Genomic DNA, 57,254 nt, shown 5'->3' with positions numbered 1-57,254 from the left:
AGCAGGCCGACGGGCGAGCCCTTGCCGCGCAGCCGGCGCGTGAATTCCGCTGCCCGCCCGGCGGCGCCGTCAGCTCCGCCGCCGTCAGCTCCGCCCGCCAGCGGGTCCGGTCCCAGTCTGGCCAGCACCTTTCGGCGCTCGGCCTCGGTCACCACCTCACAGGCAGTGGGACCCCGGAGGTCCGCCCACCCATGCTCGGAAACCAACCGGACCCGCACCGCCCCCTTGGGCTCGGGCGGCCCGGAATAGCCCGCGCCGTCGTCGCCGGCTACCTCCTGCTCCCCCAGCCGCCGCGGCGCGCCGATGCTGGAGGATCCGATGAACGTCTCATCCCCGCCGAAGTCGAATGCGCCGTAGAGGCCAAGGTGGATGCGCAGGTAGAGATCGTGGTCAAAGTGCAGGAACAACTGCTTGCCGTGGGCTTCCGCCGCCTCGAGCACATGCCCGTCCAGCCGTGCGGCACCGGCGGCAAACCGGCCCTGCGGGCTGCTTACGGTGAGCCGTTCCCCGCCGAACACCGAGGAGAACTGCCGGGCCAGGCGGTGGATCGAATGCCCTTCGGGCATTAGAGCGTTGAGCCGGTGGTTTCGTACCGTGCAATCTGGCCGATCCGGCGGACATGGCGTTCGGCGTCGCTGAACGGCTCGGCGAGGAAGGCTTCGATGATGCCGGTGGCCTCCTCGACGCTGTGCTGGCGGCCTCCCACGGCAACGATATTGGCGTCATTGTGCTGGCGTGCGAGCTTTGCGGTCTCCAGGTTCCATGCCAGTGCGGCCCGGACTCCGCGAACCTTGTTGGCGGCAATCTGCTCGCCGTTGCCTGACCCGCCCAGCACGATTCCGAGGGCGTCCGTGCCCGCTTCCTGATCCCGGACAACGGCCTCGGCAGCATCGATGCAGAACGCGGGGTAATCGTCCTCGGCGTCGTATTCGCGGGGGCCGTGGTCGACGACGTCGTACCCCTTGCCCGTCAGATGGGCGATGAGGTGGGAGCTTAGTTCCATGCCTGCGTGGTCGGTTGCAATGTGGACGCGCATTTGAGGAAGTCCGTTTCTTCGGGAAGGGAAAGTGCACGTCCAGCCTAACTTCCGCTGCAGCCGCGCTTCCAAATGAGGCGGATTCCCCGGTGAGCGTGGCTTACATAGCCGTCGGACCTGCCGATAAGGCAGATAGGACTAGTTTTCAGTTCGCCTACGCTCGGTTCGGTTGTCCATGTCGGACGCGGGCGTTGTGGTTGCTCCACCTTTGCAGTCACCAGGTCTCGCCCGCCCTACAAGGAATATCTATTGAAAAGTGTAAAACTCGCCGTTCTGGCCCTCATCGCTGCCTCTTTGACGGCCGGGGGGCTTCCTGCCCAGGAGTTCGAAGAACTCCCGCAGCCCGCCGTCACCGACGCAGCCGGTCCGGGTGCCCGTTCGACTGTGCCGTCCCCTGCGACTGCTGAGGACCCGGAAGCCGCTCCGGCTTCTCCCGCTCCGGCCGTTTCGACTCCGAACCAGCCGGCACCGGCCGTAACTGAGCCTCCGGCGGAACCGACGGATCCCGCGCCGGCCGTCCCGGCGCCGGATTCCGCAACAACGAGCACCGACGCTGCGGAGCAGCCCCAGGACGGAGATGGTTACGATCCCGTTGTCGGCGGCGGGTTCCCGGTTCCCGGCCCCAATACACCTCTGGTAACCGATCCCGATGGAACCGTACGGTCCGCAGTCGAAACCGACATTTCGGCAATGCATGACCACGGAGCTGCATCGTTTAGCACCCGCAGCGGAGGTGCTTCCACCACTGGTGCCGCGGCGCGCAGCGGCACCATTCAGGTGACCCTGGTCTTCGCAACACTGACGGACAACCGCGGCGGAGTTGACCAGCAGGCGGCAAAAAACTCCATCACTGCGGCCAACAATTACTGGCGGGCCGCGTCCAACCAGCGGCTGGGTATGTCGATTGCCGAGACCAAGACGCTGAACAGCACTGCAAACTCCGGGCAGGACTACGGTGCAATGATGAACACCATCAGGAAGGACCTCCGGTGGTACGACACCCCTAACGAAGCCCTTGTGGTGTTCGTTCCGGCAGGAGACCTGCGCAGCGGCGGTTACGGCGGCATCCTGGGCGGCGGCTGGACCTCCGGGCCGACCAGCGGCTCGGTGCTGATGCCCAGACCCTCGGGCTTTACCAACAACGTGGTCACCCATGAACTCGGCCACGTGCTCGGCCTGCTGCATGCCAACAGCCTCAAGTGCAACAACGGCCGGTCCGACATCTGGATCAATTCCGCAGGCAACTGGGCGGACGGCGCGTGCACGTCGCGGGAGTATGGAGATACCTCGGATCTGATGGGTTATGCGCAGTACAACATGCCCATGATCAGTTCCTATTTCTGGGACTCCGGCGCCTTCGGCCGCGGCGACGAAATCCTCAACGCCGGCACCCCCGGGCAGGCCAAGACCTACACGCTCCGGCCGTGGGCAGGCTCGGCGTCCAATCGCGCGGTGAAGTTCCGGGACACGTCCGGGGAGACCTACTACCTCGAACTGCGGCAGCCGGTGGGCTACGACGCCGGGACGGCAGTGGGAGGAAACCGCGGCGTGAAGATCGTCAAGGCGGACCTCGCCAACAGCTGGGCGGTCAACTCCTTGATCATTGCGCCCAATACCCGGGACTTTGCGGGCTACACCAACGCCAATAGCACCTGGCAGGCCGGTCAGACGTTCGTTGCCCACACGGGCACTACCGTGAAAATCAACTCGATCAACTCCGATTCGGCCTCCGTCACCATCGTGGGAGGCGCAACGGCACGCGCACTGGCCCCCATCGCGCAGATGCGGGCGGCGCATCCGGAACTGGGCGCTGCCACCTCCGAGGTCACCGGCGGGCTGCGCAACAACGGTGCCCACCAGAACTTCAAGAACGGCGTCATACTCTGGTCTCCGGAGAGCGGTGCGTTTATTTCGATGGGAGCCGTCCGTAGTTTCTACGGCACGCTGGGCTACCAGAACGGATTCCTGGGCTACCCCACGTCCAATGAGGTGGCGACCGCCGGCGGCTCCGTCCAGACCTACCAAGGAGGACGGATCATCTGGTCTCCAAAAAACGGTGCAAGCTATGTACTCGGCGCCGTAGGAAGCACCTATATCAACAAAGGCGGTCCTGCCGGCTCCCTGGGCTTCCCGAAGGGCAATGAGCGTCTGCTTAGCAACGGGGGCGTTGTCCAGTCCTTCGATGGAGGATCCATTTACTGGTCCCCGGCCACCGGCGCACGCGTCGTCGGCGGAGCAGTACTGTCCTATTACAACGGGCTGAAGTCCGAAACGGGCTTCCTCGGTTACCCCATTTCGGAGGAGGTGCATGCTGGCGGCGGCGCCGTGCAGTCTTTCCAGGGCGGTGCCATAGCCTGGTCCCCCGCAACCGGATCAACGCACCTCTACAAGGGAATGGCCGTGGCATATACCGCCTCCGGCGGAGGCTCCGGTCCGCTTGGATTCCCCACCGGCGCTGAAAGCGGACTGCCTACCCGCGGCGGTGCAGTACAGCCGTTCCAGAAGGGTGCCCTCTACTGGTCCCCCAAGACCGGCGCCGTGGTGGTCAAGGACGGCCCCATCCGCGAGGCATACACGACCAAGGGAGCCCAGGCGGGTTTCCTAGGCTACCCCCGCAGTGCCACGACGGACGCCAATGGGGGATCCAGCCAGGTATTCGAAAACGGACGCCTTACTTGGACAAAGGCGGCCGGGATCCGCACCGTTTACTCCGGCATGGAGGTTGGGTATGCCAGTCTGGGCGGCCCGTCGGGCTCCTTGGGGTATCCGACCGGTGACGAAACGGGCCTGGCGACAAGCGGCGGAGCTGTCCAGCAGTTCGAGCGCGGAACCATGTACTGGTCCCCGGCCACCGGCAGCGTCGGACTGAAAACAGGCCCCGCGGCGGATGCCTATCGAAAGGAAGGGGCCGAGAAGAGCTTCCTCGGCTATCCCACCTCCCCGGAAACTGCGGTAGCGGGCGGCACCATCCAGTCCTTCCAATACGGCCGTATCGCCTGGTCCCCTTCAACGGGCGCAGCGCTCCTCTACGGAGCAGTGGATGCATCGTATAAGGCGGCAAACGGACCCGCGGGACCACTTGGGTTCCCGACGGGAAATGAAGGAGTTTCCGCGAACGGAACCGGATCGGTGCAGAACTTCCAATACGGATCCATGTACTGGTCACCTTCCACCGGTGCGCGTTTCGTCGGCGGAGCGGTGAAGACTGCTTACCTTGCAGATGACGGCGAAAAAGGTTTCCTTCGATTCCCCACCACGAATGAAAAGGCAACCGCGGGAGGCGTCATCCAGGACTTCGAAGGCGGATCCGTCCTCTGGTCGTCCCGTACGGGCGCCTACCCGGTATTCGGCGCCGTGAAGTCCACCTACCTGGGCAACGGCGGAGCCGCCGGCCAGCTCGGTTTCCCGATAGGACGCGAACGGTCCACCGGAACGAACCAGAGCGTCCAGCAGTTCCAGAACGGCAGTATCCAGTGGTCGGCAAGCGGCGGATCCAGAATCATCTGGAAGTAGCCGGGCGCGGATAATCGCCACCTGGAGGGCGGATTGCTTCGGCAATCCGCCCTCCAGTGCTTTGGGAGGGTGCTTAGCAATGAGAGACTGTTGCAAAAGATCACTAATGTGAGGCGGACCCGAGTCTGCCGCACTCTTTGTCCTTGAGAAAGGCCCTACCTTGCCAGGTATGAATCTCACGCGCTCCGAAGCCCGTGAACGTGCAGAACTCCTTGACGTCGAGTCCTATGACGTCAACCTTGACCTGACCCGGGGAGAGACGGTGTTCGGCAGCACGACCGTCGTCCGGTTCTCCGCCCGCCCCGGAACGTCGACCTTCATTGACGCGGTCACCGACACGGTTCACCGGATCACGCTGAACGGCGTGGCCCTGGACCCGGCGGAGGTGTCCGACGGCGTGCGGATCCAGCTCCCGAACCTCGCCGAGTCCAATGAACTCGTGGTGGACGCGGATGCCCGCTACATGAACACCGGCGAAGGCCTGCACCGCTTCGTGGACCCCGTGGACAACGAGGTCTACCTTTATTCCCAGTTCGAGGTTCCGGACTCCCGCCGTATGTTCGCCGTCTTCGAACAGCCGGACTTGAAGGCCACGTTCCGCTTCACGGTCACCGCGCCGTCGCACTGGGATGTCATTTCCAACTCCCCCACCCCGGAGCCCCTGGCCGCCGGCGACCTGACCGACGCCAGTCCGCGCTCCACCTGGTCTTTCGACCCCACGCCGCGAATCTCCTCCTACATCACCGCGCTGATCGCCGGTCCGTACCAGTCCGTCCGCAGCGAACTGACCAGCTCCGACGGTCGCACCATCCCCCTGGGTGTCTTTGCCCGCCGGTCCCTGATGCAGTTCATGGACGCCGAGAACATCTTCGAACTCACCCGCCAGGGCTTCGCCTTCTACGAGGAGCAGTTCGGCACCCCGTATCCGTTCGAGAAGTATGACCAGCTCTTTGTGCCCGAGTTCAACGCCGGGGCCATGGAAAACGCCGGTGCGGTGACCTTCCTGGAGAGCTACGTCTTCCGTTCCCGGGTCACCGAAGCCACCGTGGAACGCCGCGCCGTGACGATCCTGCACGAACTGGCGCACATGTGGTTCGGCGACCTGGTCACCATGCGCTGGTGGAACGACCTGTGGCTGAACGAATCCTTCGCCGAGTTCATGTCCACCCTCGCCGCCGCCGAGGCGACCGAATTCCGGCAGGCCTGGACCACCTTCGCCTCGCTGGAAAAGGCCTGGGCCTACCGCCAGGACCAGCTGCCCACCACCCACCCCATCGTCGCCGAAATCCGGGACCTGGAAGACGTCCAGGTGAACTTCGACGGCATCACCTACGCCAAGGGCGCTTCGGTGCTCAAGCAGCTGGTGGCCTGGGTCGGCCAGGATAAGTTCATGGCCGGGGTCCGCGAGTACTTCGGCAAGCACGCCTGGCAGAACACGGAGCTGTCGGATCTGCTGTCCGAGCTGGAAACGGCCAGCGGCCGGGATCTGTCCGACTGGTCCGCCAAGTGGCTCGAGACCGCCGGCGTCAACACCCTGCGCCCGGAGTTCGAGACCGATGAGGACGGCACCATCACGTCCTTCGCCGTGCTGCAGAGCGCTATCGAGGAATACCCCACCCTTCGCCCGCACCGCCTGGCGATTGGCTTCTACAACCCGGACGAGGACGGCAGGCTGCAGCGCACGCACCGCGTGGAGCTCGACGTCGACGGCGAACGCACCGAAGTTCCCGAACTCGCCGGCCAGCCGCGCCCGGCCCTGCTGCTGCTCAACGACGACGACCTTGCCTACGCAAAGATCCGCCTGGACGCCGCCTCGCAGCACACCGCCACCCGAAGCCTGCGCAACATTGCGGATTCCCTGCCCCGGACGCTCGTGTGGGCATCCGCGTGGGACGCTGCACGGGACGCCGAGATCCCGGCCCGCAACTATGTGGAACTGGTCCTGCAGAACATCGCGTCCGAGTCGGATTCGACCGTTGTCCAGGTGCTGCTGCGCCAGCTGGCCACCACCCTGGCCTTCTACGTCAACCCCCAGGACCGCGAACCCATGACCGTTGCCGCCGCCGAGAGTCTCTGGGAGCTGGCTTCGGCAGCGGAGCCGGGCTCGGATTCACAGCTGCAGTTCGTCAAGGCCTTCGCCGCCCACGCCTCATCCGACGAGCAGCTGGACGCGCTGGCAGGCCTGTTCACCGGCGACCAGTCCCTTGAAGGGCTGGCCGTCGACGCGGACCTGCGCTGGGAGCTGCTCACCGGCCTGGTGGCCGGCGGCCGGCTGGGCGCAGCAGACATCGACGCCGAACTCGAGCGCGATGCCACGGCTACGGGTGCCCTTGCGGCTGCCATGGCCCGCGCGGCCATCCCCACGGCCGAAGCCAAGGCAGCCGCCTGGGAAGCGATCGTGGAGCGCTCCGACATGCCCAATGCCGCGCAGCGTTCTGCCATCGCCGGATTCATGCGGGTCCACGACACCGGCCTGCTGGAACCGTACGCACAGAAGTACTTTGCGTCGATCCGCGACGTATGGGCCAGCCGGACCCATGAGATCGGTCAGCAGATCGCCGTCGGCCTCTACCCGTCCCGGCTGACGCGCCAGGACACGGTGGACACCACCGATGCCTTCCTCGCCGAACTGGGCGGGGACTCCCCCTCGCTGCGACGGCTGATCCTGGAAAGCCGCGACGGCGTGGTCCGCGCCCTGAAGGCGCAGGAAGCCGACCGGTAACACCTTGCCGCCGCGGTTTCCCTTCCATCCGAGGGTTCAGACGGTAGCTTGGAGAGCGTGAATCTCTCCGAACACCGTTACACGCTCGACCTGGAATGGACGGGAAACCGCGGCGACGGGACCGCTTCCTACCGCGGCTACGGCCGCGACCACATCATCCGCGCCCCCGGGCTGCCGGACCTGCCCGGAACGGCGGATCCCACCTTCCACGGCGACCGGGACCGCTGGAACCCCGAGCAGCTTCTGCTGGCAGCACTGGCCCAGTGCCACATGCTTTCCTACCTGCACGTGGCGGTCCGAAACGGCATCAGGGTGCTCGCCTACGAGGACTCCCCCGAGGGGCTGCTGCGGCTTAACCGGGACGGCAGCGGTGAGTTCACCTCCGCGGTGCTGCGCCCCAAGGTGACCATCGACGGCGGCGCGGGACCTGCTGCCGTCGAACTGGCAGCCGGACCGATGCACGCCGAGGCGAACCGGCTCTGCTTCATCGCGCGGAGCGTCAATTTCCCGGTGGAGCACCGGCCCCAGACGCTGACCGACACCGGAATACCCTCCGGGCACGGCCCGCGCGGGTAGCCTTAACCGCAGACCACTTTCCGGCTACACCAAGGATGTTCAGCTACCCGTGCTTCCCGCCTCCGAAATTGACCTCTCTTCAGTGACCATCAATGATTTTGACTTTTCCGGCCTGATTGAGGCTGCCCTTATCGTCCTGGCCGCCACCGGCGTCTGGTTTGTCGCGCGTTTCCTGATCAACAGGCTGGTGGCGCGCGCCCAGAAGGGCTATTCGCTGCTGCACTCCTCCAAGATCAAGTGGCCGCAGCCGGTGATGCGCAACCTGGACAAGAAGCGCCGTGCCCAGCGCGCGGACACCATCGGCGCCCTGCTGCGCAGCGCCGTCAACGTTTCCATCTGGACCGTCGCGATCATCATGGTGCTGGACGCCGTCGGCATCAACATTGCCCCGCTGCTGGCCAGCGTCGGCATTGTCGGCATCGCCCTCGGTTTCGGCGCACGGGAACTCATCCGCGACGCCCTGGCCGGGTTCTTCATCACCATTGAGGACCAGTACGGAATCGGCGACGTCATTGAAGTCGGCGACACCGCCGGAACGGTGCAGTCCGTCGGTATCCGGATCACCCGGATCATCGATGACCGCGGCGTCATCTGGTACATCCGCAACGGCGAGATCGCCAAGATCGGCAACCGCTCCCAGGGCACCTACGTGGGCGAAACTCCGGCGGAACCGGCGAAGGCCGGCGCGCTCAAAGACGGCTTGGCCGCCAATGACTGAACCGACACCTGTTCCGGCAGAGGCGCCGCCGAGCGCAGCGTCCCTGCCGCTGCGCCCGGCGCAGCAGCCCACGCAGCAGCCCCAGGCCTTCCAGCAGCCGCAGTACACGGACAACTTCTACGACGCCGTGGGCGGGCATCCCACATTCGTGAAGCTCGTGGACGTGTTCTACGAAGGTGTGGCGGACGATCCGCTGATGCGGCCGATGTACCCCGAAGAGGACCTCGGGCCGGCGAAGGAACGCCTGCTGCTGTTCCTTGAGCAGTACTGGGGCGGCCCGAAGACCTACGGCGAGCAGCGCGGGCATCCCCGCCTGCGGATGCGGCACATGCCCTTCATCGTCACTCCCGCCGCGCGCGACGCCTGGCTGCGGCACATGCGTGCCGCCGTCGACTCCCTCGATCTCTCCCCCCTGCATGAGGGGACCCTCTGGGACTACCTTGAGCGCGCCGCCCACTCCATGGTCAACTCAGCCTGATCCGCGCCGCGGCAGGGCCTACAGGACCGCCGGCAACCGGGTCAGGACATGCCCGAGCGTAGTGCTCAGCCGCAGCCAGCGGCCGTTGCTGAACAGTGCGGCGTCGGCCTCGGGTCCGCCGGTGGGCAGGAACCCGAGGGAAAGCGCCGCAAAGGCAGCCCCGGCCGGCACCGGGGTCTCGGTTCCGCCCATGGGCTGCGCCCAGACCCGCGTCCGGGCGCTGTGCACGACGGCGGCTCCCGGGCTCTGGGGCAGCATCGCGGCAACCTCCCGGATTCCCCGGTGTGCCGTCTGTTCGAGCAGCTGTACCGGAACCCTGCCGGCCGGCTGCCAGCCCGACCGCGGTGCCAGGATGCCCGCCCAGGTTTCACGCACAGTCATTGGCGGCACTGGAAGCACAGTGTCCGCAGTTCCCATCCGGGCGAGCCGGTCTCCGACAGCCGACAGTTGGACCGTGGCGTCCACCTCGGCCGGAACCGCCAGCGGCATGGTCCGCAGGCCCAGCACGGTCGGTGTGTCTTCCCCGAGGATCCGGGGGCGCAGGACACAGACATAGGCGGCCAGGACACTGCCCACGGCCTGCAGGCGGACCGCGCCGTCGTCGGCCGTCCGGGCACGGGTGACAAAGTTACGCAGGTCGGCGGTGACCTGCGGATCGGCCAGCCGGAGTTCGCTGTCCATCTAGTTGCCCTGTCCGGCAGAGACGGCCGCACGGAACGGCACGGGCTCGCCCATCCACGACTGAAGCACTTCCCGCTGCTCGTCCGTGAGCGGTGTGGGCCTGCCGCTGGCAGCCTCGACCTGCACCATGGCCGCCTCGGCGTAGGCGTACACCGTCTCCGGATCTTCATCCGCCACGCGGAAACCGTAGGCAAGGCTGCTGGAGCCGATCCGGGTAACCCAGACGTCCACCCAGACGGGTTCCTTCCGGTGAAGCAACGGCGACCGGTACTCGATTTCCTGCCGCGCCACATACGTTGCCGTCCGGTCCCCGGCCAGGTCCCGGAAACTACCCGGTCCGCCCGCGCCGTCCGGAAGCGGCAGCAGGCCCAGCTGGACCCGCGCTTCCTCCAGGAACTGGACGAACCTAACGTTGTTGATGTGGCCGTTGGGATCCTGGTCGCCGAAGCGAAGCTGGACGGGGAAACGATGCATGCCCCCATCTTCCCAGAGAGTGAGCTTTGCCCTAAAACGCAGGGCTCCGGCGGCGGCATTAGTTACTGGCCGGTACGTTTAAGCTAGAAGTGTTCCACGGTTCCTGCCTGAGGCAGCACCGCCTTTCCTGCTAGGAGATAGTCCCTGATGTCCATAGATGAATCCTTCGATCCGACAGCGTCCCTGCTCGAGCTCCTGAACCTTAGCTGGGCCGACGGCGCGAAGACCGACGAGGACATTTTTGTCGGGGGTTCCCAGGCAGAGCCGCGCAAGCGGGTGTTCGGCGGACAGGTGCTGGGCCAGTCCCTCGTTGCTGCTGCCCGCACCGTTCCCGAAGACCGGATCATGCACTCCATGCACGGGTACTTTCTCCGCCCCGGTGACACCGAGGTGCCCATTACGTTCGGTGTGGAACGGCTGCGCGACGGCCGTTCCTTCTCCGCTCGGCGCAGCCACGCCTACCAGAACGGCAAGCCGATCCTGTCCATGATCGCTTCCTTCCAGGTTCCCGATTCGGGAGTGGACCATCAGGAGGAGATGCCCGCCGGCATCCCCGAGCCGGAGGACCTACCGACCACGGCCGAGCTGCTGAAGGACTTCGACCACCCGGTGGCCGAGGCCTGGTCCCACCGGCGCCCCATGGACATCCGCCACGTGATGGATCCGGTCTATGTCCGCGCCGGACGGGAAAAGACCCCGCACAACGCCGTCTGGATGAAGACCTTCAAGCCCATGCCCGACGGCGAGAACCTGCACCGCGCGGCCCTCGCCTATGCCAGCGACTACACCCTGCTGGAACCGGTCCTGCGTGGACACGGGCTCGCCTGGACCACTCCGGGCATGAGCATCGCCAGCCTGGACCACGCCATGTGGTGGCACCGGCCGGTACGGGTGGACGACTGGCTGCTTTATGTCCAGGAATCCCCCAGCGCCTCCGCCGCGCGCGGGCTGTCGACCGGACGGATCTTCAACCGAAGCGGGGAGCTGGTGGCCACCGTTGCCCAGGAGGGCATGGTCCGCGTTCCGGAGTAATCACCGCTGACTCTGAACTTGTACGAAAAGAGCTCCGCTTCCCCGAAGGGAAGCGGAGCTCTTTTCTGTCTGCCTGCGCCGGACTTAGTCGCGGGTCAGGCGGCGGTGCGTCACACGGTGCGGCTTGGCGGCATCCGGGCCGAGGCGTTCGATCTTGTTCTGCTCGTAGGACTCGAAGTTGCCCTCGAACCAGTACCAGTTCGCCGGGTTTTCCTCGGTGCCTTCGAAGGCGAGGATGTGGGTGGCCACGCGGTCCAGGAACCACCGGTCGTGGGAGACCACCACGGCGCAGCCGGGGAATTCCAGCAGCGCGTTTTCGAGGCTGGACAGGGTTTCGACGTCCAGGTCGTTAGTGGGCTCATCGAGCAGAAGCAGGTTTCCGCCCTGCTTCAGGGTCATGGCCAGGTTCAGGCGGTTGCGCTCACCACCGGAAAGCACCCCGGCCTTCTTCTGCTGATCCGGACCCTTGAACCCGAAAGCGGAGACATAGGCGCGGGACGGCATTTCCACCTGGCCCACCTGGATCCAGTCGTGCCCCTCGGAAACTACCTCCCACAGGCTCTTCTCCGGGTCGATGCCGCCGCGGGACTGGTCCACGTAGGAAATCTTCACGGAGTCACCGATCTTCAGCTCACCGCCGTCGAGCTCTTCCAGGCCGACGATGGTCTTGAACAGGGTGGACTTACCCACGCCGTTCGGGCCGATGACGCCGACGATACCGTTGCGCGGCAGGGAGAAGGACAGTCCGTCGATCAGCTGCCGGTCGCCGAAGCCCTTCTGCAGGCCCTTGGCTTCCAGCACGAGGGAGCCCAGGCGCGGGCCCGGCGGGATCTGGATTTCTTCGAAGTCCAGCTTGCGGGTGCGGTCCGCTTCGGCTGCCATTTCCTCGTAGCGGGCCAGGCGGGCCTTGGACTTTGTCTGGCGGCCCTTCGCGTTGGACCGGACCCAGTCCAGTTCATCGGTGAGGCGCTTGGCCAGCTTCTGGTCTTTTTTGCCCTGGACTTCCAGGCGTGCGCGCTTCTTTTCCAGGTACGTGGAGTAATTGCCCTCGTACGGGTAGAGGTGTCCGCGGTCCACTTCGGCGATCCACTGGGCCACGTGGTCCAGGAAGTACCGGTCGTGGGTCACGGCCAGGACGGCGCCGTGGTAGGCGGAGAGGTGCTGCTCAAGCCAGAGCACGCTCTCGGCGTCCAGGTGGTTGGTGGGCTCATCGAGGAGCAGCAGGTCCGGCTTCTGCAGCAGCAGCTTGCAGAGCGCGACGCGGCGGCGCTCACCGCCGGAGAGGAGGGTGACGTCCGCTTCGGGCGGCGGGCAGCGCAGGGCGTCCATGGCCTGCTCGAGCTGGGAATCAATGTCCCAGGCATCGGCGGCGTCGATGGCTTCCTGCAGCTTGCCCATTTCCTCAAGCAGGCTGTCGAAGTCCGCGTCGGGCTGCGACATCTCTTCGGAAATTTCGTTGAACCGCTGGATCTTGCCGTAAATCTCGCCGACGCCCTCCTGGACGTTGCCGAGTACGGTCTTTTCCTCATTCAGCGGCGGCTCCTGGAGCAGGATGCCCACCGTGTAGCCGGCGCTGAGCCGGGCCTCACCGTTGGAGGGGGTGTCCAGTCCAGCCATGATCTTGAGGATGGTGGACTTACCCGCACCGTTGGGACCCACCACGCCGATCTTGGCACCGGGGTAGAAGGACATGCTTACGTCGTCGAGGATAACTTTGTCGCCAACGGCCTTGCGGGCCTTGGTCATCGTGTAGATAAATTCCGCCATATCTACAAGGCTAATGTGTCCGTGCCGATATACACCATTTTCCGCTTTCCGGCGCGGGCGGTTTACCTCTTGCGCTGCGGTCCGGGGTGCCGGATCTTGGGTTTCCGGATCCCTGCAGGTTGCCCCAGCAGTATGTCCGGATCCCCACCGATTGTCCCCGCAAGGTGTCCGGATCCCCACCGATTGTCCCCGCAAGGTGTCCGGATCCCCGCAGTATGTCCGGATCCCTGCACCGCGCGGCGCAGGAACTGTCACAAACCGCAGGGACCGCGACAAACCGAAGGGATTTTCCCGGACGAGGCGCTCTGCCGGTCCGCCTTCGTGCCGGCGCCTGCATTCGTCCCGGTGTCGATTCCCGCACAATTCCCCCGACGGGTTCCGGCTCAGGTCCCGGTCACTTCGGGCCGGTTCCCGGTCAGTTGCCGACGAAGCATCCTCCGCCGGACAACACCGGCAGCACCGTGACGTAGGCCGAGCCGTCCCGGACCTCACCGAAAATGCACTCCCCGTCCTGCACAGCTGCAGCCTGGATCGAGTCAACTTCCAGGCCGGTGGGCGTGGTGTCCGCCGAGACTTCCACCGTTCCCGGCGTAAAGCCGGCCGCGGTAAACGCCGCAGCCACCGCTTCCCCGTCCGGCAGTGAACCCGAATCAGCCAGCTTCCCCAACTCGGATTCCAGTGCTTCGGTCAGTGCAGCATGGGGTGCGGGGGTGTCCGCCGGTGCCGATCCAGGCGCTGCCGATCCAGGCGCTGCCGATCCCGCCGCCGGGGGTTCCTCGGTGTTTTCCCCCTGCCAGCCGCAGCCGGAAAGCCCGACCGCGAGCGCCAGGAACCCGGCCGCCAGTCCAGCGGCGGGAGGGGTCTGTCGGGCTCTGCGGCGGGGGTTCATCCGGCGATTGTGCCACGTATTACGCTGCGCGGACAAAAAGGGTCCCGGGATGTACGGGTGCCGCCCTCAAAACGGCGCGGCTGCTCCTTCACGGCCAGCTTTCGCGGTTTCCCCCTGTTCGTCCTCTGCGGTCAGGCTGTCCCCGTCGACATCGAGAAGCTCGCCGGTCAGCGGGTCGATCCGGCCCAGGGACTCCGCGGAATCCGGATCCCCGTGGGACCCGGTCCCGGCGGCGTCGTCCGCCCTTGTGCCGGCGTCGATCCCGCCGTCGACCCCGCCCGGGGATGCATCGCTGCCTGCGGACGTGGTGCGGCGGAAGCTGGCGGTCCCCCACATCAGGTCATGGCCCACAGTGTCGGCGTCGATGTCGGCGCTGGTGCCGCTGCGTCCGTCCTCCGTGACCCACTGCCGCAGGCGCAGCCGGCCGGTCACTACTACCCGGTCCCCCTTGTGGATGCTGAACGCGGCGTTGGTGGCCAGCTGGCGGAACAGGCTGACGGCGTACCAGTTTGTCTGTCCGTCCTGCCATCCCCCGGTGTCCCGGTCATACCGCCGCTCCGTGGTGCACATTCGAAAGCTTGCCACCGCGAGTCCGTTGTCTGTGGTGTTCTGACGGAGGTCGGTGGCAACGTAGCCCCGGAGCGTAATGGTGTCACTCATGTTTTCCTGCCTTCGGTTCGGTACCGCGGCGCCTGTGCCGTTTGACGATGCGCAGTGTCGCCCACATGCGTTCCGGCTGGTCCGCCGGTGCCTGCAAGTCTTCACCGACATCTGCGCCCGTGCCCGCGGAAGGGCCGGCGTGTGGACCACGTGAGGCGGGAAGGAACGCTGCCGGTCCTTGTGGAGGAAGAGCTGTCAGTCCCCCGACCCTGTGCCCTGGGCGTTCCTTGCCTGGGCCCAGTCCGCGAAGCCTTCGATGTCCTCGGCCGCGAAGCGGGCGCGTACAGACGCAAAGTAGTCAAAGGAATGCTGGGCGCCGGGCAGCCTGCACCAGATCACCGGCTGCCGGGAGATCCCGGCAAGGGTCCGCGCAAAGTCCCGTCCGTGGTCGACGGACACAACGCTGTCCCTGTCACCGTGAAGAAGCAGGAAGGGCGGGGCTGCGGGATTGGCATAGGCTGCCGGCGTGCTGTCCGGGTTCGTGCCCTGCACCCTGCCGTAATAACCGTAGAGGCATACGGCCGCTGCCACCGTGGTATCGGCATCCTCGAATCCGGGCTGCAGCTCCGTCCGGCCGGGCGTCAGCGCGGTGAATGCGGCCAGGAAGGCACCGGCCGAGTTTCCCGCCACGACCACCGGTCCCGTACCTGCACCGTAGGCGGCGCCGTGCGTCTTGACCCAGAAGAGGACCCGCTTGGCATCCACTACGTAGTCCGGAAACCGTGCTGCCGGAGCCAAGCGGTAGTTGGCGCTGACGCAGGTCCACCCGTGGGACGCCAGCCGGTACAGCAGATACAACGATTCCCGGTTCTTGGCCCCGGAGACGAACCGTCCGCCGTGAAAGTGCACAAACACGGGACCCTTGGCCGGTCTCCGCCGCGGCAGATACAGGTCAAGGGTGTTTTCCCGGCCCCATTCTCCGTACCGAAGTCCGCTGATCCGCTGCACATCCCGGCGGCGGCGCCGGAAGGGCAGGAAAAGCACGGCCACCACCGTGCCGCGTCCGGCCACGGCGGAAGCCTCCCCTCGCAGGGCGGCGCGCCAGCCGCCGCCGAGGCAGGCATCCAGGGCCGCCGCCGGAACTCCACGGCTGCGCACCGCGCGCACTGCCACCCACACGAGCCCGGCGGCGACAAAGGCCATACCTCCCACAGCCGCAGTCCCCATCGGCGCGGAAACGTCCCCTTCTCCAATGGCGAAGGCAGTTGCAGCCACGCCGAGCAGCAGCGGAAACAGCGGAGCCTCGTTGAAGGTCATGCCGATGAGGTAGGCCGCGACGGACCAACGGGACCGGATGGAGGGCCGGTTACGCGGACTGGCGGCGCCGGGCGGCCAGAGCGCGCAGCAGGTACCCACTCCAAGCAATAACACTGTGATGAGGTAACCGGCGGGCACTGCGGCTCCTTTGGAGAGCGGGCATATTCCCGCGAAGCCTACGCCCCAGCCGGGGGCGCTGCGCCCGCTGAGTGCCCCCGGCGCGACTCGAACGCGCAACCTACGGATTAGAAGGCCGTTGCTCTATCCATTGAGCTACGGGGGCAACCACACGATGATACTACGGACGCGGCAGGCTCCCGTCCGGCCCGGTCCCCTCACCCCGCTGCCGCGGGCCGCCCGTTCCCGGGCAATACCCGCCGCCACCGTCCCGCCCCGGTCCCGCCCCGGTCCCGGCACCGTCTCGTCCCGCCCCGGTCCCGTCCCGTCCCGTCCCGCCCCCGTCCCGTCTCGTCCCGCCGAAACTCTTTTCCGGAAAATATCTCCGGTTCTGCATCCATGACGGCCCCTACGGAAGTAGTAGGGGTGTAAGTCACGGAACCCGTACCCGAAAGGTGCGGCAGATCAAGGAGCTCAGACCATGCGCAAGACCGCTACCGCTCTCGCGACCCTCGGACTGGGTGCCGCCGCAGCCTTCTCGGCTGTACCGGCATCCGCTGCTGATTCCGACACGGCAAAACTGTCGGTGCTGCACGGCGTCCCGGACACTCCGGTGGACGTATACGTCAACGGCACGCTTACCCTGGATGACTTCATGCCCGGCGATCTTGCCGGACCGTTGGAGCTGCCGGGCGGCAACTACCAGCTGGCCATCACGGCCGCCGACGCGGCCGATGCCTCCGCCCCGATCATTGGCCCGGTCTCGGCAGACCTGGCAGCGGGGGGCAACTACACCGCCACCGCCAATCTGGATGCCTCGGGCAAACCGACGGCAAACCTGTTCACCAATGACACGTCCGCCGTGGAGGCAGGCAAGTCACGCCTGACCGTCCGCCACGTGGCCGCCGCGCCTGCCGTGGACGTCCTGGCCGGCGGCACGCCGGTGATCGAGGGCCTCACCAACCCCAATGAGAAAGCGCTGACCGTGGATGCCGGAACGGTCTCCGCTTCGGTTGCGGCAGCCGGCACCACCACTCCGGTGATCGGCCCGGCGGATCTGGCGCTGGCCGAAGGCACGAACACGATTGTCTATGCGTGGGGTTCGCTCGAAGCAGGGAACCTGGCCCTCGCCACCCAGACCATCGAGGGACTGCACTCCGCGCCGCACGCGGTTCCGGGTGCACTGGAGCAGGTTGCCCAGTCCGGGGATGACCAGGCCCTAACCGCGGCAGCCGCTGCCGGCGGCGTCGCGCTGCTCGCCTTGGGTGCCGCCCTGCTGCGCCGCCGTTCCACGGTCAGCGACAGCTAAGCAGCACCCGCCCGATCCCTCCGGTGCTGCGGCGCACCCCCCTTTCCGCGCCGCAGCACCGGGGCCACCCTTTCCGGAGGTCCATCCATGCCCGTTGTCCCCCTGCAACGATTCGCTGCAGCGGCCTGCCTCTCCGCCGCCGTCCTTGCCGGTTCCTCGGCCTGCAGCGGTGCCCCCGAGGCCGTTTCCCCGGCCGAATCGGTTTCGGCGGAAGCCGCACCGACGTCGACGGCGGCGCCCGCCCCGGCGTCGACAGGGGCACCAACCGTCCCCGCCACTGACATACCCGTGCGGCCGGCGGTCCCCACCCCGGCGGAAGCCGTACCCGAACCCGTGCGGGTGAGTGTGGAGGGAACGGGCATCGAGCTGGAGGTGATCCCGGTGGGGCAGGAAGAGAACGGCGCCATGACACTGCCGGACAACCATTACCAGGCCGGCTGGTACCGCTACGGACCCGCGCCCGGATCCTCCCGCGGAGCAGCGGTGCTGGCCGCCCATGTGGACTCACGCACCGAGGAACTTCCCATCGCGGGCTTGGATGATGTCCCTGCCGGCACCCCCGTGACCGTTACCCGCAGCGACGGAACCGTCGTGAAGTACACCACCGAGAAGGTGCAGAACATTCCCAAGGCATCACTCGACGAATTCAATCTCTTCGACCGTGACGGTGCGCCGCGGCTGGAACTGGTAACGTGCGGCGGTAGATGGCTGGACTCGGTAGGCGACTATGAAGACAACGTTGTGCTCACCGCCGTACCCGTACCATAGTGGCTACCTCAGAGAGCTGCCGGATACCGGACGCAGCCCCGCACGGCAGGAGAACGGCACTGATGCCCACGGGCGCCTCAGATCGCGACGTCGCGATGGACCATGCCTTTGCGGCAGGGGACGAAGCGGCGCTGGCGGAGGCCTACCGCCGGTTCTCGCCCCTGATCCGCGCCCTGGCGCTGCGCAAGCTGTTCGATCAGGGCGCAGCCGACGACGCCGTGCAGGAAGTGTTCATCCGGGCCTGGAAATACCGGGACAGCTACGCACCTGACCGCTCCACCCTCGCCGCCTGGCTGGTAGGGATCGGACGGAACGTGGCAGCCGGCATGGCCACTGCCCGGGGCCGTTCTTCGGAAACCCTGATGGAGTCTCCGGAGTCCGGCAGGAATCCGGTTCCCCCCGCCGGTCCTGATCCCGACGGCGTGGCAGACCGGGTGGTGCTTGATGCCGAGCTGGCCAGGCTCGGGGAACCCCAGGGTTCCATCCTCCGCCTGGCCTTTCATGAAGACCTGACACACCAGCAGATATCGGAAACACTGAAACTCCCGTTGGGTACCGTAAAGAGCCACATTCGAAGAAGCCTTGTCCAACTCCGGCAGCGATTGGAGGTCAGCGATGCAGCATCTGCCACCTGAAGCGCTGGCACTGTGCGCCCTGGGCGAGGCCGGTCCACAGGACACGGCGCACCTCGACAACTGCGCCGAGTGCACCGCCGAGGTCACCGCGCTGCAACGCGTTGTGACCGCAGGAAGGACCCCGTCAGTTCCCGAGGGGCTCCCCCGGCCGCCGTCGTCGGTCTGGGAGTCCATCCACGACCGGCTGGGGCTCGGGGAGGCCGTGCGCGCCGATCCCTTTGACGCGGCTCCCTTCGATGAGGCTGTGCAGGCATCGTCATCGTCCGACCAGAACGCGAAGACCGGAACGGCGCCGTCTCCGGCGCCCGTGGAGCCGTCCCTGGCAGGGGCGACGCCGGTTCCGCTGGACGCCGCCCGGAAGCGGCGCAAACGACGGCGGCTCCCGCAGGTCCTCGGTGCCGCCGCTGCCGCCGTGGTGCTGGCAGCTGCAGGCACCTGGGGTATCTCCCGGATCCTGGCGGACCGCAGCGAAGTTATTGCCGCGGTGGAGCTGGCCCCCTTGCCTGCCTATTCGGAGACGGGCCGGGCCGAGGTGGACCAGCGTTCCGACGGCGGACGCGAGCTGGTAGTCACGGCGAGCGGATCCGATGCCCAGGGCTTCCGGGAAGTCTGGCTGATTGCCCCCGACGTACAGCGCATGGTCAGCCTCGGGACGATGGAGGGCACGGAGGGCCGGTTCACAATCCCGGCTAACCTTGACCTCGATGAGTACCCAATTGTTGATATCTCGGACGAACCTTTTGACGGTAATCCCACCCATTCCGGGGATTCCATCCTGCGCGGAGTCCTCGACCTCTAAGTCCGCATTTTCCAAGCCGGCCGTCCGTGGATAGGCCTCTGGGCGTCGCCGCCGAGTGGTGGTCCCGGGTCCTGGCGGGGTTCGACCGCGTTCCGGCGGTGGAACCCGAGCCCGGGGTGCTGCTGATGATTGCCGCCGCTGCCGCGCTGCTGAGCGTCCCCCGGGCAACGTGGCGGTGGTTCGGGCTATTCGTGACGTTTGTCCATGAACTCGGCCACGCCTTCGCGGCGCTGATGACCGGTCAGGTAGTGAAGGGCATCCGCCTCCGCTTTGACCACTCCGGAGACATGCGTTCCCTGGGGCGGGGCGGTTTCCCCGCAGCGTGGGCCGGCTTCTGGGGCTACCCCGTTCCGGCCGTGGTGGGTGCCGTCCTGGTGCTGGCGGCGCTGCGCGGCTGGTCGGGTGCGGCACTGTCGGTCAGCGCCCTCGTGCTGGTCGCTGCACTGCTGTTCATCCGAAACGGCCAGGGCATCGTGATTGCTTTCGGCTGCGCGTCCGTCTCGGTGCTGCTGGTTTGGTTCGCTGCCCCGCCGGTTGCGGGTTATGTGGCCATGTGTACGGGTATCGCGCTCCTGGTGGGCGCTGTCCGGGACTGGTTCAATGTGCTGAGCGTCCACACACGCCGGCGCCGGAACCTGGAAAGCTCCGACGCCTACATCCTCTCCCGGCGGACCGGGGTTCCTGCCGTCCTGTGGCTGGCGGGATTCGCCCTCGTCATTGCTGCTTCGCTCGCGACGGCGGTGTTCGCCGCACTGGGCGCCTAGCCCGCCCGCGGACCTAGGCCTGGGGGGCGGGGAAGGTAACCCGCAGCTCGAGCCGGTGCTGGCCGTCTTCTTCCTGCGTGTAGATGGCCTTGCCGGAAATGCCGGCGAGGTCATCGGTGCCGGAGCCGGGAATGATGTGCCCGGAGCTCGCCGTCGCAGTTCCCTCGGCCAATCCCCAGTGCTGGATAACCATGGTTCCGGAGCGGCCCGCTATGGTCCCGGCGAAGACCTCGGAGCCCACATAGCCGGCCCCCGCGGAGTTGCCGGCCATAATCAGGTCCGCGACGGATGTCCCGGTGATGTCACCCTCGTAGATCTTCACCGCCCGAACGGTGGAGAGTTCGCTGTTGGTTCCTTCCACCTGGTACGGGGTGGGTTCCCATTCCGAGACGTCGAAATCCGCCACAATCACTTCTTCAGTTAGGTCGGTCATTAGTCCAGTATCCCGTGTCCGGCGGCGGATTGCATGCCGGGTGCCGCGCTTGGGTAGCCTTATCGCTGTGCACGGACGCGGCACGGCAACGGATTTACCTAAGGAGCACCACCCTCGCATGACCCGGAAATCGGCATTCCAGCATCATCGGTTACTCCGCCCCGCCACCCTCTGGACGGTATTTGCCGTAGTCCACCTGGGCTTCCTTGCCGCCCTCGCAACCCGTATCCTCGGCGGCGATGTCCTCAGCGATGTGGGCTTCTACCGGCTGTGGGCGTTCTCGGGGATCCAGAACGGCTACTGGGTCGGGATTGACGGCGGCTGGGTCTATCCGATTGCGGCGCTCATACCGATGGTCCTGGCCGCGGTCTTTGGCTACGGCGCCTACCAGTTCACCTGGTTCCTGCTCTTTACCGCCCTGAATGCGGCCGGCGTCGCGGTCCTGGCACGGCGTGCCAGGACCCAGGGCATCGCGTCCGCTTACTGGTGGCTGGCCGTCACGGCACTGCTCGGCCCGGTTGCCGTGGGACGCGTGGACGGACTCACCGCACCGCTGGTGATTATGGGCCTGCTCTTCCTTGCCACCCGTCCCGTCCTGGCGTCAGCCCTGCTGTCGCTGGCTACCTGGATCAAGGTCTGGCCCGCGGCCGTCATCCTCGCGGTGCTCGTGGCGTGGAAGAAACGCCTCACCCTGCTGGCTACCGGTGCCGCCCTATCGGCGGTCATTGCCGCCGCCGTGGCACTGTCCGGCGGCCTTCCCCACCTGCTGAGCTTCATCGGCGAACAGGGCGCCCGCGGCATGCAGATGGAGGCCCCGTTCACCACGCCGGGGCTCTGGCAGGCGATCCTGGGATCCTCCGACGCGTACATTTTCGAAGACAAGGTCATCAACACCCGCGAAGTCCGCGGAGCCCTCGGCGAACCCGTGGCCGCGCTGATGACGCCGCTGCTGGCGCTGGCCGCCCTCGCCGTCGTCGGACTGCTGATCTGGGCGCTGCGCCGCGGAGCCGATTCCCGTGCCCTGTTGATCTCCGGCTCGCTGGCACTGGTGAGCGCGTTCATTGTGTTCAACAAGGTGGGGTCGCCGCAGTTCATGCTGTGGCTGGGCGCCGTGGTCGCCGTCGGACTGGCTTGGGAAGGCAAGGCCTGGAAGGTACCCGGGGTACTTATGCCGGTGATTGCCGCGCTGACCACGCTGGTCTATCCGATGTTCTACTCTGCCCTGTACAACGACCTGAACGTTGCCGTGGCCCTGCTCCTGACCGCCCGCAACATCCTGCTGCTGGTGATCTTCGGCTGGTCGGTGGCCCGGGTCATCCGCCTTACCCGGGCCGGCGGCGAAAGCCTCAGTGCGTCCGCAGTTCGCCCGGAGCAGGCTCCGTAAGCTTTTTGCGGAACAGGACCTTGGTCTTGGGGTCCAGGAAGATCAGGTAAAGGGCGAAGCCCAGCGCGATCACGGCGGCGATCTGGCGGGCCGCGCTGAGGCTGAACTCAAAGTACGGCCAGATATCGAGCTGGTCGCTGATGGCGTAGACCATAAAGAACGAAACGAACAGGTACAGCGTCTTCACCTGCCAGTCGTCCCGCAGGCCTGTCACGGCGAACAGCGGGATGAGCCACACGACGTACCAGGACTGGATCATCGGTGCCAGCATCACGATGGCGGCGAAGGCCAGTGCCAGCCGCCTGATCATGCGGCTGTACTGCCCCACGAACATCTGCCACAGCACAATCCCCACGGAGGCCACGCGTCCGATCGTGTGCACAATGTCGGCCAGGGTCCAGCCCGGCAGCCCCAGGGCGTTGCCCAGCGTTGCCACCAGCATGCCGGCGAAGCCCACCGGGGCGTACCAGATCCAGACACTTCCGGGCGTGCTCAGGGCACCCACCCAGCCGAAGCCGAAGCCGTTGATCAGGCCCATGATCCACAGCAGGCCCAGGGAAATTGCCGCAGTCATGAACCAGTAAACAAACTTCCGCCGCCATGACGCGTTCTTTCCGGCCCACAGCAGGCCGATGAACGGAAGGAAAATGATGGTGATCGGCTTGATGCCGATGGACAGGGTCACCAGCAGGATGCCGGCGAGGGCCCGGTTGGTCGCGGCCAGATACAGCCCGGCCAGGGCCAGGCCGATCATCAGGGCATCGTTATGGACTGCGGCGATGAAGTTAACCAGGAACAGCGGGTTGGCTGCGGTCAACCAGAGGGCGCGGTTCGGGTTGATGCCGTGCAGCTCGGCCAGCTTAGGGACGTAGTAGACGCAGAGCGCGACGCCGAGCAGGGCTATCAGCCGGAACAGCAGGATCGAGAACTCAGGCTGGCCGCCGGTAATCCGGACCACCAGTTCCTCGATCCAGAGGAAGACCGGCCCGTAAGGGGTGGGGCTTTGGGCCCAGAGATCATCCGCACCGAGCTGCAGGTAGTTGGAGATCTGGGAGTAGCCGTCCTTGTACGGGTTCAACCCGCTGACCATGACCAGTCCCTGCGCGATGTAGGCGAAGACATCGCGGCTGAACAGCGGCAGGGCTAGGCACATGGGTGCCGACCATGCGATCACGGCGCGCAGTACCACCGGCCGCGATTCCGGACCCCAGCATCCCTTCATCCGCTGGCCGAGCCGCAGCCAGGACCGCACCAGGAGCATCCCGCCCGTTGCCAGCATCAGCACAGCGGCTACGGCGCCGATGGGCTGATCGAAGCGCATCCAGATAATCAGCGGATTGCTCCGGAGATTGGCGGACGCGAGCGACAGCCAGCCCACGCCGAATGATCCGAAGAGGATCAGAAGGGAACCGATGAACCCCTGCAGGATCGCGATGTTGGGGCGGTCGGCTTTCGCTATCTCCGTGCCCGGAGACGAAGGCTCGGTCGCGGGGACCTGGGCGGTCATCTACGTGGTTCCAATCTCTGGGTGACTCTTTGTCCTGCGGGCCTGTGGGCAGTCAGGGTCCGCTACCTGCTTCGAATGCGGGCGTGGAAATGCCCGGGTAACGTAACAGGCTGATATTAGCACCGGGGCCTGCGCTTGCCCGGGTCGCAGCCGACGCGGCCGCCGTCAATCCTGTGAGCCGGACCACCGTCACATACACTGGTGTTTCTGTTGTGACAAACGAGGCAAGGCGGTATTGGCTGTGGGGCGCCACCGGGCAACAAAGATAAACAAACCCGTAGGAATCCGGGTTGCGGCAGCGCGGCCCGCACTGCCGCAGGGACGCAGTCCGGAACTGCTGGCGTGGGGTGTCTTCCTCACTGCCGTTGCCGTCGTCGCCATGCTGTGGGTCGAGGTGCCTTGGGGCACCGTGACGGCGGCGTCGGCGCTGCTGTTCCTTGCGTTCGGGCTCAGCTGGTTCTTCGCTCCGCCGCGTACGACGACGGCGGTGGCCACCGCCGTTCCCGCTCAGGCCCTGCCGGCTCCGGCGGTGCGTGCTCCGGCGGCCACGGCAACGGTTCCCGCCCCGGTCCCGCCCACGGCTGCAGTTGTGTCTCCCCCATCGCCCGCACCGGCGACTCCGCATGCCCGTACCCGGCCTGTAGACCGGACCCGAAAGGCGCCGCACGGACGCCGCGCTGCCGCCGCACCGGTGTTTCACGAGATGCCCGCCGAGCCGAGCCGCTGGACCCGTACCTTCGGACCGCCCGACACCGGCCAGATCCCCCTGCAGCCCTACCTGTCCGGCGTGCCGGCAAGCTACGCCACCGCTGACAACGACCTTCCGGACCGGCGCCAGCGCAGCCACTCCAGCCTTTAGCCCCCGGACCCTTTCCGGGGACCAGGTGGTCGAAAGCGGTACATTGGAGAAGTGCCAATAACAAATGAACGTATGGTCTGGATCGACTGCGAAATGACCGGTCTGGACATCAAGAACGACGCCCTGATCGAAGTGGCCGTCCTCGTCACGGACTCCGAGCTGAACATTCTCGGTGACGGCGTGGATGTGGTCATCAAGCCCGATGACGCCTCGCTGGCGCAGATGGGTGACTTTGTGCGCCAGATGCACACCACCTCCAAGCTCCTGGACGAACTGCCCAACGGCATCACCATGGCCGAGGCCGAGGCCGCCGTCGTCGAATACATCACCAAGTGGGTGCCCGAGCCCAAGAAAGCGCAGCTCGCCGGCAACTCCGTGGGGACGGACAAGATGTTCCTGGCCCGCGACATGCCCGAAGTGATCGATTACCTGCACTACCGGATCATCGATGTATCCACCATCAAGGAGCTGGCCCGCCGCTGGTACCCGAGGGCCTACTTCCAGGCGCCGGCGAAGAACGGCGGCCACCGTGCCCTCGGTGATATCCGCGATTCCATCAATGAGCTGCGTTACTACCGCGAGGCTGTTTTCGTCCCCGCGCCGGGACCGGATTCCGCCACTGCGAAGAAGATTGCCGCAGGGATTTCGAGTTAGCTCCATCACAAAATTGCCGCTCGGCGTCGGACGTGTCAAAAGCACTCCAAAAACCGTGTAAGCTTGATTCCGCTGCCTCAGATAAATGAGTCCGCAAGACCACTCGCCTGGACTTCGCGGATGAACGTTTGAGGCACATGGTGGGTATAGCTCAGTTGGCAGAGCGCCTGGTTGTGGTCCAGGAGGTCGCGGGTTCAACCCCCGTTACTCACCCCAATGAGGCTGGCGGTTACAGCTTCGAAAGGCCGCCTCGGATGATTCCGGGGCGGCCTTTCCTGTGTGTGTTTGACTGTTACCGCAGCGGCAATCTCTGCCGCGGCGGGCACAGCCCGGCAACAACCACTACGCCTATGCGTGGCTTATCAATGAGGAGGCGCCGCCTTGGAGCGCAGACTGTTCGAAGAGGACCATGAGCTGTTCCGGGAAGTCGTCCGGGAATTCGATGCCCGCGAAGTCGCCGCCGGATACCCGGAATGGGACGCCGCGCACATGATGCCCCGCCGGCTCTGGAAAGCCGCCGGCGAGCAGGGCCTGCTCGGCCTGGCCGTCCCCGAGGAATTCGGCGGCGCCGGCATGCCGGATTACCGCTTCCGCGCCGTGATGGACGAGGAATTTGCCCGCTCCAACCACCTCGCCGTCGGCCTCGCCTTCCATCTGCATGACGACATGGTCCTCCCCCACCTGCTGGCCTACGGATCCGACGAGCTGAAGCAATACTGGCTGCCCGGCATGGTGTCCGGAGATCTGGTCACCTCGGTGGCCTGGACCGAGCCCGGCGCGGGCAGCGACCTCCGGGGCATCCGCACCAAGGCGGTCCGCACCGACGACGGCGACTGGCGCCTCAGCGGCCAGAAGACCTTCATCGGCAACGGCATCAGCGGCGATGCGGCCCTGGTCCTCGCCCGGACGGACGGCAGCACCGGGCGCGGACAGCGCGACTCCTTCAGCATGTTCATGGTGGAGAAAACCGAGGGCTACAGCACCGGCCGCCAGCTCGACAAGATGGGTGTGAAGGCCTCCGACACCGCTGAACTGTTCTTCGACGACGTTCACGTCCCGGCCGCCAACCTCGTGGGCGAAGTCGGCCGCGGGCTGGAGTACGCCGAGGGGCAGCTTCCCCAGGGCCGGCTGGCCATCGCCGTCGCCTCCTCCGCCGTCGCCCGGCAGATCTACGAAGCCACCGTGGAATACACCAAAAACCGCAACGCCTTCGGGGACCGGATCGCCGACTTCCAGAACAGCCGGTTTGCACTGGCGGACATCCTCACCGAGGTTGAAGTCACGGAAGCCTACGTAGATTCGGCCATCCTTGCGTTCAATGAAGGAAAGCTCGACGCCGTTTCGGCCGCGAAGGCCAAGCTCTGGGCCAGCGAACGCGCCAAGTCCATCACGGACCGCTGCCTGCAGCTGCACGGCGGCTACGGCTACATCCTGGAATACCCGGTGGCCCAGGCCTTCCTGGCCGCCCGCCTGCTGACCATCTTCGGCGGCACCAGCGAAATCATGCGGGAAGTCATCGGGCGCGGCATCGTCCGCTGAGCCCGATTTCCGGTACCGACACCACGAGAGAAAGACAGTAATGACCGTTCGTCCCATCGTCATCCACGGAGAACCCGTACTGCACCGCAGGGCGGCCGCGGTGGAAGAGTTCAATGACGAACTGCGCACCCTGGTTGCCGACATGTTCGAAACCATGGACGTCGCCAACGGCGTCGGCCTCGCAGCCCCGCAGATCGGCGTCGGCCTGCGCCTGTTTACCTTCGACTATGAGAACGACGACGACGCCCCGAACCGCGGCGTCGTCATCAACCCGGTCCTGATCACGTCCAAGATCCCGGGCTCCGCCCCCGATCCGGACGAAACCTCCGAAGGCTGCCTCTCCGTACCCGGCGAGAACTTCCCGGTGAACCGGGCCGAATGGGTGAAGATCAGCGGCTTCGACGAGTTCGGCGCGCCCGTACAGTTCGAGGCGACCGACTGGTTTGCCCGCGTCCTGCAGCACGAGTACGACCACCTCGACGGCAAGCTCTACGTGGACCGGCTTACCGACCGGTGGAGCCGCAAGGCGCGGAAGGTGATGAAGGCGCAGGGCTGGACCGTGCCGGGCCATACCTGGATGCCGGGCGTGGACCCGGACCCCTTCGGCCACTGAGTCCTTCCGTACCGACATCGCCCGTAACGCACGAAGGGCCCGCAGGAGATTCTCCTGCGGGCCCTTCGTGCATTAACCTGGCCGGGCGCTGCCGGCTGCTAGCCGGCGATGGCTGCCAGCGACTGTGCCTTGGGGAAAGCCGGCGGATTGACGTGCGCCATCTCCTCCAGGACCCGGACCACCTGGCAGCTGTACCCGAATTCGTTGTCGTACCAGACGTACAGCACGAGGTTCTTGCCGTTGGAAATGGTCGCGAGGCCGTCCACGATCCCGGCTCGCTTGGAGCCCACGAAGTCGCTGGACACCACCTCGGGCGAGGCGATGTAGTCGATCTGCTTGTGCAGCGGCGAGTTCAGCGAGGTTTCGCGCAGGAAGGTGTTTACTTCGTCCCTGGTGGTGGCGCTCTCCAGGTTCAGGTTGAGGATGGCCATCGACACGTCCGGGGTGGGAACGCGGATCGCGTTGCCGCTGAGCTTGCCTTCCAGCTCCGGCAGTGCCTTCGCAACCGCCTTCGCGGCCCCGGTTTCCGTGATGACCATGTTCAGCGCCGCGGAGCGCCCGCGCCGGTCGCCGTTGTGGAAGTTGTCGATCAGGTTCTGGTCATTGGTGAAGGAATGCACCGTTTCCACGTGCCCGTTCACAATGCCGTACTTGTCGTTGAGGACCTTGAGCACCGGGGTGATGGCGTTGGTGGTGCAGGAGGCAGCCGTAATGATCCGGTCATCGTCCGTGATGGAACCGTGGTTGATCCCGTGCACGATGTTCTTCAGGCTCCCCTTGCCCGGTGCGGTCAGCAGCACCCGGGACACACCCTTCGCGGCCAGGTGCTGGGACAAGCCTTTCTCATCGCGCCAGCGGCCGGTGTTGTCCACCACCACCGCGTCGTTGATGCCGTACGCCGTGTAATCCACGGTCGCCGGATCATTGGAGTAAATGACCTGGATCAGGGTTCCGTTGGCGAGGATGGTGTTATTTTCCTCGTCCACCGTGATGGTGCCGTTGAAGGCCCCGTGGACTGAATCCCGGCGCAGCAGGCTGGCGCGCTTCACGAGATCGTTTTCGGAGCCTTTCCGCACCACAATCGCGCGCAGCCGCAGGCCCTGCCCGCCGCCTGCCTTCTCCACGAGGATCCGGGCCAGGAGCCGTCCGATGCGGCCAAAGCCGTAGAGGACGACGTCGGTGCTCGTCCGCTCGTCGGCTCCGCTCTTGCCGGCGACGTCGGCCAGTTCGGCGCGCAGGAACTCGGTGAGGTCCCCGCCCTGCTCCTTGTACTTGTTGCTCAGCCGGGCCAGGTCCACGGACGCGGCACCCAGTTCCAGCTCGGTCAGGGCCAGGAGCAACGGGTAGGTCTCTGCTACCGGCAGTTCGGTTTCGTCGATCTGGCGGGCGAACCGGTGCGCCTTCAGAATGTCGATAACCGACTTGTTGACGAGTGGACGCCCATAGACCGAGGTCACCACGCTGTTTTCCCGGTAGAGCCGCCCGATCAGCGGAATCATGGCCTCGGCGAGGGCCTCCCGGTCCATCCAGGCGTCAAGACACGTATCCGAATTGGAGCTCACAGAACTTCACATCCTTTTCTCAGCCGGCACTGCGTTGTGCCGGTTGGGCGGTAATCCCTACCAGTGTATTAGGACACATCAATCCCACCGGACCCACGGCTGAGAGATCAGTCACATTCAGGAGGTGTGCAGGCCGCTTTCGGCGCGGTCGCCTGCCGGCCCTTCCGTTCGCGGGGGTTCCAGGTCCGCAAGATCCCGGACCCGGCGCAGCGGACCAAAGACAGCGGCCAACGGGGCCAGTGCGGCCACCAGGATCCCGGTCAGGATCGCTCCCCGGATATCCATCACCTCGACCAGCAGCCCGGCGGCAAACGCCGCGACGGCGAGCATGCCCCAGGTAACCATCCGCTGGGCGGACCCGAGGCGGCCGAGCATCTGCGGCGGGCAGACCCGCTGGCGGAAGGTCGTGGAGACGACAATGTTCAAGGCAATGGAAAAGCCTGCAATGAAAAGGCCGATAAAGCCGGCAGTCATTCCCCACCCCGGTGTGATGAACAGCAGGGTCGCATATCCGGCCACTACCGGGAACATCGAATACCGCCACACCCGCCCGGAACCGAGACGGCCGGCGATCCACTTGGCGGACAAGCCTCCGATTGTTCCCCCCACCGCTGTAGCTGCCGTCAGGAGGCCCAGCATGCCGGGATGCTCGCCGAGGGAACGGATGACCAGCAGGACCAGCAGGGACACCACAATGTTGCCGCCCAGGTTCCAGAGCGCTCCGGTGATGAGCAGCATGCGCAGGGGTACCGTGCTGAAAATGTAGCGCAGCCCTTCCCCCATGTCCCGGACAACCCTCCTGTCCTTCGGACGGTCGGGGCGGGCCTCGGCAACGTCGAGCCGGAGAATCGCCGTCAGGGAGGCAAGGGAGGCGGCGACCTGCAGCAGCAGGGCATTGGATGCCCCCCAGGCGTCCGTGACCCAGCCGCCCACCGCCCGGCCGCCGGCGTCGCCAAGGGCGCCGGAACCGGTCATGAGCCCGTTGCCCTCCACCAATTCATCGCGGTCCACCGCGGCAGGTACGAGTGCCTGCTCGGCAAGGGTGAAGAACACTGCTGCGAGTCCTGCGCCGAAAGACACCGCAAACAACTGGGTAACCGTGAGGGCCCCCAGCCACCAGGCCACCGGCAGGCTGGCCAGCAGCAGTGTCCGTACGGCAAGCGAAACCACTATCAGCGGGCGGCGCCTGTGCCTGTCCACGAGCACGCCGATAGGCAGCGCGAACAGGAGCCAGGGAAGGAAGGTCATGCCGGAAAGGACGGCAACCGTGGAGTTCGAGGCATCCAGTTCCGTCACAGCTATCACCGGCAGGGCCACGCTGGTTACGGCAGTGCCGAATATTCCGGCGGTTGAAGAGATCCACAGCCGTCGGAAATTCGCATTTCGCAGAACCAGTGGCTTCCTTGCCGCCTCCGTGTGGGACATTGCCACAGACTAGCCCAGCACCCGTTGAATAAAACGAGTCAACGTGCCGGAAAAGGAATATTGCATGAAAGCTTTGCCAACAGTGCGTTATTCTTTGGCTGCTGCGCGCGGCCGCGGCCGTTCTGCGGAAGTATGTGGACGGGCTGGCCGATAAGCCGGGTTTTGTACGCCCGGACCGTTACCGGACCGGGAGCGGCAATCATCCATCTAGGGCCGCCGTTGCCGGCTGCCTCAAGCGGCCTACCCGGACACATCGGGCGGGCAGCCCTCAAACGTGTCCTGTATGGCCTTGCTCCGGGTGGGGTTTACCTAGCCGTCCCGGTCACCCGGGACGCTGGTGGTCTCTTACACCGCCTTTTCACCCTTACCTGCTCAGGCTGCAAAGCAGCGTAAGCCGGCGGTTTCTTTTCTGTGGCACTGGCCTGCGGGTTTCCCCGAGTGGGCGTTACCCACCACCCTGCCCTGCGGAGCCCGGACTTTCCTCGGCGGCAGCGTTTTCCCCAAAAGGAATCCGCGCCGACGCGATTGCCTGGCCAACCCGTCCACAGTCAACTCTACCGTCCCGCAGGCACTGCCCCTGTCCGGAGCCTGCACCGGCCGGCTCGCGTAGGATTAACCGGTGCTGATTCTGCTCCCGCCCTCCGAAGGAAAAACCCCCGCAGTGTCCGGGCCGGTCCTGGACCCGTCCCGGCTGCATTTCCCGCTGCTTTCCGAACCCCGCGCGCTGGTACTCAAGGCCCTGGCCGAAGCCAGCAGCTCCGAGGATGCCCTGGCGGTCCTGGGGGTGGGTGCAACCCTTGCCCCGGAGGTACGGCGCAATACCGCCCTGGACAATGAGCCCTGCGCGCCTGCTCACCGGGTCTACACGGGTGTGTTGTACGACGCGCTGGGCTACGCGTCGCTTCCGCCGGCAGTGCAGCGCCGTGCAGACGATGCCGTGCTGGTGATGTCCGCCCTGTGGGGCGCCCTCGGCTTTGCGGATCCGATCCCGGCCTACCGGCTCTCGATGTCGGTGCGGCTTCAGGAGACCGGGCGCCTTGCCGCCTTCTGGAAGCAGCACCTGACGGGTCCACTGGACGAGTATGCCGGGGACTCACTGGTGGTGGACTGCCGTTCCAGCACCTATGCGGCGGCTTGGACGCCTGACCCGCAGCGCACGGCCGCGGTTAACGTGTTCACCGTCCGTGACGGCAAACGCAAGGTGGTTTCCCACTTCGCCAAGCACACCCGCGGCGAGCTGGCCCGCCATCTGCTCCTGCGCACCGGCACGGAGCCGGCGACGCCGCAGGAGCTCCTGGCTGCTGCACAGGAAAAGTGGGAGGCCGAGCTGGTGGCCCCCGCAGGGCGGAAGCCGTACCAGCTCAACCTCATCCTGGCCGGATAGCGCCTCAGCCGGCCACCAGTTCCACTTCGAAACCTTCTTCGTTTTCCAGATACGCGGCGTAGTGCTCCGCTCCCCCGGCGTGCGGGTGCCGGTCTGCGAACATCAGGGTCCAGCCGTGGCTGGCCGCACGCCGTGCCAGAAGTTCGACGTCGGCCTCGGAACCGGCACAGAACGCGAGGTGGTTCAGCCCGGCCCGCTTCCGGGAATAGGGACCCCGTTCGACGTCGGGGCCTTCCTCGAGCACGATGTAGCCCTCGGCGCCCTGCCAGCTCGCTCCGGAGTCCCATTCGTCTTTCCGGACGTAGCCCACCCGTTCCAGCAGCCAGCCCAGCGACTTTTCCGCTGCAGCGAAGTCGTTGACCCAGATCTCCGTGTGATGCAGCCGTCCCGTGGGGGCGGCCGCAGGGGCAGGAGACGAGGCCGCTTCGAGTACCGCCGCGGCAGCGGCTGCCCTGGTGTCCGCACCGGCGCGCGGCTTCCACGGAACGCCGGCTGTGCCGGCATCCATTGCCTCATTGGACAGCCGGTCCGCGTCCTTGTTCAGTTCGCGCGGAATCCACTGGTATTTCACCCGCTGCGGGTTGACGATCGAACGTGCCTTCGCCGCAAGCTTCTGCATGTCGGCATGCTTGATCTTCCAACGGCCGCTCATCTGCTCGACCACGAGCTTGGAATCCATCTTGGCCAGGATCCAGCAGTCCGGGTCGATGCTGTGCGCCAGCTCCAGGGCCGCGATGAGGCCTGAATACTCGGCTACGTTATTGGACACCCGGCCCACGTATTCGGCCTTTTCAGCCAGGATGCGGCCGGTGTCGGGATCGCGGACGAGCGCGCCGTAACCGGCAATACCCGGATTGCCCCGCGAACCCCCGTCTGCTTCCACAATCAGGGTTCGCCGGGAACTGCCGGCGGCGGCGCGGCGGGGTTCCTCGCCAGAGTCAGGCTCCGGGTCAAACAATGTCACTGCTCAGCTGCTCCACTCGGCGGAGCGGACCAGGATGCAGCCCGAATCCGGGCAGAAGACAATTTCGTCTTCCGCAGCCTTGCGGATGTCCGCAAGGTCGCCGGGGCTCAACTGCATCCCCGATCCTTCAGAGGTGCCGTGGAAGAGCCGGGCGGCGCCGATGCCGTGCTTTGACAGTGTCTTTTCGTAGACGGCAAGCAGGGCGGTATCGAAGCTGTCGGCAAGCTCTGCACGGCGGGCTTCGGCGTCGGAGCTGTCCGCAGCAATGACGGCCAGTTCGGCGTCGCGCTTCTCTTCCAGTTCCCGGCGCTTCTCGTGCAGGGATGTCAGCGCTTCACGGGCTTCGGCTTCGCGGGTACGGGCGGCCTCCAGCCGTTCCATCACGTCGAGCTCGACATCTTCAAGGTCGGACCGGCGGCGTTCGAGGGAAACGATTTCCGCCTGCAGCGCGGTGAGCTCCTTGGAGCCGCCCTTGCCGCTGTCCAGGTGCTGCTGGTCACGGGCCATCCGTGCGACAACGGACGCTACGTCCGCTTCGGCGCGGGTGAGTTCACGTTCAATGTCGGCCACTTCAGTGCCGGCTGCCACACGTGCGCTTTCGGCTGCGGCGACGGCACCGGCCAGGGACGCGATCTCGGGATTGTTGCTAACGTTGCGGGCCTGGTTGCGCAGGGACTTGATCCTGCTGTCCAGGGCCTGCAGATCCAGCAGCCTCAGCTGCTCCGCGGGCGATGCTTTTGCCACCAGTTACCTCCGTGTATATCCGGGCCTGCCTGGCCCGGCTCTCCTAAGCCTATGCCACTGCCGGGGATCACTTCAGCCTAAGGAGTCAGTACGAAGTCCCACGGATCCGTGTTCACTCCGCTGACGCGCACGTCAGCGGTGAAGCCCTGGTCCGTCAGGACGTTTTCGAGGGCGTTGGCTGCCGGAGTCAGCCACAGCCATTCGCTGCCGAAGTGGGAGACGTCAATGAGGTAGGGACGGCCGTTTTCGCCAAGGGCACGCTCCCGAAGTTCCGACGCCGGGTGGTGGCGCAGGTCCGCGGTGACGTAGACGTCGGCACGCTGGGCCCGAACGGCGTCGAACAGGCTGTCGCCGGCACCTCCGCAGACGGCCACGCGACGGATTAGGCCCTGCTGTTCGCCCGCCACGCGGACGCCGCCGGCGACGGCGGGCAGGAGGCTGAAAACGCGCTCGGCAAAGTCCGCCAGTGAAAGCATCTCGGGAAGGTCCCCGACCCGGCCGATTCCCTCTTCGGGCAGGCCTTCCGCGGCGGGAACCAGCGGGGTGACGTTCCGGAGACCAAAGGCGTCTGCGAGTACGTCGGAGACGCCGCCGACGGCGCTGTCGCCGTTGGTGTGCACCGTCAGCAGGGCGCATCCGCCCTCGATCAGCCGGTGCACGGCGTCGCCCTTGAATGAACCGGCAGCTACGGAGTTGACCGGTTTCAGCAGCAGGGGGTGATGGGTCACGAGCAGATCCGCTCCCCATTCAAGGGCCTCGTCGATGACTTCACGGGTGGGATCAACCGCGAACAGGATCCGCCGGACCTCCCGGTCGGCGCGGCCTGCAACAAGGCCGGGTGCGTCCCAGTCCTCGGCCAGTGATTCGGGCCAGAGTTCTTCGGCTGCCAGCAGTATGTCGCCAAGGGTGGGGGTGTCGCTGCCGTCGGTGGCCTGGACAGTGTCAATGTCAATGTCAGAGTCAGTGCCAGTGTCAGTGTCAGTGTCAGTGTCAGTGTCCGCGCCGGCGCGCTCGTGGGGGTGATCCGCTTCCATGACTTTAGTTCTACCCTGCTGCCGTTGCCGCGCTCAATTCCGCCGCGCCTGCCGTGACGGAACGAACACCGCCGAACCCGGTTGCCGGTCATCGGGAATCAAAGCGGGTCCCGGCGCCTTGTTAAGGGCATGAAGACGTATGTATTAGGCGGAGGCTGCTTTTGGTGCCTCGATGCTCTTTACCGCAAGGTCCGCGGCGTAACCGACGTAGTTTCCGGCTACACGGGAGGTGCCGTGGACAACCCGGACTATGACAGTGTGAGCGCCGGGATCACCGGACACGCAGAGGTAGTGGCCGTGACTTTTGACGAGGAGATCATCCCCCCGGAAGTCATCCTGGACATGTTCTTTTCGCAGCATGACCCCACCACCCTCAACCGGCAGGGCTACGACGTCGGCACCCAGTACCGGTCCTCGATGTTCTACGGGGACGAGGATCAGCGCAAGGAATTCGAAGCTGCACTTGAGCGTGCGCGGGAGAACTGGAAGGACCCGATTGTCACCGAGATCGTTCCCCTCCCCCGGTTCTACCCGGCGGAGGATTTCCATCAGGACTTCTACGCCAAGCACCCCGGCCAGGGTTACTGTCAGGTGATTATTAATCCCAAGCTGGCCAAGGCCCGCAAGTATTACTCTGAATGGCTTCAGGACTAGGGCTCTCCGGTCCCGCCGATAGGCTGGAACGGGCATAACTGAGTCCGGCTTTGTTTGAGTCCGGCTTTTTGAAGGAACGTTGAAGGAATAGAGGAAACCATGGCTCGTATTTATGACGATGTAACCCAGCTCGTAGGCGGCACCCCGCTGGTCCGCCTGAACCGGCTCGCCGAGGGGCTTCCCGCCCAGGTGGCCGTGAAGCTGGAGTTCTACAACCCGGCCAACAGCGTCAAGGACCGGATCGGCGTGGCCATTGTGGACGCCGCCGAGAAGGCTGGCGCCCTCAAGCCCGGCGGCACCATCGTGGAGGGCACCTCCGGCAATACCGGCATCGCGCTGGCCATGGTGGGCGCTGCCCGCGGCTACAAGGTGATCCTCACCATGCCCGAAACCATGTCCACGGAACGCCGGGTCATGCTGCGCGCCTACGGTGCGGAGATTGTCCTCACCCCCGGCGCCGACGGCATGCGCGGAGCAGTGGACAAGGCCAAGGAAATCGTGGCCACCACCGAAAACGCCATCTGGGCGCAGCAGTTCGCCAATGAAGCGAACCCGGCCGTACACCGGGCCACGACCGCCGAGGAAATCTGGGCAGACACCGATGGAAAGGTGGACATTTTCGTTGCCGGCATCGGCACCGGCGGCACCATCACCGGCGTCGGGCAGGTCCTGAAGGAACGCAAGCCGGACGTGAAGATCGTGGCCGTAGAGCCCAAGGACTCCGCCATCCTCAACGGCGGCTCCCCCGGCCCCCACAAGATCCAGGGCATCGGCGCCAACTTCGTCCCGGAGATCCTGGACACCACCGTCTATGACGAGGTCTTCGACGCCTCCATCGAGGATTCGGTGGCCACGGCCCGCGCACTGGGCACCCAGGAGGGCATCCTCGGCGGCATCTCGTCCGGTGCCATCGTCTGGGCGGCGCTGGAACTCGCCAAGCGCGAAGAGAACGCCGGTAAGCTGATTGTTGCCACCGTCTGCGACTTCGGAGAGCGTTACATCTCTACTGTCCTGTACGACGACATCCGCGGTTAGTCCGCGTTCCGCCCCTGCAGGGCGGATCATCCGAGCAGAAAGTCCTCTGTGAGTCTGTTAGCCCGACTGCGCGAAGACCTCGACGCCGCCGCATCACACGATCCGGCGGCCAGAGGTTCGCTCGAAAACCTCGTTGTCTACTCCGGCCTGCATGCCATCTGGATGCACCGGCTGACGCACCGCATGTGGGCCCGGCCCCCGCTGCGGTTCCCGGCCCGCGTGCTCTCCCAGGTGACCCGCTTCGCCACCGGCATCGAGATCCACCCCGGTGCAACCATCGGCCGCCGGTTTTTCATTGACCACGGCATGGGGGTGGTCATCGGCGAAACAGCGGAGATCGGCAACGACGTCATGCTTTATCACGGGGTGACCCTGGGCGGCCGTTCGCTGGCCAAGGTCAAGCGCCATCCAACCATCTGCGACGGCGTCACCGTAGGTGCCGGAGCAAAGATCCTGGGGCCGGTGACCATTGGCGCCAACAGCGCGGTGGGGGCCAACGCCGTGGTGGTCAAGGATGCCCCGGCGGATTCGATCATCACCGGCATTCCGGCCAAGTGGCGGCACCGGGACACCAAGATGACCCAACCCGCGGTGGACCCGGCAGAGTACATCGATCCGGCCATCTACATCTAGCCGGACAGGTGTATCTGGCCGACAGGTACACCTGGCCCGCAGGGCACACTAAAAAGGTCCGCAGCATCCGCTGCGGACCTTTTTAGTACCGTTGGGGTTCCTTAGTGGGTGTCCACTGCCTCGACCTCGGCGCGGTCTTCGCCCCACATGGTGTGGAAGGTTCCTTCCGCGTCGACCCGGTGGTAGGTGTGTGCACCGAACAGGTCGCGCAGGCCCTGCGTCAGTGCCGCCGGAAGCCGCTTGCGGCGCAGGCCGTCGTAGTAGGCCAGCGACGAGGAGAACACCGGCACCGGGATGCCCAGCTGCACGGCGACGGAGACCACGCGGCGCCAGGCCGGGACGGCGGCGGCGATCGACTCCGCGAAGGCCGGAGCGAACAGCAGGTTCGCGGGAGCTTCGCTGCCGGCGTAGGCCTTCATGATGTCATCCAGCAGTTCGGCGCGGATGATGCAGCCTGCACGCCAGAGCGAGGCGATCTCGTCCAGCTTCAGTTCCCAGCCGTATTCCTTGGCTGCAGCGTTGAGCATGTCGATGCCCTGTGCGTAGCTGACCAGCTTGGAGGCGTACAGGGCCTGCCGCACGTCCTCCACGAACGTCTCGGGAAGCTCGACGGCGGCTTCCGCGCCCTGGAGCGTCTGCTGTGCAACCTCGCGCTGTCCGCGCTGGGAGGACAGCGCGCGGGCGAAGACCGACTCGGCGATGGCCGAAACCGGGGAACCCAGGTCCAGGCCGGAGACTACCGTCCAGCGGCCGGTGCCCTTCTGCCCGGCGGAGTCCCCCACAACGTCCACGAACGGCTTCCCGGTCCGGGCATCCACATGGCCCAGGACCTCGGCGGTGATTTCGATCAGGAAGGAACTGAGCTGGCCGGTGTTCCATTCGTTGAAGATCTTGGCCTGCTCGGCCGGTTCAATGCCTGCTGCGGAGCGCAGCAGGTCGTAAGCCTCGCCGATCACCTGCATGTCTGCGTATTCGATGCCGTTGTGCACCATCTTCACAAAGTGGCCGGCTCCGTCGGTGCCGATCCAGGTGCAGCAGGGCTCGCCGTCGTACTTCGCGGCGATTTTCTCCAGCATCGGGCCTAGGGAATCGTAGGACTCGCGGGAACCGCCGGGCATGATGGAGGGGCCCAGGAGGGCTCCCTCTTCACCGCCGGACACGCCGACGCCGACAAAGTGCAGGTCCTTCTCGGCCAGGGCAGCCTCGCGGCGGCGGGTGTCTTCGAAATGCGAGTTGCCGCCGTCGATCACAATGTCGCCCGGTTCCAGCAGCGGAACCAGCTGACCGATCACCGAGTCCACCGGCGCTCCGGCTTTGACCATGATCAGTACGCGGCGCGGTTTCTCCAGTGAGTCGACCAGTTCCTGCAGCGTCTCGGTGCGGATGAAGTCACCCTCGTCGCCGTGCGCGGAAAGCAGGGCATCCGTTTTCTCGATGGAACGGTTGTGCAGGGCCACCGTGTAACCGTTGCGGGCGAGATTGCGGGCGAGGTTTGCACCCATGACGGCAAGGCCGGTTACACCAATTTGTGCACTCAAGTTCTCTCCAAGGATGGTTCGGGTGCCCGGCGGGCACGGGGACGGCACAGGAATCATCGCGCCGTGTTCACGCTCCAGCCTATGCTTCTTCGGCATCCCGCCGCCACAGGGGCGCGGGGCGCGGGCTCAGGTCCCCGTTTCGTAGCCGTTGATCACCGAGGCAACGCCTTCGACAATGCCGATTCCCTCCTCGAGCGTGGAGTTCCCGGAACTGAGCACAACAATGCTGTAGTCGTTCCCGGCGGCCCGGACGAACCCGGCGCTGCCCACGTTCCACACGGCGTCGTCGTCCTGCAGCCATCCGTTCTTCAATGCCACTTCAGCATCGGGCGCCTGAACCCCCGCGTTGATCCCCCAGTTCTGCTCCGGGCAGACGTTCTCCATCAGTCCGACGGCGAACGCCAGCAGGTCCGGGTCCAGCCAGTCGGCGCCGCAGGCCACCGTCCGGGCAATAAGCAACTGGTCCCCGGCTGTGGTCTCGCCGGCTCCCCAGACTTCGCCGGCTTCCGTATCCGCAACACCAATGAGCTCATAGGTACGGTTCAGTTCCTCCCGGCCTCCGAGCCGGGAGTACAGCTCGCTGGTGGCTTCGTTGTCGCTGTATTCGATCATCAGCGTTGCCAGGTTCTCTTCGTCCGCCGTGAGGCTGCGCTGCTCCTCGGTGGCCTGGCGGACCAGGGTCAGGAGGATGGGGACCTTCACCAGGCTTGCTTCGAGGTACCGTGCGTCCGGGTTCTGGATCCAGGACCTCCCGGTGCGGTTGTCCTGCACGGCGACGGAGAAATCTTCACGCCGGTCTCCGGCCATCAGGTCCAGGGCGGCGGCAATCGATTCCGGCGTCCCCGTGTCCACGGTGCTGCCTGCGCCTTGCTCGGCCATCGGCGATGCCTGCGGAGCATCGTCCGGCGCTGTGCAGCCTGACAACATGATCATCACGGCCAGCGCCGTGCAGATACGCTTCCTCGCCTGGATTTCCTTTGCCATCAGCCCCATTTGTTCCGTGCATGGGCGGTTAAACAAAAAGCCGCCGTTGCCTTCCACATCTGCGGAAAGTAACGGCGGCTTCTCTGGTGGGTCCTACCGGGATCGAACCGATGACATCCACGGTGTAAACGTGGCGCTCTACCAGCTGAGCTAAAGACCCAGAACATGTTGCCCGGCCGTCAGAAACTTCTCCGCAGGCCCTGCATCACGAGGAACTACATTACCGTAAGACCCGGGCGGATGCCTAATCGGCGCCGTCCTTCGGTCCGGCCGGCAGATCAGGGAGGTTTTCCGCCAGCCAGGTGAGGGCCGTGCTGACTCCCATATCGATCTTCAGGGTGGCCAGCGGATCGCCCCGGGTGGCCCCCCGGTTGATGATGACGACAGGCTTGCCGGCCTTGGCCGCGTAGCGGACAAAGCGCAGCCCGCTCATCACGGTGAGCGAGGAGCCCGCCACCAGCAGGGCACCAGCGTCGTCCACCACCGAGAAGGCCCGGGCCACGCGGTCCTTGGGGACGTTCTCGCCAAAGTACACAAAATCCGGTTTCAGCATTCCGCCGCAGACGGGACAGTCCGCCACGACGAAGTTTTCGGTATCGGCAATGTCCGCGTCGGCATCCGGGGCGATCCCGCCGTCGACGCGCGCCTGCTCGAGGTACCCGGGATTCAGCTCCTGCAGCAGGCCGGCGACCTCTGAACGGGAAAAGCCCGAACGGCAGTTCAGGCAGACCACTTGGTCATAACGCCCATGCAGGTCGATGACGTTGATGCTGCCGGCGTCCGTGTGGAGCCGGTCCACATTCTGGGTAATCAGGCCCGAGAGCAGTCCCCGCTGTTCCAGGACCACCGCGGCCTCGTGGCCGGGGTTGGGCACCGCATGGCGCAGATGGTGCCAGCCAATATGGTTGCGGGCCCAGTACCGGCGGCGCAGGTCCGGATCACCGACAAACTGCTGGTAGGTCAGCGGATTCCGCGGGGGCGCGTCGGGACCGCGGTAGTCGGGGATGCCGGAATCCGTGCTCAACCCGGCACCGGTCAGGAGCGCCAGCCGCTGCCCGCCCAGATAGCCGACGGCGCGCTCAAGGAGCCGCAGCTCCGCCTCCGTGGGTGCCGGAACGGATTCGAGGGCATGTCCGCTGGCAAAACCCGTGAGGCCGAGGCCCGGACGGGAGTTCTTGGGCTGCTCGCTCACAGTGCCTCCAAAGCAGTACGGTACTGCTCGATCGGACGCGCTGCGCCCGGGTCTGAACGGATGCCTGCGCGGAGGGCGCCTTCCCCGTCTATGACAAAGCTGGCGCGTTCCGCCAGCCCCCTGCGTGCGTCAAAAGCCCCGAAGGCCCGGGCCGTTTCCCCGTGCGGCCAGAAATCGGAAAGCAGGTCGAACCCGAAGCCTTCCTGCTCGGCCCAGGCCCGCAGGGTGTATTTCGAGTCACAGGACACCGCCAGCAGGCGCACGTCGGCGTCGTCGAAAAGGGCACGTTCAGCCTGCAGCTCTGCGAGCTCGCCCCGGCACACCCGGGAGAACGCGAACGGGAAAAAGACCAGCACGACGCCGGCGCCCCGCAGACCGTCAAGCCGGACCTCTTCGCCGAACTGGTTGGGAAGGCAGAAGTCCGGAACCGCAGCACCTGCCGTGAGCAGGTGCGCAGTCACTTCTTGCGTCGGCTCACCAGGCGGGTGGCGGCCCAGTCCTCGGTGACGCCCGGGGAAGTGGTGACGTGCAGTCCCGCTGTGGGGGCTGCTTCCTCGATGTCTGCCGGGGGAACGTAGCCCTCGCGCCCGGACTTGGGGGTCAGAACCCAGACAACGCCGCCGTCGTCGAGCGTGGTCAGGGAATCGACCAACGCGTCGACAAGGTCGCCGTCGTCGGCCCGCCACCAGAGGATGACGCCGTCCACAACATCGTGGTCGTCTTCAGTCAGCAGCTCGCCGCCGATGAGGTCCTCAAGGTCCTCACGGAAATCGAAGTCCACGTCCTCGTCGTAGCCGTACTCCTGAACCAGGTCCCCGTCCTTGAAACCCAATCTGCTCGCCACGTTTTCTTCAGTGACGGCTTCGGCCTCGCTCACTTCACTCCTCCTGGTTGACTGCATAAATACAAGGGAATCACACATTTGCCCGATCTGCGCTGTCTCCGACTCAACGAAACACCTAAAACCCGCAGGCTTCAAGGGTTCCGGGCTGTACGCCGTCAGCGATGACCGCCGTGCAGGCTACGCATCAACGGCTTTACGGGACTAGAGTGGATAAAAAGGGGCGCCGAGGCGTGCATACGCGCCAGCGAAGACATACGCGCAAGCGAAGATCCGGCGGACACCGGCCGGATACCACAGAAAGAATGTCGCAGACACAATCTGTACATGAGAGAGGTTGGCCGTGGCCGCAGAAGACACAACGGACATCCTGAGCGGGTTAACCAACCAGCTACCGGACCGTGATCCTGAGGAAACCGCAGAATGGATCGAATCGCTCGACGAACTGATCCGTTCGCAGGGCACTGAACGCGCGCAGTACATCATGCGCTCACTGCTCCAGCGTGCCGGTTCCCAGAGCGTGGGCGTGCCGATGGTAACCACCACCGACTACGTCAACACCATCCCGGTTGATCAGGAACCTGAATTCCCCGGTGACGAGGAAATCGAACGGCGATACCGCGCCTGGCTGCGTTGGAACGCCGCCATCATGGTGCACCGGGCCCAGCGCCCGGGAATCGGCGTCGGCGGACATATTTCAACGTATGCCGGAGCAGCGACCCTGTACGAAGTGGGCATGAACCACTTCTTCCGGGGCAAGGACCACCCGGGCGGCGGAGACCAGATTTACTTCCAGGGTCACGCCTCCCCCGGCATGTATGCCCGCGCCTTCCTCGAAGGCCGCCTGTCCGAAGAGGACATGGACGGCTTCCGCCAGGAGAAGTCCCGCGAGGGGCATGCACTGTCCTCCTACCCGCATCCGCGCAGCATGCCGGATTTCTGGGAGTTCCCGACGGTTTCCATGGGCATTGGTCCCATGAACGCCATCTACCAGGCACAGTCCAACCGCTACCTGCAGAACCGCGGAATCAAGGACACCTCCCAGCAGCATGTATGGGCGTTCCTTGGCGACGGAGAGATGGACGAGCCCGAATCGCGCGGCCTGCTCCAGCTCGCCGCCAATGACAAGCTCGACAACCTGACCTTCGTGATCAACTGCAACCTGCAGCGCCTCGACGGCCCGGTCCGCGGCAACGGCAAGATCATGCAGGAACTGGAAGCCTTCTTCCGGGGCGCAGGCTGGAATGTCATCAAGGTTGTCTGGGGCCGCGAGTGGGACGACCTGCTGCAGCGTGACAAGGACGGCTCGCTGGTGGACATCATGAATGCCACCCCCGACGGCGACTACCAGACCTACAAGGCCGAGTCCGGCGGATTCGTGCGCGAGCACTTCTTCGGCAAGAGCCCGGAAACCAAGGAACTGGTTGCCAACCTGACCGACGAGGAAATCTGGAACCTCAAGCGCGGCGGCCACGACTACCGCAAGGTCTACGCCGCGTACAAGGCCGCCATGGAATTCAAGGGCGCCCCGACGGTCATCCTGGCCCACACGGTCAAGGGCTACGGCCTGGGTACGCACTTCGAGGGCCGCAATGCGACCCACCAGATGAAGAAGCTCACCCTCGATGACCTGAAGGCCTTCCGCGACCACCTGCGGATCCCGATCAGCGACGAGCAGCTCGAAGCCGATCCGTACCAGCCTCCGTACTACAACCCGGGAGCAGATGCCCCCGAGATCAAGTACATGATGGAACGCCGGCGCGAACTGGGCGGCAACGTCCCGGAACGCCGGGTGAAGCACGAACCCGTCCACCTTCCGGGCGAGAAGGCCTACGAAGTAGCCAACCGGGGCTCCGGCAAGCAGCTGGCCGCCACGACCATGGCTTTCGTCCGCCTGCTCAAGGACCTGATGCGGGACAAGGAGTTCGGCAAGCGCATTGTGCCGATCATCCCCGACGAGGCCCGTACCTTCGGCATGGACTCGTTCTTCCCGACGGCCAAGATCTACAACCCCAAGGGTCAGAACTACCTGTCCGTGGACCGGGACCTCGTCCTGGCCTACAAGGAGTCCCCGCAGGGCCAGATTGTGCACGTGGGCATCAACGAGGCCGGCTCGATTGCGGCGTTCACCGCGGCGGGCACGTCCTACGCCACGCACGGCGAGCCGCTGATCCCGGTCTACGTGTTCTACTCGATGTTCGGCTTCCAGCGCACCGCCGACTACATCTGGGCGGCTACCGACCAGATGGCACGCGGGTTCCTGATCTCGGCTACCGCCGGCCGCACCACCCTCACCGGTGAAGGCCTGCAGCACGCCGACGGCCACTCGCCGATCCTGGCCTCCACCAACCCCGCGGTGAAGACCTACGATCCGGCGTACGGCTACGAGATCGGACACATCGTCCGCCACGGCCTCGAGGAGATGTACGGCCCGGATTCCCAGGATCCGAACGTCATCTACAACCTCATGGTCTACAACGAGCCGATCCAGCAGCCCAAGGCCCCCGAGGACCTGGACGTGGAAGGCATCATCAAGGGCATCTACCTGCTCGCGCCGGCAAAGATGGACGGACCCCGCACGCAGCTGCTGGCCTCCGGCGTTGCCGTGCCGTGGGCGCTGGAAGCCCAGAAACTCCTTGCTGAGGACTGGGGTGTCTCGGCCGATGTCTGGTCCGTGACCTCCTGGAACGAGCTCCGCCGCGACGGCCTCGCCGCCGAGGAGGAAGCCTTCCTGAACCCCGGCTCGGAGCCGCGGGTACCGTTCGTGACCCAGCAGCTGGCCGGCGCCACCGGCCCGATTGTTGCCTCCACGGACTACATGAAGGCCGTCCCGGACCAGATCCGCCAGTTCCTGCCGAACGAATTCGCCACCCTCGGTGCCGATGACTTCGGTTTCGCGGACACGCGTGCGGCTGCACGCCGGTACTTCAAGATCGACAGCCACTCGATGGTGGTGCGGGCGCTGGAGATGCTCGCACGCCGCGGTGAAGTCGACGCCAATGCCCCCAAGGAGGCAATGGAGAAGTACCGCCTGCTGGACGTCAACGCCGGCACCAGCGGAAACGCCGGCGGCGACGCCTAAGCAATCCCCCGGTCCTCGAACCCGGGGAACATGAAAAGGAACCGCCGCATCTGCGGCGGTTCCTTTTCGTTTGCGGCAAGATTGCCCGAATCCCACCTCCCTGCCAAAACACTCGTTGACAACGGTGCCCGGCCCCGCAGGCTGGTCCAGTGCACGCGTTGCCCGGCCGCGGCGTCCTGCCTGCCGGCTCCGGGAAGGCCCTGACCTTCAACGAAGGGACAATGATGTCCGCTCCAGTCCTGTCCATCCTGATTTTGGTGGCCATGTTCATCCTGGCCACCGTGCTGCCCCTCAATATGGGCGCGCTGGCCTTTGTGGGGGCTTTCCTGCTGGGATTCGTCTTCCTCGGCATGACCACCGAGGAGATCCTGGCCAATTTCCCGGGTGGTTTGTTCCTGACGATAGTCGGGGTGACCTATCTGTTTGCCATAGCCCAGAACAACGGCACCATCGACCTGCTGGTCCGGGGCGCCGTGAAACTGGTCGGCAACCGGGTGGCCCTGATTCCCTGGATCATGTTCGCGGTCACCGCCGTCATCACCGCCGTCGGCGCGCTGTCGCCGGCGGCCGTGGCCATCGTTGCCCCAATCGCCCTGGGGTTCGCCGCCAAGAACAAGATCAACCCCCTGATGATGGGCATGATGGTCATCCACGGAGCCCAGGCCGGCGGATTCTCCCCGATCGCCGTCTACGGAGTCACGGTCAACGGCATCATTGCAGAGACGGATCTGGAGTCCAGCCCCTTTGCCGTCTTCATGTCGAGCCTGCTTTTCAACACCCTGATCGCGCTGATCCTGTTCTTCGTCCTCGGCGGCAGCAGGCTGCGCCGCAGCACCGCAGGGGCCTTCGCGGAGCAGGTCGCCCAAGCCAGGATGAACCTCAGTGTGGCCGGCCGGGCCGACGTTCCCTTCAAGGGAACCGGATCCGGCATCTACGGTCCACGCGATCCCGCCGGTGACGGGATCACCGCCACGAAGACCCGCAGCGAGACCTTCCCCCAGATTGTCACCATCGCCGGGCTGATCACGCTGGCCGTGATTGCCCTGGGCTTCAAGGTGGACGTGGGCTTCGTGTCCATCACCATCGCCATGGTCCTTGCCCTCGTCTCGCCGCAGGCGCAGAAGGGTGCGGTCAACAAGATCAGCTGGACCACCGTCCTGCTCATCTGCGGCATGCTCACTTTTGTCGGCGTCCTGCAGGAGGCCGGCACGATCGAATACGTGTCCGACGGCGTCGCCAACCTGGGCGTGCCGCTGCTGGCGGCGCTGCTCATTTGCTACATCGGCGCCGTCGTGTCCGCCTTCGCCTCATCGACCGCCATCCTTGCCGCCCTCATCCCGCTGGCCGTACCGTTCCTCGCCTCGGGGGAAATCGGCGCCGTGGGGCTCATCTGCGCGCTGGCCGTTTCCTCGACCATCGTGGACGTATCGCCTTTCTCGACCAACGGCGCCCTCGTGCTGGCGAACGCACCGGAAGAGCTGGACAAGGACCGCTTCTACAAGCAGATCCTCGCTTACAGCGGCATCGTCGTAGTAGTGGGACCACTGGTGGCGTGGCTGGTCATGGTGGTCCCCGGATGGCTTTAGGTCCGGCGCGGTTCCCGCTGGAGTGCAACTGTCCTTCCCGCACCGAACCAGGAAGAGAGCGATCCATGAACAACCACTCCCCCGCCCGCGGCCCCCTGGACGGCTATCTGGTCGTCGACCTCAGCCGTGCCCTTGCCGGTCCGCACGCAGGCATGATGCTCGCAGACCTCGGCGCACGCGTCATCAAGGTCGAAACCCCCGGCACGGGCGACGACACCCGCGGCTGGGGACCGCCCTTCGTCGGACCGGAAGAGACACCGCAGGCCACCTACTTCCTTTCCTGCAACCGGAACAAGGAGTCCATCGCCCTGGACCTGAAGTCCGAGGACGGCGCGGCGGTGCTGACGGACCTGGTACGGCGGGCGGACGTGCTGGTGGAGAATTTCCGCCCCGGGGTGCTGGACCGGCTCGGATTCCCGCCGGCCCGGCTGCACGAACTCAATCCCCGGCTGGTCATCCTCTCCATCAGCGGATTCGGCCATGACGGCCCGGAGGCGACCCGCAGCGGCTACGACCAGATAGTCCAGGGCGAGGCCGGCCTGATGTCGCTGACCGGGTCCGGCGCAGGGGATCCGCAGCGGGTCGGCGTACCCATCGCGGACCTGCTCTCGGGCATGTACGGCGCCTTTGGGCTCCTGGCAGCGCTGCTGGAACGCGAACGCACCGGAAAGGGCCAGGTGGTGCGCACTTCACTGCTGGCCGCCGTCGTAGGAGTGCATGCCTTCCAGGGCACCCGGCACACTGTTGCCGGCGAGGTGCCGGCCGCGCAGGGCAACCACCATCCGTCCATTGCCCCCTACGGGCTCTTCTCCTGCCGCGAAGGCATGGTCCAGATCAGTGTCGGGAGCGAGAGACTATGGGAAGCCTTTGCCGCTGCATTCGGCATCGATGCCTCGCGTGCCGAGTTTGCGGACAACGCCCAGCGGGTACGCAACCGCCCGGCGCTGGTGGCCGCCGTCGAGCATGCTTTTGCGGATATCGAAGCGGAACCGCTGCTGGAGAAGCTACGCGCCGCCGGGATTCCGGCCGGAAAAGTGCGCACCTTGGACGAAGTGTATGCATGGGAACAGGTCCGTTCGCAGGGATTGGTGGTCGACGTCGAGCATCCTGTCCTGGGCACCGTCTCCCTGCCGGGGCCGCCGCTGCGCTTTTTTGATGCCATGCAGGGCACGGAAAGTACTCGCCGCGTGCATGCTGCCCCGCCCCTGCTGGACGAGCACGGGGACGCGATCCGCCGTTGGCTGGCGGGCAGCCCGCAGCCGGCTGCCGCGGAAAGCACCGAAGCATGAGCGTCCAGACGGCGCCCCGCCGCCTGGATGCAAGGCAGTTGCTGGCGCTGGTTGTCGATGCCGGTTCTTTCCGCTCCTGGGACGTGCCCGTGGCCTATGCCGACCCCGGCGACGCCTACGCATCCGACCTGGCTGCCGCACGGCAGAAAACCGGCGTGGACGAATCGGTGCTCACGGGTGAGGCACTGGTGCAGGGCCGGCGCGTTGCACTGATGGTCAGCGAGTTCGGGTTCCTGGGCGGCTCCATCGGAGTTGCCGCCGCGGACCGGCTGACCGACGCCGTTGAACGCGCCACCCGTGAAGGGCTGCCGCTCCTGGCCGGGCCGGCGTCCGGCGGAACCCGGATGCAGGAAGGCACCCTGGCGTTCCTTTCGATGGTCAAAATCACCGCCGCCGTCCGCCGGCACAAGGAGGCCGGCCTGCCCTACCTTGTCTACCTGCGCCACCCCACCACCGGCGGGGTCATGGCGTCCTGGGGATCCTTGGGCCACATCACCGTCGCCGAGCCCGGCGCGCTTCTGGGCTTCCTGGGCCCGCGGGTCTACTCGGCACTCTACGGGGAGCCCTTCCCGGAAGGTGTGCAGACCGCGGAGAACCTGCGGAACCGCGGACTGGTGGATGCGGTGCTGCCGCCGGAGGAACTTCCCCGGACCGTCCACCGTGCCCTGGCCATGCTGCTGCCCGGCTCGACCGTGCCGGTGCCTGCCCCGGGCTCGCTCAGCAGCACGCCGGTGCCGCTGCCCGCCTGGGAATCCATTCGGATTTCCCGCAATCCCCGCCGCCCGGGTGTCCGCCAGCTGCTGCATTTCGGGGCGAGCGACGTGCTGCCCCTGAACGGCAGCGGACAGGGTGAAAAAGACCCGGGCCTGATACTGGCCCTGGCCCGCTTCGGCCAGACGTCCTGCGTAGTGCTGGGGCAGGACCGGGAACGCGGAACAGAACAGGCTGCACTGGGACCGGCTTCGCTCCGGGAAGCACGCCGCGGCATGCGGCTGGCGGAGGAACTGGACCTTCCCCTGTTGACCGTGATCGACACCGCCGGCGCTGCCCTGTCCAAGGAGGCCGAGGAGGGCGGCCTGGCCGGTGAAATTGCCCGGAGCCTCAACGACCTCGTGGGGTTGGGCTGCCCCACGGTGTCCGTCCTGCTGGGTCAGGGGGCAGGCGGCGGCGCGTTGGCCCTGCTGCCCGCAGACCGGACGGTCGCGGCCCGCCACGCCTGGCTTTCTTCCCTGCCGCCGGAGGGTGCCAGCGCCATCGTGTTCCGGGACACCCTGCACGGCCCGGAAATGGCACAGGCGCAGGGCGTGACCGTTTCAGCGCTGGCTGCCCACGGGATTGTGGACCACACGGTGACGGAACTGCCCGACGCTGCGGACGAGGCACCCGAATTCTGCCGCCGGATGGCACGGGCCGTGGAATACGAGCTGGCTTCGCTTCGCGCCGTTCCGCGGGCAGAGCGGCTGGCACGGCGGACGAACCGATTCCGGCGGCTGGGATCGGCACTGTAGTTCCGCTGCCCCTGCCCGCCCCGACAACGGCCGTAACAAACAACGAAACCGCCGCATGCAACGGCGGTTCCTTTCCGTTTCTCCGTGCGTGCCGTTATGCTCCCCACAATCGACGCGCACTTCCAAAGACTGCTTGCCGGTCGTTCAACGTCGAACCCTTGCATAAAGGAGGAAGATGGCCCGGACCACGGTGTCGCCGCCGGTTTCCACCGCGCCGCCCGGCAGTAACCCCGCTGTCCGCCGCCGACGTTTTTCCGGCCGCACCCGCAGGGACTTCTTTACTTTCCTGGCTTTTGCGCTGCCCAACCTGATCCTGATTGCCGCCTTCACCTACCGGCCGCTGTTCAGCAACATCTATTACTCCACCCTGAACTGGACCCTCGGAGCCAAGACAGCAACCGTGGTCGGGATCGAAAACTACATCACGTTCTTCACCTCTCCCGATGCCCGGGACGTGCTGACGGTAACGGCAGTGTTCACGGTCTTCACCGTCGGCGGATCAATGCTGCTGGGACTGCTGGTTTCGCTGGCGCTGAACCTGAAAGTCCGTGGCACCACCTTGGCCCGCGCCGCCGTCTTTGCCCCGTATGTCCTGTCCGGAGTGGGTGTGGGCCTGGTCTGGTTGTTCATTTTCGATCCCGTCTACGGAGCCCTGGCCTGGGTGCTGCGCGGTTTCGGCGCCAGCAGCCCTGAATGGATCAACAACCCGGACCTGGCACTGGTCATGGTCATCCTGGTTTATGTCTGGAAGAACCTGGGCTACTGCGCGGTGGTCTACCTTGCCGGCCTCCAGTCGATTCCCCGCGACGTGCTCGAGGCCGCACAGCTCGACGGCGCAGGTGCGGCGAGGCGGTTCTTCAGCGTTTCGCTGCCGCTGCTTTCCCCGACCACCTTCTTCCTGCTCATCACCACGCTTCTCAGTTCGCTGCAGGCCTTCGACCTGATCCGGATCATGACCCCCACGGGCAACGGCACCAACACCCTGATTTTCGAGGCCTATCTGCAGGCCTTCGGCGGATTCAACCGGGCCGGCTATTCGGCCACCGTCTCAGTGATCCTGTTCGTGCTGCTGCTGGTGGTCACCGGTTTCCAGCTTCGGTTCGTCGAGCGAAAGGTGCACTACTCATGAGTGTCCCTGCACCCGCCGCCCCGGTGTCCGCGCCCGCCCCAACCGGCAGCAAGGGTTCCCGCCGGACCGGCGAAGGCCCGCTCTCACGTCGAAACATCACCGAAACCCTGCTGACGGGGTATGTGCCCCTGGCCCTCACCACACTGGTGGTATTCCTCCCCCTGATGTGGATGGTCCTGTCCTCCTTCAAGGGGCCCGGCGAGATCGTCACCACGGACCTGGATGTCCTGCCGGACTCCCTGGACTTCAGCAACTACCAGGACGCCATGACCCTGGTGCCGTTCGGCAGGTTCTTCGTCAACAGCGTGATCGTCACGCTCGCCGGCGCCTCCATCAAGGTGGTGCTGGCCATCCTCACCGCCTACGCGCTGGTTTTCATCAGGTTCCCGTTCAAGCGGGTGATTTTTGTAGCCATCCTGGTGGCCCTCATGGTCCCCCCGCAGGTGGCCATCCTGCCGAACTACATCCTCGTGACGTCCCTGGGCGGTGCCGACACTTATTGGGGCATGATCCTGCCCGGGCTCGGGACGGCGTTCGGGACCTTCCTCCTGCGGCAGCATTTCCTCACCCTGCCAGGCACCATCCTGGAGTCCGCCGAGATCGACGGGGCAGGACACTGGTCCCGCCTGTGGCGGATCGTCGTCCCGATTTCCGTACCGACCATCGCCACCGTGGGACTGGTCACGATCGTGACCGAATGGAATGAGTACATATGGCCGCTGGTGATTGTCAGCCGGCCCGAAATGATGACCCTGCCGGTCGGCCTGACCCTGCTCCGGAATTCCGAGTCCGATCCCGCCAGCTGGGGCATCATGATGGCCGGCGCGGTCCTCGTGCTGGTTCCGATCCTGGTGGTCTTCGCTGCCCTGCAGCGCTACATCGTCGCCGGTCTGACCCAAGGCTCCGTCACCGGCTAAGCCGAACTGCAAATTGTCCGCACTCCAGAAAGGCATTCCATGTCAGCAGCATCCAAACCGGCCTTCAACCGCCGCCTGTTCCTGTCCCTGAGTGCTGCCGGCGCCTCTGCGGCCGCCCTGGCGGCCTGCGGCGGACCGTCCACTGAAACGGACACCCCCGTCGAGGAGGACGAACTCGACTTCAGCGGCGTGACCCCCGCCCCGGAGATCACCTTCTGGTCCAGCCACCCGGGCCAGTCCGAGGCGATTGAAACCGAGATCATCGAAAAGTTCCATGCTTCCCAGAGCGAGATCCGCGTGAACATGGTCAGTGCGGGATCCAACTACGAAGAGGTTGCCCAGAAGTTCCAGACCACCCAGCAGGGCGGCGACCTCCCCGCAATCGTCATTTTCTCCGACGTCTGGTGGTTCCGCTATTTCCTCAACGATTCCATCATCCCGCTGGACGCGCTGATGGAACAGCTGGACTTCGACACCGCCGACTACCGGGACCAGCTGTTCAGCGACTATGAGTATGACGGGCGGCAGTGGGCCGTTCCGTTTGCCCGATCCACGCCCCTCTTCTACTACAACAAGGAACACTGGGCCGCCGCCGGCCTGCCCAACCGGGCACCGGAGACCTGGCAGGAGTTCTCGGAATGGGCGCCGAAGATCAAGGCGGCGGTGCCCGGCATCCAGAATGTCTACCAGCACCCGGCCTTGATTGATTATGCGGGCTGGACACTGCAGAACCAGCTTTGGGGAGAGGGAGCTGCCTGGAGTGACGAGTGGACCATTACGGCTGACTCGGCCGAGGCCGTCACCGCCATCCAGCAGGTCCAGGACACCGTCTATAAGAATGCCTGGGCGGGAGTGTCATCCAAGGATGCCACGGCCGACATGGCGGCGGGTGCCGTCTCCGCGGCTGTGGGATCCACCGGGAACCTGGTGGGTGTGCTCAAGACGGCAACGTTCGACGTCGGCGTGGGATTCATGCCCGGCGGCAGCCGGGAACTGACCGGAGTCTGCCCCACGGGCGGCGCCGGCCTGGGCATCCCGAAGGACATCAGCCCCGAGCAGCAGCTCTCCGCCGCGACCTTCCTGAAGTTCCTGACCTCCCCGGAAAACACCGCAGCGTTCTCCGCGGCCACGGGCTACATGCCGGTGCGCAAGTCCGCGGACATGACGCAGGTGCTGGCTGCGACGCCGCAGATCCAAACGGCCATCGACCAGCTGGCCGTCACCCGGAACCAGGACTATGCCCGGGTGTTCCTGCCCGGAGCGGACCAGGAAATCGCCAAGGCGGCCGGCCGGATCCTCACGGAACAGGCCGATGTGAAAACCGTCCTCACGGAACTGACCGCAACGTTGGAAGGCATCTACACAAACGATGTGAAGCCCAAGCTGCCCGCCTAGCCAAGTTGTAGCCTTCACACAAAATAGCGGTTCACCCCTGCAGGCCGTAAGCTCGCAGGTATGCCAGTGCGTCCCAATACGTCCGCTGCCTCAGCGCCGCCGGAAGCAGACCTGCCCACCGTCGAGCGCCTGAAAGCGAATATCGGCAGGCTTTCGACTGCCACCCTGCAGCAGCTGGACATTTCCCTGCCGTGGTACCGGGGACTGCGCCCGGACGAGCGCTCCGCGCTGGGAATGGTTGCGCAGAAGGGCATCGCGTCCTTCGTGAACTGGTACCAGCGTCCTGCCTCGCCCGCCTGGGTGCTCAGCGACGTCTTCGGCACCGCTCCAACGGAGCTCACCCGCTCGATCAGCCTGCAGAAGGCCCTTCAGCTGATCCGGGTGGTGGTGCAAGTGGTCGAGGACCGGGTGCCGGAGCTCGCCGGCAGCGAGGTCCAGTCCAAACTGCGCGAAGCGGTGCTTCGCTATTCGCGCGAAGTGGCTTTTGCCGCCGCAGACGTCTATGCCCGTGCAGCCGAAACCCGCGGCGCCTGGGACACCCGGCTGGAGGCCCTTGTTGTCGACGCCATCCTGCGCGGCGAGAGTTCCGACGCGCTGCGCTCCCGGATTGCCGCCGTCGGCTGGAGTTCGGCGGCACCGGTCACCGTTATGGTGGGCGGCTCTCCTGCGGAAGCCAATGCCACGTTCGTGAATGAACTCCGCCGGGCCACGGGCCGGCTGGCCGAAGACACCCTCGTGGGGATCCAGGGCGAGCGGCTGATCCTGGTCCTGGGCGGACTGGAGGACAAGGCTTTCTCCTACACCCGTCTGGCCGAACTCTTCGGCCCGGGTCCGGTGGTGTACGGCCCGCCCGCACCCTCCCTTGTCGACGCAGGTCCATCCGCACAGGCCGCGTTTGCCGGGCTTACCGCCGCCCGCGCCTGGCCGGCTGCACCACGCCCGGTGGCCGCTGATGATCTGTGGCCCGAGCGGGTTATGTCCGGTGACGACACTGCACGCCAGGCCCTGGTGGAAAGCATCTACACTCCCCTGCTGGGTGCCTCCAACGGCCTGGCCGAAACCCTTAGTGCGTACCTCTCGCTGGGCCACTCCCTGGAGGCCACGGCACGTGAACTCTTTGTCCATGCCAATACGGTCCGCTACCGCCTGCGGCGGGTCTGCGATGTCACCGGATGGGACCCGATGCTGCCCCGCGAAGCGTTCGTGCTGCAGACCGCGTTGGTGGTTGGACGCCTGGCACCCGCAGGAAAAGCAGCCCCCGAGAAGCCCGCCGTCCGCCCCTGAACCCTGCCCAGACGCCGTCGTCGGCTTGTAGACTTCCTACAAAGCCGTCCGGGGAGCTTGGTCTACGCAAACACCCGGTACCGTCCCCTATCTTTGGAAAGCTGTATACGTGCTTGCAATCGTCTGCCCCGGCCAGGGGTCCCAAACGCCAGGATTCCTCTCGCCGTGGCTGGAACTGCCCGGCGTCCGTGATCACCTTTCCGCACTGAGCGACGTCGCCGGTCTGGACCTCATTGCCCACGGCACGGTCTCCGACGAGGAAACCATCAAGGACACCGCCGTCGCCCAGCCCCTGATCGTGGCCGCCGGCCTGATGGCCGCCCGGTTGCTGCTGGACTCCTCGGCGCTGACATCCTCCACCGTCCTCGCGGGCCACTCCGTCGGCGAGATCACGGCCTCCGCCATTGCCGGTGCCCTGCCGGAAAACGACGCGCTGGTGTTTGTCCGGGAACGGGCCAATGCCATGGCACGCGCCGCAGCGGTGGAGCCCACGGGCATGAGCGCCATCCTCGGCGGGGATCCCGACGACGTCGCGGCAGTACTGGAAGCCGCAGGACTCACGGCGGCGAACGCCAACGGCGGCGGGCAGACAGTGGCGGCCGGGACGCACAACCAGCTTGAAGTACTCACCGCAGCACCGCCGGCCAAGGCGCGGGTTATTCCGCTGAAGGTCGCCGGGGCGTTCCACACCGCCCACATGGCGCCCGCCGTGACTGTCCTGGAAGCCCTGCGCCCCTCCCTCACCCCGCAGGCGCCGCTGGCCACGCTGCTGTCCAACCGCGACGGCGCCGCAGTGGTGTCCGGCGATGCCAACCTTGACAGCCTCATCGCGCAGGTTTCCCGCCCGGTACGGTGGGACCTCTGCATGGAGAACATGCTCGGCATGGGCGTGACCGGCGTGCTGGAACTGCCGCCGGCAGGAACCCTCACCGGGCTGGCACGCCGCGGCATGAAGGGCATACCCACACTGGCCCTGAAATCCCCAGAAGATCTAACCGCTGCCCGGGAGTTCATCCGTGAGCATTCCGGAACGGCAGCAACAACCGGAGAAGGTAACGCGTGAGCACGCCCACCCTGAAGCAGTCCCCCGTCAACGAATTCAGCCGGATCCACGGCATCGGCGCCTTCCGCCCCGACGTCATTGTGAGCAACGACGACGTCTGCCAGTGGATCGATTCCTCCGACGAATGGATCCGCCAGCGCACGGGCATCGTGACCCGGCACCGTGCGGACAAGGGCACGTCCGTGGTGGACATGGCCGAGGCCGCCGGCCGTGAGGCACTGAAGAACGCCGGCATCGAGGGATCGCAGCTCGGCGCCGTCATCGTCTCCACGGTGACCCACCCCTACGCGACGCCTTCCGCCGCCACCCAGATCACCGAGCGGCTGGGCGCAACGCCGGCACCGGCCTACGACGTTTCGGCCGCGTGCGCCGGGTACTGCTACGGCGTTGCCCAGGCAGACGCACTGGTTCGCTCCGGCGCCGCCGACTATGTGCTGGTCATCGGCGTGGAGAAGCTTTCCGACTTCATCGACAACACCGAACGCACCATCTCCTTCCTGCTCGGCGACGGTGCCGGCGCCGTCGTCGTCGGGCCGTCCGACACCCCCGGCATCGCACCCTCCGTCTGGGGCTCCGACGGCAGCAAGTCCGGTGCCATCGGCATGACCCACTCCATGCTGGACGTCCGTGAACTCTCCCTCGCCGCCGAGGCCGACGGCGGTATGAGCCCCGCGGACCTCTCCGGCCGGGAAACCAAACTCTGGCCCACCCTGCGCCAGGACGGCCAGACGGTCTTCCGCTGGGCCGTATGGGAGATGGCCAAGGCCGCCCAGCAGGCGCTCGACGCCGCCGGGATCACCGCCGACGATCTGTCCGCCTTCGTGCCGCACCAGGCGAACATGCGAATCATTGACGAAATGGCGAAGCAGTTGAAGCTGCCCGAGTCAGTCATCATTGCCCGGGACATTGCCGACGCGGGAAACACCTCGGCCGCCTCCATTCCCCTGGCCACCTACCGCCTGCTGCAGGAGCACCCGGAACTCAGCGGCAAGCTGTCGCTGCAGATCGGCTTCGGTGCCGGCCTTGTGTTCGGCGCGCAGGTAGTTGTCCTCCCCTAGCCCCATTGCCCGCCGTGCCGGCTAAGCCGGTGCAGCCCCCAGAACCACACCGCTTCGGCGGTTGGAAAACCGGACCGGTCCCGTACCGGCACTACAAGAAAAGGAGCCAACATGGCTAGCAACGAAGAAATCCTGGCCGGCCTCGCCGAGATCGTCAATGAAGAGACGGGTCTGGCCCCCGAGGCCGTTGAGCTGGACAAGTCCTTCACCGATGACCTGGACATCGACTCCATTTCCATGATGACCATCGTCGTCAACGCCGAAGAGAAGTTCGGCGTGCGCATCCCGGACGAAGAGGTCAAGAACCTGAAGACCGTCGGCGACGCCGTGGACTTCATCTCCAACGCCCAGGCTTAACCTTCCGGCGGCCGCTGCCTGGCGGCGGCCGCCCGGTACCGCCGGAACCAGCACCTGCAACTGCTTCAAGAGAGTGAATCATGGCCCGCAAAGTAGTCATCACAGGCCTCGGAGCGACCACGCCCATCGGCGGGGACGTTCCAACCATGTGGAAGAACGCACTGCAGGGTGTCTCCGGCGCCCGAACCCTGGAAGACGAATGGGTGGAGAAGTACTCCCTGCCCGTGACCTTCGCCGCGCGTGCCACCGCTCCCGCTTCGGAAGTCCTTTCCCGCGTCGAAGCCAAGCGGATGGACCCCTCCACGCAGTTCGCCGTCGTCGCGGCACGCGAAGCCTGGGCAGATTCCGGCCTCGCAGACATTGACCACGACCGGCTTGCCGTCTCCTTCGCCACCGGCATCGGCGGCATCTGGACCCTGCTCGACGCCTGGGACACCCTGCGTGAAAAGGGCCCGCGGCGTGTACTGCCCATGACCGTTCCGATGCTGATGCCCAACGGCCCGTCCGCCGCGGTCAGCCTCGACCTGGGTGCCCGCGCCGGCGCCCACACGCCTGTCTCCGCCTGCGCCTCCGGAACCGAGGCCCTCCACCAGGGCCTGGACATGATCCGCTCCGGCAAGGCCGACATCGTCGTCGCCGGCGGCGCGGAAGCCTGCATCCACCCGATGCCCCTGGCGTCCTTTGCCTCCATGCAGGCCCTTTCCAAGCGCAACGATGATCCCCAGCGTGCCTCCCGCCCCTATGACAAGGACCGCGACGGCTTCGTGATGGGTGAGGGTGCCGGCGCATTGGTGCTCGAAAGCGAAGAGCACGCCCTGGCCCGCGGCGCGCGGATTTACGCCGAGCTCGCCGGCACGGCCGTCACCGCCGACGCATACCACATCACCGCACCGGACCCCGAGGGCCTCGGCGCCACCCGGGCCCTGAAGTCCGCTCTCTTTGATGCCCGGGCGCAGGCCGAGGATGTAGTCCACGTCAACGCGCATGCCACGTCCACCCCGGTGGGCGACAAGCCGGAATACACTGCGCTGAAGGCTGCCCTGGGCAGTGCCCTCGACGGTGTCGCCGTGTCTGCCACCAAGTCGCAGATGGGCCACCTGCTGGGTGCCTCGGGTGCAGTAGAAGCCGTCCTGACGGCTTTGGCGGTCTACGAACGCCAGGCGCCGGCAACGATCAACCTGGACAACCAGGATCCGGAGATCCCGCTCGACGTCGTGACCTCCAGCCGCCAGCTGCGCGGCGGAGACATCGTCGCGCTGAGCAACTCCTTCGGCTTCGGCGGGCACAACGCCGTCGCCGTACTGCGCAGCCGCTAAGTCCTTCGTTTACAAACAGGCGTGCGGGGCCCCCCGGGGCCCGCCCCCCGGGTGTTTTTCTAGGGGGGGGTTTTGGGCAATGCCGCCCCCGTGCCC

General features: G+C 65.9%; 52 protein-coding genes, 3 tRNA genes and 1 other RNA gene (1 of these 56 running past the window's edge). 33 read left to right on the top strand and 23 right to left on the bottom strand.

Annotation, left to right across the window (positions count from 1 at the left end; translation table 11 throughout):
* Both LOC56_RS07440 and LOC56_RS07435 read right to left on the bottom strand, forming a co-directional pair.
* Positions 1-566: the 5' portion of an Fpg/Nei family DNA glycosylase gene (locus LOC56_RS07440; RefSeq protein ID WP_229951658.1), read on the bottom strand. 349 nt of this gene lie to the left of the window's left edge; 566 of the gene's 915 nt are visible here — the first part of the coding sequence; the start codon lies at positions 564-566; its stop codon lies beyond the left edge, outside the window.
* Complete coding sequence (locus tag LOC56_RS07435; protein WP_227921043.1) at positions 566-1,036, bottom strand: ribose-5-phosphate isomerase; 471 nt, start codon at positions 1,034-1,036, stop codon at positions 566-568. Before LOC56_RS07435 ends, LOC56_RS07440 begins: the two co-directional genes overlap by 1 nt.
* A 249-nt stretch (positions 1,037-1,285) precedes the next feature.
* On the opposite strand from LOC56_RS07435, the gene LOC56_RS07430 reads away from it, so the two are divergent.
* The 5 genes from LOC56_RS07430 to LOC56_RS07410 all read left to right on the top strand — a co-directional run bounded on the left by LOC56_RS07430 (position 1,286) and on the right by LOC56_RS07410 (position 9,043).
* On the top strand, positions 1,286-4,549 hold the full coding sequence (locus tag LOC56_RS07430) for a zinc-dependent metalloprotease family protein (RefSeq protein ID WP_229951657.1): 3,264 nt from the start codon (positions 1,286-1,288) through the stop codon (positions 4,547-4,549).
* A gap of 169 nt (positions 4,550-4,718) precedes the next feature.
* Positions 4,719-7,271 carry an aminopeptidase N gene (gene pepN / locus LOC56_RS07425; protein ID WP_229951656.1) on the top strand — a complete coding sequence of 851 codons (2,553 nt, stop codon included), beginning with the start codon at positions 4,719-4,721 and terminating at the stop codon, positions 7,269-7,271.
* Positions 7,272-7,328: 57 nt separating this feature from the next.
* The gene (locus LOC56_RS07420; RefSeq protein ID WP_229951655.1) at positions 7,329-7,847 is read left to right on the top strand and encodes an OsmC family protein; all 519 of its coding nucleotides are present in this window, start codon (positions 7,329-7,331) and stop codon (positions 7,845-7,847) included.
* Positions 7,848-7,896: 49 nt separating this feature from the next.
* On the top strand, positions 7,897-8,565 hold the full coding sequence (locus tag LOC56_RS07415) for a mechanosensitive ion channel family protein (RefSeq protein WP_229951654.1): 669 nt from the start codon (positions 7,897-7,899) through the stop codon (positions 8,563-8,565).
* Positions 8,558-9,043, top strand: coding sequence for a globin (locus LOC56_RS07410; protein ID WP_229951653.1), 486 nt, complete (start codon positions 8,558-8,560; stop codon positions 9,041-9,043). The genes LOC56_RS07415 and LOC56_RS07410 overlap by 8 nt, the downstream gene beginning before the upstream one ends.
* Before the next feature lie 18 nt (positions 9,044-9,061).
* Here the strand turns inward: LOC56_RS07410 and LOC56_RS07405 are convergent, their stop codons facing one another.
* Together LOC56_RS07405 and LOC56_RS07400 are read right to left on the bottom strand one after the other, a co-directional pair.
* Positions 9,062-9,724 carry a hypothetical protein gene (locus LOC56_RS07405; protein ID WP_229951652.1) on the bottom strand — a complete coding sequence of 221 codons (663 nt, stop codon included), beginning with the start codon at positions 9,722-9,724 and terminating at the stop codon, positions 9,062-9,064.
* Complete coding sequence (locus LOC56_RS07400; RefSeq protein ID WP_229951651.1) at positions 9,725-10,198, bottom strand: acyl-CoA thioesterase; 474 nt, start codon at positions 10,196-10,198, stop codon at positions 9,725-9,727.
* 147 nt (positions 10,199-10,345) lie between these two features.
* On the opposite strand from LOC56_RS07400, the gene LOC56_RS07395 reads away from it, so the two are divergent.
* On the top strand, positions 10,346-11,230 hold the full coding sequence (locus tag LOC56_RS07395) for an acyl-CoA thioesterase (protein ID WP_229951650.1): 885 nt from the start codon (positions 10,346-10,348) through the stop codon (positions 11,228-11,230).
* An 84-nt stretch (positions 11,231-11,314) separates the two neighbouring features.
* Here LOC56_RS07395 and ettA read toward each other — a convergent pair whose 3' ends face one another.
* From ettA to LOC56_RS07370, 5 genes are all read right to left on the bottom strand, one after another.
* Complete coding sequence (ettA, locus tag LOC56_RS07390) at positions 11,315-12,997, bottom strand: energy-dependent translational throttle protein EttA (RefSeq protein ID WP_227921013.1); 1,683 nt, start codon at positions 12,995-12,997, stop codon at positions 11,315-11,317.
* A 415-nt stretch (positions 12,998-13,412) separates the two neighbouring features.
* Positions 13,413-13,886, bottom strand: a complete 474-nt coding sequence (locus LOC56_RS07385) for a DUF6993 domain-containing protein (protein WP_229951649.1) — start codon at positions 13,884-13,886, stop codon at positions 13,413-13,415.
* A 66-nt stretch (positions 13,887-13,952) separates the two neighbouring features.
* Positions 13,953-14,546: a single-stranded DNA-binding protein gene (gene ssb, locus LOC56_RS07380; protein WP_229951648.1), complete on the bottom strand. Its 594-nt coding sequence runs from the start codon at positions 14,544-14,546 to the stop codon at positions 13,953-13,955.
* A 195-nt stretch (positions 14,547-14,741) separates the two neighbouring features.
* Positions 14,742-15,941, bottom strand: coding sequence for an alpha/beta hydrolase (locus LOC56_RS07375; protein ID WP_229951647.1), 1,200 nt, complete (start codon positions 15,939-15,941; stop codon positions 14,742-14,744).
* Between the two features lie 72 nt (positions 15,942-16,013).
* Positions 16,014-16,086 (bottom strand) — tRNA-Arg (locus tag LOC56_RS07370).
* Positions 16,087-16,401: 315 nt separating this feature from the next.
* On the opposite strand from LOC56_RS07370, the gene LOC56_RS07365 reads away from it, so the two are divergent.
* The 5 genes from LOC56_RS07365 to LOC56_RS07345 all read left to right on the top strand — a co-directional run bounded on the left by LOC56_RS07365 (position 16,402) and on the right by LOC56_RS07345 (position 20,195).
* Positions 16,402-17,229: a DUF4397 domain-containing protein gene (locus tag LOC56_RS07365; RefSeq protein WP_229951646.1), complete on the top strand. Its 828-nt coding sequence runs from the start codon at positions 16,402-16,404 to the stop codon at positions 17,227-17,229.
* 87 nt (positions 17,230-17,316) lie between these two features.
* Entirely contained in the window at positions 17,317-17,997 is a 681-nt protein-coding gene (locus tag LOC56_RS07360; RefSeq protein ID WP_229951645.1) for a class F sortase, read from the top strand.
* Between the two features lie 62 nt (positions 17,998-18,059).
* Positions 18,060-18,632 (top strand): RNA polymerase sigma factor, encoded by a 573-nt coding sequence (locus LOC56_RS07355; protein ID WP_229951644.1) that lies wholly within the window; start codon positions 18,060-18,062, stop codon positions 18,630-18,632.
* Positions 18,613-19,431 carry an anti-sigma factor gene (locus LOC56_RS07350; RefSeq protein ID WP_229951643.1) on the top strand — a complete coding sequence of 273 codons (819 nt, stop codon included), beginning with the start codon at positions 18,613-18,615 and terminating at the stop codon, positions 19,429-19,431. The genes LOC56_RS07355 and LOC56_RS07350 overlap by 20 nt, the downstream gene beginning before the upstream one ends.
* A gap of 26 nt (positions 19,432-19,457) precedes the next feature.
* Entirely contained in the window at positions 19,458-20,195 is a 738-nt protein-coding gene (locus LOC56_RS07345; RefSeq protein WP_229951642.1) for a M50 family metallopeptidase, read from the top strand.
* 13 nt (positions 20,196-20,208) lie between these two features.
* Here the strand turns inward: LOC56_RS07345 and LOC56_RS07340 are convergent, their stop codons facing one another.
* Positions 20,209-20,628: a DUF3224 domain-containing protein gene (locus LOC56_RS07340; protein ID WP_229951641.1), complete on the bottom strand. Its 420-nt coding sequence runs from the start codon at positions 20,626-20,628 to the stop codon at positions 20,209-20,211.
* A gap of 118 nt (positions 20,629-20,746) precedes the next feature.
* Here LOC56_RS07340 and LOC56_RS07335 point away from each other — a divergent pair, with 118 nt between their 5' ends.
* The gene (locus tag LOC56_RS07335) at positions 20,747-22,012 is read left to right on the top strand and encodes a glycosyltransferase family 87 protein (protein ID WP_229951640.1); all 1,266 of its coding nucleotides are present in this window, start codon (positions 20,747-20,749) and stop codon (positions 22,010-22,012) included.
* On the opposite strand, the gene mptB is transcribed toward LOC56_RS07335, so the two are convergent.
* The gene (gene mptB, locus LOC56_RS07330; RefSeq protein ID WP_229951639.1) at positions 21,975-23,519 is read right to left on the bottom strand and encodes a polyprenol phosphomannose-dependent alpha 1,6 mannosyltransferase MptB; all 1,545 of its coding nucleotides are present in this window, start codon (positions 23,517-23,519) and stop codon (positions 21,975-21,977) included. The two genes, LOC56_RS07335 and mptB, sit on opposite strands and share 38 nt — an antisense overlap.
* 241 nt (positions 23,520-23,760) lie before the next feature.
* On the opposite strand from mptB, the gene LOC56_RS07325 reads away from it, so the two are divergent.
* From LOC56_RS07325 to LOC56_RS07305, 5 genes are all read left to right on the top strand, one after another.
* Positions 23,761-24,378 (top strand): hypothetical protein, encoded by a 618-nt coding sequence (locus LOC56_RS07325; RefSeq protein ID WP_229951638.1) that lies wholly within the window; start codon positions 23,761-23,763, stop codon positions 24,376-24,378.
* A 51-nt stretch (positions 24,379-24,429) separates the two neighbouring features.
* Positions 24,430-25,032, top strand: coding sequence for an oligoribonuclease (orn, locus tag LOC56_RS07320; RefSeq protein ID WP_255766482.1), 603 nt, complete (start codon positions 24,430-24,432; stop codon positions 25,030-25,032).
* Between the two features lie 140 nt (positions 25,033-25,172).
* Positions 25,173-25,248: transfer RNA gene (locus LOC56_RS07315), tRNA-His, on the top strand.
* Between the two features lie 165 nt (positions 25,249-25,413).
* Positions 25,414-26,571, top strand: a complete 1,158-nt coding sequence (locus LOC56_RS07310; protein WP_229951637.1) for an acyl-CoA dehydrogenase family protein — start codon at positions 25,414-25,416, stop codon at positions 26,569-26,571.
* A gap of 40 nt (positions 26,572-26,611) precedes the next feature.
* Positions 26,612-27,184 (top strand): peptide deformylase, encoded by a 573-nt coding sequence (locus LOC56_RS07305; protein WP_229951636.1) that lies wholly within the window; start codon positions 26,612-26,614, stop codon positions 27,182-27,184.
* A 98-nt stretch (positions 27,185-27,282) separates the two neighbouring features.
* On the opposite strand, the gene LOC56_RS07300 is transcribed toward LOC56_RS07305, so the two are convergent.
* From LOC56_RS07300 to rnpB, 3 genes are all read right to left on the bottom strand, one after another.
* The gene (locus LOC56_RS07300) at positions 27,283-28,746 is read right to left on the bottom strand and encodes a glyceraldehyde-3-phosphate dehydrogenase (RefSeq protein ID WP_331460919.1); all 1,464 of its coding nucleotides are present in this window, start codon (positions 28,744-28,746) and stop codon (positions 27,283-27,285) included.
* Between the two features lie 117 nt (positions 28,747-28,863).
* Positions 28,864-30,171, bottom strand: a complete 1,308-nt coding sequence (locus LOC56_RS07295; RefSeq protein WP_229951635.1) for an MFS transporter — start codon at positions 30,169-30,171, stop codon at positions 28,864-28,866.
* A 135-nt stretch (positions 30,172-30,306) separates the two neighbouring features.
* An RNA gene (gene rnpB / locus LOC56_RS07290) (RNase P RNA component class A) lies at positions 30,307-30,712 on the bottom strand.
* Between the two features lie 78 nt (positions 30,713-30,790).
* Here rnpB and LOC56_RS07285 point away from each other — a divergent pair.
* Positions 30,791-31,555 carry a YaaA family protein gene (locus LOC56_RS07285; RefSeq protein WP_229951634.1) on the top strand — a complete coding sequence of 255 codons (765 nt, stop codon included), beginning with the start codon at positions 30,791-30,793 and terminating at the stop codon, positions 31,553-31,555.
* Positions 31,556-31,559: 4 nt separating this feature from the next.
* Here the strand turns inward: LOC56_RS07285 and LOC56_RS07280 are convergent, their stop codons facing one another.
* The 3 genes from LOC56_RS07280 to LOC56_RS07270 all read right to left on the bottom strand — a co-directional run bounded on the left by LOC56_RS07280 (position 31,560) and on the right by LOC56_RS07270 (position 34,297).
* Complete coding sequence (locus LOC56_RS07280; RefSeq protein ID WP_331460918.1) at positions 31,560-32,519, bottom strand: reverse transcriptase-like protein; 960 nt, start codon at positions 32,517-32,519, stop codon at positions 31,560-31,562.
* 3 nt (positions 32,520-32,522) lie between these two features.
* Positions 32,523-33,263 carry a zinc ribbon domain-containing protein gene (locus LOC56_RS07275; protein ID WP_229951633.1) on the bottom strand — a complete coding sequence of 247 codons (741 nt, stop codon included), beginning with the start codon at positions 33,261-33,263 and terminating at the stop codon, positions 32,523-32,525.
* Between the two features lie 77 nt (positions 33,264-33,340).
* Positions 33,341-34,297, bottom strand: a complete 957-nt coding sequence (locus LOC56_RS07270) for a Nif3-like dinuclear metal center hexameric protein (RefSeq protein ID WP_229951632.1) — start codon at positions 34,295-34,297, stop codon at positions 33,341-33,343.
* Between the two features lie 129 nt (positions 34,298-34,426).
* Between LOC56_RS07270 and msrA the strand changes: the two genes are divergently transcribed.
* From msrA to epsC, 3 genes are all read left to right on the top strand, one after another.
* Positions 34,427-34,951 carry a peptide-methionine (S)-S-oxide reductase MsrA gene (gene msrA, locus LOC56_RS07265; RefSeq protein WP_229951631.1) on the top strand — a complete coding sequence of 175 codons (525 nt, stop codon included), beginning with the start codon at positions 34,427-34,429 and terminating at the stop codon, positions 34,949-34,951.
* A 99-nt stretch (positions 34,952-35,050) separates the two neighbouring features.
* The gene (gene cysK / locus LOC56_RS07260) at positions 35,051-35,986 is read left to right on the top strand and encodes a cysteine synthase A (protein WP_229951630.1); all 936 of its coding nucleotides are present in this window, start codon (positions 35,051-35,053) and stop codon (positions 35,984-35,986) included.
* 48 nt (positions 35,987-36,034) lie between these two features.
* Positions 36,035-36,619 carry a serine O-acetyltransferase EpsC gene (epsC, locus tag LOC56_RS07255; RefSeq protein WP_227923736.1) on the top strand — a complete coding sequence of 195 codons (585 nt, stop codon included), beginning with the start codon at positions 36,035-36,037 and terminating at the stop codon, positions 36,617-36,619.
* A 101-nt stretch (positions 36,620-36,720) separates the two neighbouring features.
* On the opposite strand, the gene gndA is transcribed toward epsC, so the two are convergent.
* From gndA to LOC56_RS07225, 6 genes are all read right to left on the bottom strand, one after another.
* On the bottom strand, positions 36,721-38,157 hold the full coding sequence (gndA, locus tag LOC56_RS07250; RefSeq protein ID WP_229951629.1) for an NADP-dependent phosphogluconate dehydrogenase: 1,437 nt from the start codon (positions 38,155-38,157) through the stop codon (positions 36,721-36,723).
* Positions 38,158-38,283: 126 nt separating this feature from the next.
* Positions 38,284-39,141, bottom strand: coding sequence for a serine hydrolase (locus LOC56_RS07245; protein ID WP_229951628.1), 858 nt, complete (start codon positions 39,139-39,141; stop codon positions 38,284-38,286).
* 84 nt (positions 39,142-39,225) lie between these two features.
* Positions 39,226-39,301 (bottom strand) — tRNA-Val (locus LOC56_RS07240).
* 84 nt (positions 39,302-39,385) lie between these two features.
* Complete coding sequence (locus LOC56_RS07235) at positions 39,386-40,333, bottom strand: NAD-dependent protein deacetylase (RefSeq protein WP_229951627.1); 948 nt, start codon at positions 40,331-40,333, stop codon at positions 39,386-39,388.
* Positions 40,330-40,794, bottom strand: coding sequence for a peroxiredoxin (locus LOC56_RS07230; RefSeq protein ID WP_229951626.1), 465 nt, complete (start codon positions 40,792-40,794; stop codon positions 40,330-40,332). The genes LOC56_RS07235 and LOC56_RS07230 overlap by 4 nt, the downstream gene beginning before the upstream one ends.
* A complete protein-coding gene (locus LOC56_RS07225; RefSeq protein ID WP_227923726.1) occupies positions 40,791-41,210 on the bottom strand; it encodes a DUF3052 domain-containing protein in 420 nt (139 codons plus the stop codon). Before LOC56_RS07225 ends, LOC56_RS07230 begins: the two co-directional genes overlap by 4 nt.
* Before the next feature lie 301 nt (positions 41,211-41,511).
* Here LOC56_RS07225 and aceE point away from each other — a divergent pair, with 301 nt between their 5' ends.
* The 12 genes from aceE to fabF all read left to right on the top strand — a co-directional run bounded on the left by aceE (position 41,512) and on the right by fabF (position 57,158).
* Positions 41,512-44,256 (top strand): pyruvate dehydrogenase (acetyl-transferring), homodimeric type, encoded by a 2,745-nt coding sequence (gene aceE / locus LOC56_RS07220; RefSeq protein ID WP_231703625.1) that lies wholly within the window; start codon positions 41,512-41,514, stop codon positions 44,254-44,256.
* 224 nt (positions 44,257-44,480) lie between these two features.
* Entirely contained in the window at positions 44,481-45,842 is a 1,362-nt protein-coding gene (locus LOC56_RS07215; RefSeq protein WP_229951870.1) for an SLC13 family permease, read from the top strand.
* Between the two features lie 65 nt (positions 45,843-45,907).
* Complete coding sequence (locus tag LOC56_RS07210) at positions 45,908-47,131, top strand: CaiB/BaiF CoA transferase family protein (protein WP_229951624.1); 1,224 nt, start codon at positions 45,908-45,910, stop codon at positions 47,129-47,131.
* Entirely contained in the window at positions 47,128-48,639 is a 1,512-nt protein-coding gene (locus LOC56_RS07205; RefSeq protein ID WP_229951623.1) for an acetyl-CoA carboxylase carboxyltransferase subunit alpha/beta, read from the top strand. The genes LOC56_RS07210 and LOC56_RS07205 overlap by 4 nt, the downstream gene beginning before the upstream one ends.
* A gap of 175 nt (positions 48,640-48,814) precedes the next feature.
* Positions 48,815-49,768 carry a carbohydrate ABC transporter permease gene (locus tag LOC56_RS07200; protein WP_229951622.1) on the top strand — a complete coding sequence of 318 codons (954 nt, stop codon included), beginning with the start codon at positions 48,815-48,817 and terminating at the stop codon, positions 49,766-49,768.
* Positions 49,765-50,685 carry a carbohydrate ABC transporter permease gene (locus LOC56_RS07195; protein ID WP_229951621.1) on the top strand — a complete coding sequence of 307 codons (921 nt, stop codon included), beginning with the start codon at positions 49,765-49,767 and terminating at the stop codon, positions 50,683-50,685. Before LOC56_RS07200 ends, LOC56_RS07195 begins: the two co-directional genes overlap by 4 nt.
* 39 nt (positions 50,686-50,724) lie before the next feature.
* Entirely contained in the window at positions 50,725-52,080 is a 1,356-nt protein-coding gene (locus tag LOC56_RS07190) for an ABC transporter substrate-binding protein (protein ID WP_229951620.1), read from the top strand.
* Between the two features lie 60 nt (positions 52,081-52,140).
* Positions 52,141-53,364 (top strand): PucR family transcriptional regulator, encoded by a 1,224-nt coding sequence (locus LOC56_RS07185; protein ID WP_229951619.1) that lies wholly within the window; start codon positions 52,141-52,143, stop codon positions 53,362-53,364.
* 109 nt (positions 53,365-53,473) lie between these two features.
* Positions 53,474-54,427 carry an ACP S-malonyltransferase gene (locus tag LOC56_RS07180; RefSeq protein WP_229951618.1) on the top strand — a complete coding sequence of 318 codons (954 nt, stop codon included), beginning with the start codon at positions 53,474-53,476 and terminating at the stop codon, positions 54,425-54,427.
* Positions 54,424-55,485: a beta-ketoacyl-ACP synthase III gene (locus tag LOC56_RS07175; RefSeq protein ID WP_229951617.1), complete on the top strand. Its 1,062-nt coding sequence runs from the start codon at positions 54,424-54,426 to the stop codon at positions 55,483-55,485. The genes LOC56_RS07180 and LOC56_RS07175 overlap by 4 nt, the downstream gene beginning before the upstream one ends.
* 111 nt (positions 55,486-55,596) lie before the next feature.
* A complete protein-coding gene (locus tag LOC56_RS07170; protein WP_055240832.1) occupies positions 55,597-55,842 on the top strand; it encodes an acyl carrier protein in 246 nt (81 codons plus the stop codon).
* 80 nt (positions 55,843-55,922) lie between these two features.
* Positions 55,923-57,158, top strand: coding sequence for a beta-ketoacyl-ACP synthase II (gene fabF, locus LOC56_RS07165; RefSeq protein WP_229951616.1), 1,236 nt, complete (start codon positions 55,923-55,925; stop codon positions 57,156-57,158).
* The last annotated feature ends 96 nt before the right edge of the window (positions 57,159-57,254 follow it).

The organism is Arthrobacter sp. zg-Y179 (genome assembly GCF_020907345.1).
Classification (GTDB): Bacteria; Actinomycetota; Actinomycetes; order Actinomycetales; family Micrococcaceae; genus Arthrobacter_B; species Arthrobacter_B jinronghuae.
This window is presented reverse-complemented; position numbering and strand designations above follow the sequence as displayed.

Excerpts from the sequence above, each read along its gene's own strand:
- LOC56_RS07435 (WP_227921043.1), bottom strand. The coding sequence starts at position 1,036 with ATGCGCGTCCACATTGCAACCGACCACGCAGGCATGGAACTAAGCTCC.
- pepN (WP_229951656.1), top strand. The coding sequence starts at position 4,719 with ATGAATCTCACGCGCTCCGAAGCCCGTGAACGTGCAGAACTCCTTGAC.
- LOC56_RS07410 (WP_229951653.1), top strand. The coding sequence starts at position 8,558 with ATGACTGAACCGACACCTGTTCCGGCAGAGGCGCCGCCGAGCGCAGCG.
- LOC56_RS07405 (WP_229951652.1), bottom strand. The coding sequence starts at position 9,724 with ATGGACAGCGAACTCCGGCTGGCCGATCCGCAGGTCACCGCCGACCTG.
- LOC56_RS07400 (WP_229951651.1), bottom strand. The coding sequence starts at position 10,198 with ATGCATCGTTTCCCCGTCCAGCTTCGCTTCGGCGACCAGGATCCCAAC.
- LOC56_RS07395 (WP_229951650.1), top strand. The coding sequence starts at position 10,346 with ATGTCCATAGATGAATCCTTCGATCCGACAGCGTCCCTGCTCGAGCTC.
- ettA (WP_227921013.1), bottom strand. The coding sequence starts at position 12,997 with ATGGCGGAATTTATCTACACGATGACCAAGGCCCGCAAGGCCGTTGGC.
- LOC56_RS07385 (WP_229951649.1), bottom strand. The coding sequence starts at position 13,886 with ATGAACCCCCGCCGCAGAGCCCGACAGACCCCTCCCGCCGCTGGACTG.
- ssb (WP_229951648.1), bottom strand. The coding sequence starts at position 14,546 with ATGAGTGACACCATTACGCTCCGGGGCTACGTTGCCACCGACCTCCGT.
- LOC56_RS07365 (WP_229951646.1), top strand. The coding sequence starts at position 16,402 with ATGCGCAAGACCGCTACCGCTCTCGCGACCCTCGGACTGGGTGCCGCC.
- LOC56_RS07360 (WP_229951645.1), top strand. The coding sequence starts at position 17,317 with ATGCCCGTTGTCCCCCTGCAACGATTCGCTGCAGCGGCCTGCCTCTCC.
- LOC56_RS07355 (WP_229951644.1), top strand. The coding sequence starts at position 18,060 with ATGCCCACGGGCGCCTCAGATCGCGACGTCGCGATGGACCATGCCTTT.
- LOC56_RS07350 (WP_229951643.1), top strand. The coding sequence starts at position 18,613 with ATGCAGCATCTGCCACCTGAAGCGCTGGCACTGTGCGCCCTGGGCGAG.
- LOC56_RS07340 (WP_229951641.1), bottom strand. The coding sequence starts at position 20,628 with ATGACCGACCTAACTGAAGAAGTGATTGTGGCGGATTTCGACGTCTCG.
- LOC56_RS07335 (WP_229951640.1), top strand. The coding sequence starts at position 20,747 with ATGACCCGGAAATCGGCATTCCAGCATCATCGGTTACTCCGCCCCGCC.
- mptB (WP_229951639.1), bottom strand. The coding sequence starts at position 23,519 with ATGACCGCCCAGGTCCCCGCGACCGAGCCTTCGTCTCCGGGCACGGAG.
- LOC56_RS07305 (WP_229951636.1), top strand. The coding sequence starts at position 26,612 with ATGACCGTTCGTCCCATCGTCATCCACGGAGAACCCGTACTGCACCGC.
- LOC56_RS07295 (WP_229951635.1), bottom strand. The coding sequence starts at position 30,171 with ATGTCCCACACGGAGGCGGCAAGGAAGCCACTGGTTCTGCGAAATGCG.
- LOC56_RS07270 (WP_229951632.1), bottom strand. The coding sequence starts at position 34,297 with ATGGAAGCGGATCACCCCCACGAGCGCGCCGGCGCGGACACTGACACT.
- msrA (WP_229951631.1), top strand. The coding sequence starts at position 34,427 with ATGAAGACGTATGTATTAGGCGGAGGCTGCTTTTGGTGCCTCGATGCT.
- cysK (WP_229951630.1), top strand. The coding sequence starts at position 35,051 with ATGGCTCGTATTTATGACGATGTAACCCAGCTCGTAGGCGGCACCCCG.
- LOC56_RS07245 (WP_229951628.1), bottom strand. The coding sequence starts at position 39,141 with ATGGCAAAGGAAATCCAGGCGAGGAAGCGTATCTGCACGGCGCTGGCC.
- LOC56_RS07215 (WP_229951870.1), top strand. The coding sequence starts at position 44,481 with ATGTCCGCTCCAGTCCTGTCCATCCTGATTTTGGTGGCCATGTTCATC.
- LOC56_RS07210 (WP_229951624.1), top strand. The coding sequence starts at position 45,908 with ATGAACAACCACTCCCCCGCCCGCGGCCCCCTGGACGGCTATCTGGTC.
- LOC56_RS07205 (WP_229951623.1), top strand. The coding sequence starts at position 47,128 with ATGAGCGTCCAGACGGCGCCCCGCCGCCTGGATGCAAGGCAGTTGCTG.
- LOC56_RS07200 (WP_229951622.1), top strand. The coding sequence starts at position 48,815 with ATGGCCCGGACCACGGTGTCGCCGCCGGTTTCCACCGCGCCGCCCGGC.
- LOC56_RS07195 (WP_229951621.1), top strand. The coding sequence starts at position 49,765 with ATGAGTGTCCCTGCACCCGCCGCCCCGGTGTCCGCGCCCGCCCCAACC.
- LOC56_RS07190 (WP_229951620.1), top strand. The coding sequence starts at position 50,725 with ATGTCAGCAGCATCCAAACCGGCCTTCAACCGCCGCCTGTTCCTGTCC.
- LOC56_RS07185 (WP_229951619.1), top strand. The coding sequence starts at position 52,141 with ATGCCAGTGCGTCCCAATACGTCCGCTGCCTCAGCGCCGCCGGAAGCA.
- LOC56_RS07170 (WP_055240832.1), top strand. The coding sequence starts at position 55,597 with ATGGCTAGCAACGAAGAAATCCTGGCCGGCCTCGCCGAGATCGTCAAT.
- fabF (WP_229951616.1), top strand. The coding sequence starts at position 55,923 with ATGGCCCGCAAAGTAGTCATCACAGGCCTCGGAGCGACCACGCCCATC.